The following is a 57,671-nucleotide window of genomic DNA, read 5'->3' as shown; positions in this document are numbered from 1 at the left end:
GAAAGCTTGTCGCCATGCTCATTAAGCGCCAGCGGCAAATGCAGATAGCCCGGCTGCGGATAACCCAGATGCTGATACAGCGACATCTGGCGCACGGTGGGTTCAATCAGATCCGCGCCGCGCACGATATGATTGACGCCCTGAAAATGGTCATCGACCACCACCGCCAGATTATAGGCAAACAGCCCGTCGCGGCGGCGGATAATAAAATCTTCTTCAGCCAGTCTGGCATTGGCCTGCAAATGTCCCTGAAAATCATCATCAAAACCGTATACCGGCAAGGTCTGGCGCAAGCGGATGGCGGCGTTTTGCGGTCTGAGGTTCAGGTCACGGCAGTGGCCGTCATAAGTGCCGCCGGTCTGCGCAATACGCTGGCGGGTGCAGGTGCAGTAATAGCTTTTCTGCTGCTGAAACAAGTCGTCGAGCACGGCGCGGTATGCGTCGTGGCGTCTGGATTGCCATACCACTTCGCCATCCCATTCCAGCCCGTAGCGTTCCAGCGTCGCAAGAATACGGTCAGCAGAGCCGGGGATTTCACGCGGCGGATCGATATCGTCAATACGCACCTGCCAGATGCCATTTTGCGCGCGGGCATGCAGATAACTGCCAAGGGCGGCGATCAGGGAACCAAAGTGCAGGTCACCGGAAGGTGAGGGAGCGAAACGGCCTGTGTAGTGTTGTGCTTGCGGCATAAGAATGGGGGACAGCGTTTAAAAGGGAACGCGGTGCATGACGCACCGCGTGGAACCCGGGACTTAGCCAGCCATCTGCTTTTCGCGGATTTCTGCCAGAGTCTTACAGTCGATACACAAATCAGCAGTCGGACGTGCTTCAAGACGGCGGATGCCAATCTCAACGCCACAGGAATCGCAGTAACCGAAATCCTCGTCTTCCACTTTTTTCAGTGTTTTTTCAATCTTTTTGATCAGCTTACGTTCACGGTCACGGTTACGCAGTTCGAGGCTGAATTCTTCTTCCTGAGCGGCACGGTCGACCGGATCAGGGAAGTTCGCAGCTTCGTCCTGCATGTGCGTAACGGTACGATCCACTTCATCCCTGAGCTGATTGCGCCATGCTTCAAGAATCTTTTTGAAGTGAGCCAGCTGAGCGTCGTTCATGTACTCTTCGCCCGGCTTCTCTTGGTATGGCTGCACCCCAGCAATAGCGAGAATGCTCAAGGACGACGTCTTACGGGTTTGGCCTTCTTGCATGATGCTTCTCCTACATAACACGCACTATGTTCATCCGCTTTTTATGCCGCATATGACTGCAACATGCAGGCTTCGAACATTTCGATCCCCAACGGGGGAAAAAATCAGGCCGCTATAAATAACAGAAGGCAACGAGGTTGGCAATTATTCCTCGCAGGTGCTTGACAAGCCTGTGAGGAAAAGCGTATTCGCGACCTGTTTTTTATGCCGCCGACAGGTTAATACAGGGTTATCCGTTCAATGATGTCGTCACCAGCGGTAATCTTTTTGTGAGGCGGATACCCTCAGCAGAAAGTTCAGCACCGTAGCACATCACTTCAACACCCTTCTTTTGAACATACGTCAGTAATTCGGTATAACGCGGATCAATATGGTGTGCTGCGGACACGCTTTCAATGCCTGAATGTAAAACAGCGAAGAAAAGTACCGCCCGCTGCCCCTGTTCTGCCATCGACTGTAATTCGCGTAAATGCTTCTGACCGCGCAGTGTGACTGCATCGGGAAAGAATCCCCCTTCCTGTTGCAGTAACGTGACAGATTTCACTTCAATATAGCAGTCAGGTTGATTTTCTGCCTGTAACATCAAGTCTATACGGCTGTTTTCCGCGCCATATTTTACCTCTGCGGTTAATTTACTGTAACCGGATAATTCCGCTATTCGCTGCTCAAGAATCGCCTCGCGCACCAGCTGATTTGCCCGCAGCGTATTGACGCAAATCCAGTGATTTTGCTGGGTTTCGGTCAGTTCCCAGCTGTGCGGATATTTGCGTTTGAGATTGTCGGAAGTGGAATACCAGACGGTGTCGCCCGGTGTGGCACAACCGGTCATTGCGCCAGTGTTGGCGCAGTGCAGGGTCAGTTCCGTGCCGTCGGGCGTGATCACATCCGCGAGAAAACGTTTGTAACGTTTGACCAGAGTGGCAGGTTGAAGCGCAGGCTCGAAGTGCATGAAAGTTTCCGTGTGAAATCTTTGAGTAAAATGAAGCAACGTCAGGCGGACGACGTTTCGCCCAGCGGCCAGGATTGCAGGCAGCGGTAACGGGTGCGCCCCCGCTCAAACAGGGATTCGTACAAACTGAATTCAGTGGCTTCCAGTGGCCAGCCGGGCGTGGCCGGAGGAATGGCGACCGGACGCGTCGCGCTGCGGTACAGCGACACATGCGGATGAAACGGCAGTGTACTCTGATGGCAACCGTTGCGTGCCGCGTGAGATCGCAAAACGGACGCCAGCTGCAATAAGGCGTTGGGCGCGCGCTTTGTGCCAATCCACACCACGCCGGACCCCGGCCAGTGGCCGATATCATCGAGTTGCAGGCTGAATTTCTGCCCCTGAATGCGTCCCGCCACGCGGGTCAGTGCGGCTTCTTTGATGGCGCTGATTTCCCCGAGAAACGCCAGCGTAATGTGCAGATTGGCCGCCGCGACCGGACGCCCTGTTTCCGCCGGGAAATTATCCGCACGCCATTGAATCACGTGTTTCTGCAATTTTGCAGGCAGTGATAAAGCAAAAAACAAGCGGCGTTCGGCAGACATAGCGTTTCCTGGGCAGACAAATCACGGCAACATGCCGGATGTGGGGCTAAATGCTACAATGCCCGCCGTTTAATGTTAACTCTCATGGAGAATTCATTGTCTTCTTTGCCGGTCAGCGCCGTACTCGAACCGCTTTTAGCCGCCCTGCAACAGTCACCCCAGGTCCTGCTGCTGGCACCGACCGGTGCCGGTAAATCCACCTGGTTGCCGTTGCAGTTGCTGAAACAGGCTAACCTGCCGGGCAAAATCCTGCTGCTTGAACCGCGCCGTCTGGCGGCGAAAAACGTCGCTTTCCGTCTGGCGCAACAACTGGGGGAAACGCCGGGGCAAACGGTGGGATATCGCATGCGTGCCGAAAGCAAAACCAGCAGCGCGACCCGCCTCGAAGTGGTGACGGAAGGCATTCTCACCCGCATGGTGCAGGCGGATCCGGAACTGTCCGGCGTATCGCTGGTGATCCTCGATGAATTCCATGAGCGCAGTTTGCAGGCCGATCTGGCGCTGGCGCTGTTGCTCGACGTGCAAAATGCCCTGCGTGATGATTTGAAAATCCTGATCATGTCGGCGACGCTCGACAACCTGCGTTTGTCCTCCTTGCTGCCGGATGCGCCGGTGATCGAATCCGCAGGCCGCAGTTTTCCGGTGGAGCGCCAGTACCTTTCTCTTGCCACGCACGAACGGCTGGACGAAGGCGTCGCGCGCGTGGTCAGCCGCCTGATGAGTGAAAATCACGGCTCGATGCTGCTGTTTTTACCGGGCGTGGCGGAAATCACTCGCGTGCAAAATTTACTGACCGGCAGGCTGGCGCAGGATGTCGATCTCTGCCCGCTGTACGGCGCGCTGTCGTTAGAACAGCAGCAAAAAGCCATTCAGCCTTCCCCCGCCGGACGCCGCAAAGTGGTGCTGGCGACCAACATTGCCGAAACCAGTCTGACCATCGAAGGCATCCGGCTGGTGGTCGACAGCGGTCTGGAACGCAGCGCGCAGTTTGATCCGCGCAGCGGCCTGACGCGGCTGGTGACGCAGCGCATCAGTCAGGCCTCGATGACCCAGCGCGCGGGCCGTGCCGGACGTCTGGAGCCGGGCATGTGCTGGCATTTGTTCAGCAAGGAGCAGGCGGAACGTGCCAGCGCGCAGGCGGAAGCCGAAATCCTGCAAAGCGATCTGAGCAGTTTCTGGCTGGAATTATTGCAGTGGGGCTGTCAGGATCCGGCACAACTTCAGTGGCTGGATACGCCACCGGCCGCCGCGCTGTCAGCCGCCAAAAACCTGTTACAGCAACTTGGTGCGACCGGTGCGCAGGGCAAACTCACCGCCGCCGGACAGCGTATGGCGCAACTGGGCTGTGAGCCACGGCTGGCGGCGATGCTGATATCAGCCGCTGCACAAAGCCCCGATGCGCTGGCCACGGCGGCGCTGCTCGCGGCCATGCTCGAAGAACCGCCACGCGGCGGATTGCCGGATCTGGACTACTGGTTCAGCCGTCCGCAGGGCAACTGGCAGCGGCGGGCAAAACAGCTGGCGCAGCGTACCGGTGCAAAAAGCGGTGAGCCGGATGCCTCGCTCGCGCCGTGGTTACTGGCGCGGGCATTCAGTGATCGTATTGCGCAACGCCGCGGTGAAGACGGCCGCTATTTACTGGCGAACGGACTCGGCGCCTCGCTGCCGCAGGATGACGGATTAACCCGGGCGCCGTGGCTGGTCGCGCCGCAGTTATTGCAGGGCAACAACAGCCCGGATGCCCGCATTTTGCTGGCGATGGCGCTGGACATCACACAACTGCCGTCGCGCCTGCCCGATGTCGTTAAAGAACAGACGGCGGTGGAATGGGATGAGGAAAAAGGCACGTTGCGCGCCTGGCGACGCTGGCAGATCGGACGGCTGGTGCTGAAAGCCAACCCGCTGGCAAAACCGGACGATGAGGAGCTGCAACAGGCGCTGATCGACTGGATCCGCACGCAGGGTTTACAGGCGCTGAACTGGTCGGTGGCGGCAGAACAACTGCGCGTGCGGCTTCTCTGCGCCGCAAAATGGTTGCCGGAAGCGGACTGGCCAGCGGTTGACGAGCAGGCTTTGCTCGACGGTCTGGAACGCTGGTTACAGCCTTCTTTACAGGGCGTCCGCTCGTTAAAATCGCTGCAACAGGTTGATTTACATGATGCCTTATTAAGGTTGCTGGACTGGCAACAGCGTCAGCGTCTGGACAGCGCGTTACCGACCCATTACACCGTGCCGACTGGCAGTCGTCTGCCAATCCGTTATCATGCAGACCAGCCACCGGCACTTTCAGTGAGAATGCAGGAGATGTTCGGCGAGCAACGCAGCCCGCAACTGGCGGAAGGCCGCGTTGCCGTGGTACTGGAACTGCTTTCTCCGGCACAGCGTCCGTTGCAGATCACTGCCGATCTGGCGGCGTTCTGGCAGGGCTCGTACCGTGAAGTGCAGAAAGAAATGAAAGGGCGCTATCCGAAACATCCGTGGCCGGACAATCCGGCGCAAGCGCTGCCGACGCGGCGCACCAAGAAGTCTTCAGCACCCTGATGAAATGTGCATGAAAAGCACAATTTTTCAGACATTTCTTCTGTGCGAAATCTAAAGCGGGGCACAGAGTAAGCGCCTTGCGGCCTGAATTCAGGCCAGAGAGATTATCTGTTTGAAATATCGCGTTTTTTGAATGCTAAAATGAAAATGACTCAGCTAAGCAGAATCATTATGACGAACACAGCAGCACGTTGGGAGATTGACTGATGTCTGGCGATGATCGCGAGCCGATTGGCCGTAAAGGTAAACCTGCCGGGCGCAAGCCTGCGCGGGCTCGTCCCGTTCGCCGTAGCCGTCGGGATGACGACTATGAAGAATACGAAGAGGAAATCGATGACGAGTATGAAGATGATGATGACTACGAAGAAGAACGGGAGTCGCGCATGAGCCGTAAAGCGCCGCCGCGTAAAGCGAGTAAAGGCGGCAAGAAAAGCAAGAAGCGCCGTCTGTTCTGGTTGTTAGTCAAACTGTTTGTCGTCTTCCTCATTTTGCTGGGGATTTACGCGGTTTATCTCAACAAGCAAATTCACGACCGTATTGATGGCGGTAAAGTCTGGCAACTGCCTGCGGCGGTGTATGGCCGTCAGGTCAACCTTGAGCCGGATATGTCGATCAGCAAAGCCGAAATGGTCGGCCTGCTGGAAGGCACGCAATACCGCGAAGTGACGCGCATCACCCGTCCGGGCGAGTTTACGGTGCACGCAAATTACATCGATTTGCTGCGTCGTCCGTTTGATTTCCCGGAAGGGAAAGAAGGGCAGGTGAATGCCCGTCTGATGTTTGACGGCAACAGCCTGTCAGAGATCAAAAATCTGGATAACCAGCGTGATTTCGGGCTGTTCCGCCTTGATCCGCGTCTGATCACCATGTTGCAGGCATCTAATACCAACGGTGAACAGCGTCTGTTCGTGCCGCGTTCCGGTTTCCCTGATTTGCTGGTCGATACCCTGCTGGCGACGGAAGACCGTCATTTCTATGAACACGACGGCATCAACTTCTATTCCATCGGCCGTGCGGTGCTGGCGAACCTGACCGCCGGTCATGCGGTGCAGGGCGGTTCAACGCTGACACAGCAGCTGGTGAAAAACCTGTTCCTGACCAACGAGCGTTCACTGAGCCGTAAAGCGCGTGAAGCGATTATGGCGATCCTGCTGGATGCGGATTACAGCAAAGACCGCATTCTTGAGCTGTACCTGAACGAAGTGTATCTCGGCCAGAGCGGTTCCGATCAGATCCGCGGTTTCCCGCTGGCGAGCCTGTATTACTTTGGCCGTCCGGTGAACGAACTGAGTCTGGATCAGCAGGCGTTACTGGTCGGTATGGTGAAAGGCGCGTCGCTGTATAACCCGTGGCGTAACCCGCAGATGGCGCTGCAACGCCGTAATCTGGTGCTGCGTTTGCTGGTCGAGCAGAAAGTTATCGATCAGGAACTGTATGACATGCTGAGCGCGCGTCCGCTGGGCGTACAGCCGAAGGGCGGGGTGATTTCGCCGCAACCGGCGTTTATGCAGATGGTCCGTCAGGAACTTCAGGCGAAACTGGGCGATAAAGTTCAGGACATGTCCGGGGTGAAAATCTTCACCACGCTGGATCCGATTTCTCAGGATGCGGCGGAAAAAGCGGTCGAGGAAGGCATTCCTTTACTGCGAAAGAAAAGCGGCCTGAATGACATTGAAACGGCGATGGTCATTGTTGACCGTTATACCGGCGAAGTGCGGGCGATGGTCGGCGGCGCGGAAACGCAGTTCGCGGGCTTCAACCGTGCGATGCAGGCACGCCGCCAGGTTGGCTCACTGGCGAAACCGGCGACCTATCTGACCGCGTTGTCTCAGCCGGATAAATACCGTCTGAATACCATTCTTGCCGATCAGCCGCTGACCCTGAAACTGGCGAACGGCCAGACCTGGTCGCCGAAAAACGATGACCATCAGTTCCGTGGTCAGGTGCTGCTGGTGGATGCGCTGGCGCGTTCGATGAACGTCCCGACGGTTAATCTGGGGATGGCGGTCGGGCTGGATAACATCACCAAAACGCTGATTGATTTGGGGATCCCGAAAGAATCCCTGAACCAGACGCCGTCGATGCTGCTGGGGGCGATTGCGCTGACGCCGATGGAAGTCGCGCAGGAATACCAGACCATTGCCAGCGGCGGCAACAAAGCGCCACTGTCTGCGGTGCGCTCGGTGATTGCGGAAGACGGCACGGTGCTTTATCAGAGCTTCCCGCAGGCCATCCGTGTGATCCCGTCGCAGGCGGCGTATCTGACGCTGTATGCGATGCAGCAGGTGGTGCAGGAAGGGACATCCCGCGCATTAGCTAACAAGTTCCCGAAACTGCATCTGGCGGCGAAAACCGGGACCTCCAACGAACTGCGTGACAGCTGGTTTGCCGGTATCGATGGCAATCAGGTGGCGATCACCTGGGTTGGCCGCGATAACAACGGCCCGTCTAAACTGTGGGGTTCTACCGGTGCGCTGGTGCTTTACGGACGCTATCTGGAAAACGGCACGCCTCAGCCGCTCGATCTGCAAATGCCGGAAGGCATCAATACGATGAATATTGATGGCAGCGGTAACTTTGTCTGCGGCGGCGACAGCGGCGGCTTGCTAGGTGGGAGTGGCGCGGTGCGTTCAATTCCGGTCTGGACTGATTCACCGGATGCCATGTGTCAGGCGTCAGTGAGCGCGGTTCAGCAACAGCAGCAACAACAGATGCAGCAGCAGCAACAGCAACAGCAACAACAGCAGCAATCCGGGCAACAGCCTCAGTCTCAGGATGAGAAAAAAGACAGCAACGGTGTGGCGGGCTGGATCAAGGATATGTTTGGCTCAGGCAACTGATAAACGATTGATTCAATAAACCTAAAAGGCGCAATGAGAATTGCGCCTTTTTTATTTGCCGGTCTTCATCCGAATTTACCCGTCGTAATTTACATTTCCCGCAAGCTTGTCACATTCATTCCCGTTTAATTTATAGGCGTTTTTACCCATGTTTAACATGGGGATACTTTTTATTCATTCGGACAATCTATGCATTAAATAGGCTTGCAGCCGCGTAAGCATTGAGCATAATATGCGACGGTCATAATAATAATTATCGTTTACATTCCCATTACTCCTCCAGAGATTATGCAATGGCTTCTCAACGCTCGCTTTCAAACTCAGTCCAAAAAGGCGCATTCAAGCGTCGGACGTTAGCTTTAACCATTACCGCAGCACTCAGCGCCACCGCGTTCTACGCAGGTGCCGCGACCACAGCGCCTGCCACTGAAGACACCATCAACGTGACCAGCTCGGCAATGGCCGAAGCGGCACCCGAATCTGCGTGGGGGCCGGCGGCCACTATCGCGGCAAAACACAGCGCGACCGGCACAAAAACCGACACGCCACTGGTGAAGACGCCACAATCCATTTCCGTGGTGACCCGCGAAGAAATGGACATGAAGCAACCTGTCACCGTGAAAGAAGCGCTGGGCTACACAGCCGGTGTGTTTGCCAGCCGCGGCAGCTCTAACACCATTGATGCCATGGCAATCCGTGGCTTCACTTCTGTGAACACCAACCAGTATCTCGACGGCATCAAACTTCAGGGGGATAACTACTCCGAAGTCTCGATGGATCCGTACATGCTTGAGCGTGTTGAACTGCTGCGCGGACCGTCTTCTGTCCTGTACGGCAAAAGTAACCCGGGCGGCGTTGTCAGCATGGTCAGCAAGCGTCCGACCACCGAACCGCTGAAAGAAGTGCAGTTCAAAATGGGTACAGACAACCTGTACCAGACCGGTTTTGACTTCAGCGATGCCATTGATGACGCAGGCGTGTATTCCTACCGTCTGACCGGCGTGGCGCGCAGTCAGGATGCACAGCAGGAAATGGCGAAAGAAAAACGTTATTCGATTGCGCCGTCTTTCTCATGGCGTCCTGATGATAAAACTGACTTCACCTTCCTGAGCAATTTCCAGAACGATCCGGATGCCGGATACTATGGCTGGTTGCCGCGTGAAGGCACCGTGGTGCCGTATTACGACGCCGACGGGAAAGCCCACAAGTTGCCGACCGATTTCAACGAGGGTGAAGCGGGTAACCGCATGTCCCGCACTCAGAAAATGGTCGGTTACAGCTTCGCACATCAGTTTGATGATACGTGGACGGTTCGTCAGAACCTGCGTTACACCAAACTTGATACTGAATATAAATCTGTCTATGGCTTCGGTTACCTCGGTAACGGCAACATTACGCGCAGCTATGTTCAGTCCAAAGAGAAGCTGGCGAACTTTGACGTCGATACACAGGCTCAGGCTAAATTCGGCACCGGCGATGTCGATCACACCCTGCTGGTCGGTGTTGATTACATGCGTATGCGTAACGACATTGACGCCGATTACGGCAGCGCAAGTAACCTGAATCTGGCGAATCCGCAATATGGCAACGGCAACGTGTCCCTGTACTTCCCGTATCAGATCCTTAACCGTCAGGAACAAACCGGCCTGTACGCGCAGGATCAGGCAGAATGGAACCAGTGGATCCTGACCCTCGGCGGCCGTTACGACTTCGCGAAAAGCTCAACCTACACCCGCACGGCCGACAGCGCGTCGCAGATTAATGACCAGCAGTTCACCTGGCGCGGTGGCCTGAACTACCTGTTCGACAACGGTATTTCGCCATACTTCAGTTACAGCGAATCCTTTGAACCGACCGCGGGTGCTTCCAAAGAAGGGCAACCGTTTGATCCTTCCATGGGTAAACAGTACGAAGCCGGGATCAAATACATTCCGAACGATCGTCCGATCAGCGTGACGGCAGCGGTTTACCAACTGACGAAAGACAAAAACCTGACGGCTAACCCGTCTGATGCTGCCTTCAGCGTTCAGTCCGGTGAAATTCGTTCGCGTGGTCTGGAACTGGAAGCCAAAGCGGCGGTTAACGCCAACATTAACGTGACGGCGTCTTACACCTATACCGATGCCAAATACACGCATGACACCAATTTCGAAGGCAAACGTCCTGTTGAAGTACCGGCGAATATGGCGTCTCTGTGGGCGGATTATACCTTCCACGAAACTGCGCTCAGCGGTCTGACAGTCGGTTCCGGTGTGCGTTATGTTGGTGCCAGCTCCAGCTTCTATACAGCGAACGGTGTGAATGCATCCAGAGAGAATGAAGCGTTCAACGTTTCGTCCTATACGCTGGTAGATGCCACAGTGAAATACGATCTGGGTCGCTTCGGCCTGCCTGGTTCTTCCGTGGGTCTGAACATTAACAACCTGCTGGATCGCGAATATGTCGCCAGCTGCTACCGCGATTACGCCTGTTACTGGGGTTCAGATCGTCAGGTGGTAGCCACCGCCACATTCCGTTTCTGATATCCGTCGTACTTCAGGCTGCAGATGCGTTGACGGCGTTCGTTCACCCCGGTCACTTAGTTGACTAAGCGCCCGGGGATTTGCGCACTTGTCGCCTGTCTGCAACCAGAATTACTGAGGATATCGATGGAGTCGTAAGCACCAAAATCCGGGCACGCAGGTCGTGCCCGTTTCCTGTTCTCAACCAGATGTCGACGTAGAAAATCTTATGCCTGATAACAACGTACATCCGTCTTCCCCGCTGCCAGACAGCGTCTTCCGCCTGCAGGACGTGAGTTTCAGCGTTCCGGGACGCACGCTTCTCGCGCCATTATCCCTGACCTTTGCGCAGGGCAAAGTGTGTGGCCTGATCGGTCACAACGGATCGGGGAAGTCGACGTTGTTAAAAATGCTCGGGCGGCATCAGTCCGCGACATCCGGAACGATTTATCTCAATGAAACGCCGCTGGCGCAGTGGGACAGCAAAGCCTTTGCGCGTCAGGTGGCGTACCTGCCACAGCAACTTCCTGCCGCAGAAGGCATGACCGTGCAGGAACTGGTGGCGATTGGCCGCTACCCGTGGCACGGCGCGCTCGGGCGTTTCAAACATCAGGATAAAGAAAAGGTCGAAGAAGCCATTGCGCTGGTCGGCCTTAAACCCTTCGCGCACCGTCTGGTGGACAGCCTCTCCGGCGGCGAACGTCAGCGCGCCTGGCTGGCGATGATGGTGGCGCAGGACAGCCGTTGCCTGCTGCTGGATGAGCCGACGTCTGCGCTGGATATCGCGCATCAGAAAGACGTGCTGGCGTTGATCCAGCGTCTGAGCCGTGAAAAAGGCTTAACCGTGATCGCGGTGCTGCATGACCTGAACATGGCCGCCCGTTATTGCGATCAGCTGATGGCGTTGCGCGGTGGCGAAATGATTGCACAGGGCGCGCCGGAAGAGATGATGCGCGGCGATGTGCTTGAACAAATTTATGGTATTCCGATGGGTATCCTGCCGCATCCTGCGGGTGGCGCGCCGGTGAGCTTCGTATACTGATATGTCTGATATTTCAAACTTTTCCGGATTAACCCGTCGCCGTCTGTTGCAGATGATGGCGCTTTCCCCGTTGCTGACGTCGCTGCCTGCGCTGTCGGCGTCGCGCCCCGATCTCAGCCGCATTGTTACCCTCGAATGGTTGCCCACCGAGTTGCTGATAGCACTCGGCGTGATGCCGCTGGCGATTGCCGATATCCGCAATTACAACACCTGGGTGGTTGAACCGCCGCTGGCACCGGGCGTGATTGACGTCGGTCAGCGTACTGAACCGAACATGGAACTGATCCAGCAACTGAAACCCTCGCTGCTGCTGATCACCACCGGTTACGGCCCGACCATCAGCCAGCTTGAATCCATCGCGCCGGTGCTGGGCGTTAAAGCTAACGACGGCTCGGCAAAACCGCTCAATCTGGCGATCAGTTCCCTGCATAAACTGGCCGATACCCTCGGTTTACAGGATCGTGCGGAAACGCATTTGCAGCTTTACCGCGACACTCTGGCGCAGACCCGCGAGCAACTGAAGCCCGTCGCGCAGCAGCCGTTATTGCTGATCACCTTTATCGATACGCGTCATGTGCTGGTGTTTGGTGTGGGCTGCATGTTCGATGAAGTGATGAGCGAACTCGGACTGACCAACGCCTGGCAAGGCGAAGGCAGTTTCTGGGGCAGTGTCTCGGTCGGCGTCGAGCGACTGACCAGCATTAAAAATGCCCGCGTATTGTGTTTCGAACACGACAACGCCGACATGATGGCCGCCGTCGCGAAAACGCCCCTCTGGCAATCCATGCCGTTCGTGCGCGCAAACCAGTTCAGCATCGTGCCTGCCGTGTGGTATTACGGCGCCACTTTCAGCGCGATGAATTTTTGCAAATTGTTAACCCGCACCCTGGGGAAACCCCTATGAGCCGCCGTTCGCTCAGCGTGTCGCTGATCCTTCTGATTATTCTGACGCTGGCCGCCGGTGCGCTCAGCATTTACAACCTGCATCAGCAACTGCCTTATGCGCAGTGGCGCGGCGCATTGTGGCAGCCGGATATCGATAACGTTCAGCAGATGCTTTTCCACTACAGCCTGCTGCCGCGCGTCGCCGTGGCCTTGCTGGCGGGGGCCGGACTGGGGCTGGTCGGTCTGCTGTTCCAGCAGGTTTTACGCAATCCGCTGGCGGAACCCGCGACGCTTGGCGTCTCGGCGGGCGCGCAGCTCGGCCTGACCGTCGCCACGTTGTGGGCGCTGCCGGGCGGGATGATCACTCAGCAGTTTGCCGCCATGGCCGGGGCAGTGGTCATCGGTGCGCTGGTGTTTGGTATCGCCTGGGGCAAACGTATGTCACCGGTCACGCTGATCCTCGCCGGTCTGGTGCTCGGCTTGTATTGCGGTGCGGTGAACGGCCTGATCGGCATCTTCAACTATCAGAACCTGCAAAGCCTGTACATGTGGAGCAGCGGGGCGCTGAACCAGCAGGACTGGGATGTCGCGAATTTCCTGCTGCCGCGCCTGATTATTGTCTGGCTGCTGGCGTTTCTGTTACAGCGGCCGATGACCCTGCTGGGGCTGGATGACGGCGTCGCCAAAAACCTCGGTCTCGGGCTGTCAGCGGCGCGTCTTGCTGTCCTGACGCTGGCGATCCTGATGAGTGCGCAACTGGTCAATGCGGTGGGCATCATCGGCTTTATCGGCCTGTTTGCACCGCTGCTGGCAAAAATGCTCGGCGCGCGTCGTCTGCCTGCGCGCCTTATTCTGGCACCGGTGATCGGTGCGCTGCTGTTGTGGCTCACCGATCAGGTGATGCAGTTTATCACCCCCTTCTGGATGGAAATTCCGACCGGTGCCGCCACGGCGCTGGTGGGCGCGCCGCTGCTGTTATGGTTGCTGCCGCGTCTGCGCAATAACATGACACCGCCGCCGATGGATCAGGGCGACCATGTGCCCGATGAACGTCAGCATCTGGTGCGCTGGGTGTCGCTGGCGCTCGCCGTGCTGTTCCTCGGCCTGATGGTCGCGCTGATGGCCGGACGCAACGCGACCGGCTGGAGCTGGTCAACCGGTGCCGATTTACAGGCGCTGCTGCCGTGGCGCTTACCGCGCGTGCTGGCGGCGCTGGCGGCGGGGGTGATGCTGGCCTCGTCCGGCGTGCTGATCCAGAAACTCACCGGCAACGCGATGGCCAGTCCGGAAGTGCTGGGGATCAGTTCCGGCGCGGCGACCGGCGTGGTGGTGATGATGTTTATCGTGCCGGGCGATGCGTTTGTCTGGCTGTTGCCGGCGGGCAGTGCCGGTGCGGCGCTGACGTTGCTGGTGATTATGGTCACCTCGGGATTGCGCAGTTTCTCTGCCGAACGCATGTTGCTGACCGGTATCGCGCTCAGTACCGCGTTCACCACGCTGATGACGTTATTGCTGGCGAGCGGCGATCCGCGCATGGGCGGCCTGCTGACCTGGCTCTCAGGTTCGACTTATTCTGTCACTGCCGCCACCGCGTGGCGCACGCTGGCTCTGGCTGCGGTCACCATGATGATTGTGCCGTTCTGCCGACGCTGGATTAACATCCTGCCGCTGGGCAGCGTGACGGCGAGATCGGTGGGTCTGGCGCTGACACCCACCCGGGTGGCGATCCTGTTGCTGGCGGCGGTGATGACGGCTGCCGCGACACTGACGGTCGGGCCGCTGAGTTTTGTCGGCCTGATGGCACCGCATATGGCCCGAATGATGGGGTTCCGCAGGGCAATCCCGCAGTGGATGGTCGCCAGTGTGCTTGGCGGTTTGCTGATGGTCTTTGCGGACTGGTGCGGACGGATGATCATCTTCCCGGATCAAATTCCCGCCGGTTTGCTCGCCACCTTTATCGGCGCACCGTACTTTATTTATCTGCTGAGAAAGCAGGCGAAATAGAAAGTTTCAGCGAATAAAAAAGGGAGATGTTGAGAACGGCTCTTTCTTTGGAAGTGGCTTTTTCTCCTCCCCCTTCGCAGGGGAGGGAGTTAATCGTGTTTTGCACTCAGCTGCAATAAAACCTGAACTGATTTTGGTCATGCTCCTCCCCCTGCGAAGGGGGAGGTTGGGAGGGGGGTTTAAATACAAAGCAATGAGTTAAAGCACACTTTGAATTTGGTTTTTGACCTTAATACCCCACCCCAGCCCTCCCCTTCGCAGGGGAGGGAGCTGATCGTGTTCCGCACTCAGCTGCAATAAAACCTGAACTGATTTTGGTCTTGCTCCTCCCCCTTCGCAGGGGAGGAGCCGACTTGACCAGATCTTAAAGCTTAGCGAAACAGCGACGTGCGGCGTCGATGGTGCGCTGGATGTCTTCCTGAGTATGAGCGAGAGACATAAAGCCTGCCTCAAACGCGGAAGGGGCCAGATACACGCCTTCTTCCAGCATCAGATGGAAGAACTTTTTGAAACGCTCAACGTCGCATTTCATCACATCCTGATAGCAGGTCACGGTTTCTGCGTCGGTGAAGAACAGGCCGAACATGCCGCCGACGTGGTTCACCACGAACGGAATGTTTTCTTCCTGCGCCGCCTCCAGCAAGCCTTCTGCCAGTTGGGTGGTGCGCTCCGTCAGGGTCTGATGAACGCCCGGCTGCGCGACCTGCGTCAGACAGGCGATACCCGCTGCCATGGCAATCGGGTTGCCGGAAAGCGTTCCTGCCTGATAGACAGGGCCGGTCGGTGCCAGCGCTTCCATCACGTCACGACGGCCGCCAAAGGCGCCCACCGGCATCCCGCCGCCGATGATTTTGCCCAGACAGGTCAGATCCGGCGTAACGTCGTAGTACTCCTGAGCACCGCCCAGCGCCACACGGAAACCGGTCATCACTTCGTCGATGATCAGCAGTGCGCCGAATTCATCACAAATCTTGCGCAGACCCGGCAGGAATTCCGGCAGTGGCGGCACGCAGTTCATGTTGCCCGCGACCGGCTCAACGATGATACAGGCGATGTCGTCAGGGAATTGTTCGAACGCAGCGCGGACGGAATCCAGATCGTTATACGTACAGGTCAGCGTGTGTTTGGCGAAATCTGCCGGAACGCCCGGGGAGTTCGGCTGGCCGAGGGTCAGCGCGCCGGAACCGGCTTTCACCAGCAGGCAGTCAGCGTGGCCGTGATAGCAGCCTTCGAATTTGACGATTTTATCGCGATGCGTGAAGCCGCGCGCCAGACGGATGGCACTCATCGTCGCTTCGGTGCCGGAGTTCACCATGCGCACCATGTCCATGCTGGGTACCAGACCGGTCACCAGTTCGGCCATTTTCACTTCCATCTCGGTCGGCGCGCCAAAGCTCAGGCCGCGTTCAGCCGCTTCGATCACCGCATTGCGGATGTCGGCATTGTTATGACCAAGCACCATCGGCCCCCATGAACCGACATAATCGATATAGGCTTTGCCATCGGCATCAAACAGGAAAGCGCCGTCAGCGCGCGCGATGAATAAGGGGACGCCGCCGACGCCGGAGAAGGCACGTACCGGCGAGTTAACACCGCCCGGGATTAGCGCTTGCGCCTGCGTGAACAGACTTTCTGACTTACTCATTATTCGGCTCCTGAATTGCTGGGTTCAATATGTCTCGGAAAAATTTATGCGCCCATTCTAGTGAACTGAGCGGCGTTATCAAACCGTAAACCGTACGGCATTTTGTTGCAGATCCTGTCAGGACGGCAATTTGTATGATTAAATTCATTCATCTTCCATAACCTTTTCTGTATATCCCTTTCCGTGATGAATGAATCAGACACTGAAATTTTAGCGGATGCACCGGTGCGTGGCCCCCGCAAACGCAGCGAAATCCTGCGTCTTGTACTGCGCCGTGATAAAACGCCGGTCACCATTTTGCTTGTCGCTGCCGTGGTCGGTACGGTCGCCGGTTTACTCGGCGTGGCGTTCGAGAAGGCGGTGAACTGGGTGATGGCGATCCGGCTTTCCGGGCTGGGCGTCCTCAGCGATTACTGGATCCTGCTGTGGCCGCTGACGTTTGTGTTCTCCGCCGCGCTGGCGATGGTCGGCTACTATCTGGTGCGGCGTTTTGCCCCTGAAGCGGGTGGCTCGGGCATTCCCGAAATTGAAGGTGCGCTGGAGGAGTTGCGGCCGGTGCGCTGGTGGCGGGTGATCCCGGTGAAATTCTTTGGCGGCATGGGCACGCTCGGCGCGGGTATGGTGCTGGGCAGGGAAGGGCCGACCGTACAGATGGGCGCAAACGTCGGGAAAATGATGGTGGATATTTTCCGGCTGCGCAGCGCGGAAGCGCGGCACTCTCTGTTGGCGACGGGCGCAGCAGCGGGGCTTTCTGCGGCCTTCAATGCGCCGCTGGCCGGGATCTTGTTTATCCTCGAAGAGATGCGTTTGCAGTTCCGTTACAGCCTGATCTCGATAAAAGCGGTGTTTATCGGGGTGATCATGTCGAGCATCGTTTTCCGTATTTTTAACGGCGACGGCGCAGTGATTGAAGTCGGCAGGCTGGCGAATGCGCCGCTCAATACGCTGTGGTTGTATCTGGTGTTGGGCATGGTGTTTGGTGTGGTCGGCGTCTGTTTTAACGCCCTGATTTTCCGCACGCAGGACATGTTTGCCCGCGTACATGGCGGAAATCTGCGCAAGATCCTGATTATCGGCGGCATGCTGGGCGGCTTCTGCGGCCTGCTCGGGCTGGTACATCAGGAAGTGACCGGCGGCGGTTTCGCGCTGATCCCGCTGGCGGCCGCAGGAAAATACAGCCTGATGATGCTGCTGGTGATTTTTGTTGTCCGCGTGGTGACCACGCTGCTGTGCTTTGCTTCCGGCGCGCCGGGCGGGATTTTTGCCCCGATGCTGGCGCTCGGAACATTACTCGGTACGGCTTTCGGCACGGCGGCACTGGCGTGGTTCCCGCAATACGGTATTCAGCCCGCCACCTTTGCCATCGCCGGGATGGGCGCGTTATTTGCCGCCAGTGTGCGCGCACCGCTGACCGGGATCGTGCTGGTGCTGGAGATGACCGATAATTATCAGCTGATTTTACCGATGATCATTACCTGTCTCGGCGCGACCTTGCTGGCGCAGTTTTTGGGCGGTAAGCCCTTGTATTCCGCCATATTGACCCGCACCTTACAGAAGCAGGAACGCGAGAATGCTGAAAAAGCGCAGGCAGATGTCGTCGCCGAAGGCATCAATAAGCAGGACAGCGCAGCCAAAAATGCCCATACTTGAAGCATTAACTCAGGTATAAGATAATGAGTATATTATTCAGACAGTCAATCCGGCGGCCTGAACAAATGCGGATTGGGAGTGAGAAATTATGAGTGAAGCATTGTTGAATGAAACAACCGCGTTGCCGTTACAGTTTACTGAGGCCGCTGCGCGTAAGGTGAAAAACCTGATTTCCGACGAAGAAAACCCGAACCTGAAACTGCGCGTGTACATCACCGGCGGCGGTTGCAGCGGATTCCAGTACGGTTTCACCTTTGACGACAAAATTAATGACGGCGACATGACCATCGAAAAAGCCGGTGTGGCGCTGGTGGTTGACCCGATGAGCCTGCAATATCTGGTCGGCGGTTCGGTGGATTACACCGAAGGGCTGGAAGGTTCACGTTTCGTGGTGACTAACCCGAATGCAAAAACCACCTGTGGGTGCGGCTCTTCCTTCAGCATCTGATTACCCTTCAAGCCCGAATGATTTAGGGTAAAGATTTTGTAGAAATTAAAAGCCCGTTTGCTGATAGCAGACGGGCTTTTTTTATGGTCAAACGTTGTGAGGGAAGGGCGCTCAGGTAAGTGAGCATTCACAAGGGGGTTACCATTCGACGGTCACCAGCTTCGAATCCATGCTGATGCCGGGAACGGCGGTGAGCATCATTTCGCTGATGTGGGGCTGCATCATCGTCCGGCTGGCGCAGGTGACGGACGTGCCGCTGTGTGCCGCATCAATCTTGCAACTGGGCAGGATCGTCAGACTGACACCAATCTGGCCGCCCACCATGCCCGCGACAGCAAACAGCGGGCTCAGGGCGAGCAGCGCGCTGAGTAAAAGAGCTTTCATTATTGTTATTCCTGCTGGTGTAGAACGATAAAATCAGCCTGGCTGAAAAGGTTATCGGTCTAAATTTTACGGCCTTTAATCCGGATTTCTTATGATCGGGAAATAAGTCACGTTTTTATCGTGTATCGCGCCGTTATTCTTATTATTTCGTTTGTAATACAAAGAGATAATGTTAAAGCGAGGGCTGGCAACGTACGTAGGATTTTACGCCGGATATGCTACCAGATGACAGGGCAGAATTATTGATTTCGGTTAATAAAGCAACAATTCGGAAAAATGCCATGCCGGTTATTTGCGGGGACAGGGCTAAATAGTTAGTAAGCATTCACCCCTGAGGCAAGGCTGCCAGCTGAGGGCAAAGCTGACGGGCGGCCAGAAGGATCCGCGGCCCCGCACGGCTGAACCAGTCGGCATCCAGCGCAATCACCGGCACGCTGAACAACGAACGCCAGTAATCCTCAATCACCTGTTTTTGTGATTTTCCGCCCGATATAACAATCACCTGCGGATGACGGCTTAAAACCTGTTCCCGGCTGACCTGAGGCCACGGCACACGGCTGTCGGCGAAAATGTTTTTTGCACCACAGACGTCCAGCACTTCGCTTTGCATCGTGGCCGACGAGGCGGTAAACAACGGCTGGGTGCCGAACTGAATAAAGGCCGGAACCGGCTTTTCACGGTGATATTTCAGCTTAAGAGCCTGCCATTGCTGGCGGAAATCGGCGGCGGCGTGTTTTGCCATTTCCGGTGAAGGGCTGTAAATCGCCAGTTGTTCCAGCGCCTGCGCCACCTGCCCGGCATTTTGCGGATCAAGATAAACCACGCGGATGCCCAGCGAAGTGAGCTGATCAAGCGGGCGCTGCGGATTGCCGCCCCGCCAGGCGAGCACCAGATCCGGTTTCAATGTCACGATGCGTTCGACATTGATCCCCTGCCAGTCCGCCACCTGTTCGGTCTTGCTGGCCTGGGGCGGATAATCGGAGTAAGCACTAACTCCGACTAACCGGTCGCCCAGACCGGCAGCGTACGCCAGTTCGGTCAGATTAGGTGCCAGACTGATCACCCGTTGCGCCGGTGTCGCGATAACCGCAGCAGGCATCAGCAGGCAAAGCAACATGAGACAGAACCGGCGCAGTATCACGTAGCGGTTACTCTTCTGACGCGGCCAGAGCAGTCAGCATTGCATCAACCATCAGGGTAGATTGTTGTGCAGCCACCACCAGGAACTCTTCGAAGCTCAGGTGAGATTCACCGTCCGCCACGTCAGAAATCGCGCGAACCACCACGAAAGGTGTGCCAAACAGATGGCATACGTGGCCGATGGCCGCCGCTTCCATTTCGACAGCAGCCACCTGCGGGAAGGTGGCACGGATGCGTGCCAGCGGCGCAGCGCCGTTGATGAAAGCATCGCCGCTGCACACCAGACCGCGTACGGCGTTCAGGTTCAGTTCACGGATGCAGTTTTCAGCCAGCGCAATCAGTTCAGGATCGGCGGTGAAGGCGGGCGGGCAACCGGCCATCTGACCCGGCTCATAACCAAATGCGGTGACGTCGGCATCGTGATAACGCACTTCGTCCGATACCACGATATCGCCCACTTTCAGCGTTTTCGCCAGACCGCCTGCGGAACCGGTATTGATCACCACGTCAGGGCGGCAATGTTCCAGTAACAGCGTGGTGCCCATGGCGGCAGACACTTTACCGATGCCGGATTTCAGCAGCGCCACGTCCACGCCGTTTAACTGGCCGGTGTAGATTTCGCAGCCTGCACGTTCGATGGTCTGACGGTTAATGATTTTGTCGCGCAGCAGGGTCACTTCCTGCTCCATTGCGCCGATGATGCCTACTTTCATATAAATACTCGCAGATGTGGGTGGAATGAGCCGCAGCGGGTGCGGAATTGAAGGTTTAATCACGAAAACAATGCGCGATAGTCTATCATGGCTAGTGACAAGAGATAATGCGTTTGGGATGCGGGTTTGTAACGCAACCGCGTGTCACTTAGACGCGTGAGTGGCTGAAAAGGTGGGAAATCATGTCCGGGATCGATTTTAAAGCGAAATTCAATTTTCAACGCCCTTTCAGTGCCACGATCGAGGCGCGCGATGCCTATGACGTCGTCCGTCAGTTTGAAAGCGATCGCGGGCGGATTATTAACTCCGCCGCCATCCGCCGCCTGCAACAAAAGACGCAGGTGTTCCCGCTGGAGAAAAACGCCGCCGTCCGCAGCCGCCTGACCCATTCCCTGGAAGTTCAGCAGGTGGGGCGTCACATCGCCAAAGAAATTTTGCACCGTCTGCGCCGTCAGGGAAAGCTTGAGGCTTACGGGCTGGACGACGTGACCGATCCCTTTGAAAGCGTGGTGGAAATGGCGTGTCTGATGCATGACATCGGCAACCCGCCGTTCGGCCATTTCGGCGAATCTGCCATTAACAACTGGTTCGCCAGACGCATGGATACCGCCGGATGTGGCGAAACGCCGCCGGAAACCGATGCCTGTCTGGTCGCCTGTCTGCGCCTGACGTCCGGCGACGTTGAACTGAACCGCCTGCGCAGCAAAATCCGCTATGACCTGTGCAATTTTGAAGGCAACGCGCAGGCTATCCGGCTGGTGTTTACGCTGCTGAAACTCAATCTCACCTACAGCCAGACCGCCTGCATCCTGAAATACACCCGTCCGGCGTATTCGCTGAGCAAACTGCCATCGCATGATTATCTGATGAAAAAGCCAGGGTTTTATCTGGCGGAAGAACCTTTCATCAAAAAAATGCGCAGCGAGCTGGATCTGGGGGAATTTAACCGTTTTCCACTGACTTACATTATGGAAGCGGCCGATGACATTTCTTACTGTATTGCAGATCTGGAAGATGCGGTGGAGAAAAGTATTTTCAGCGTGGATCAGCTATATAAGTATCTGTGCCGCGAATGGGGCGAGATCGGCAAAAACGACTTCTTCGATAAAGTGGTACGTACCGCCTACGAAAAAATGGATAACGCCAAAACGTTCCGTAATCCGGTGGATTACTTCTTTATGGAACTGCGCGTGCAGACCGTCAAGCAACTGGTGCCGCATGCGGCCCGCCGGTTCATTGATAATATAGAAGATATTTATCAGGGCACCTTTAATCACGCGTTACTTGAAGATGACAGTCAGGCCAACCGGTTGTTAGAAATTTATAAAAGCGTGGCCTTCAAACAGGTATTCAACCATCCCGAAGTGGAAGAGCTGGAATTACAAGGCTACCGGGTGATCAGCGGATTGCTGGATATTTACAGCCCGCTGCTGGATATGCCGCTGACCGATTTTACTCAGCTGGTTCAGGAAGATACGCACCGGAAATATCCGATAGAAACCCGTCTGTTGCATAAGATTTCTGCCAAACACCGTCTGGCCTACAACAATGCGGTGGCGGCGCTGGAAGGATTACCGGTGGCGGAACATGCCGCGCAGGAATTTTATTACCGGGCGCGAATGATTCAGGATTATATCAGCGGAATGACCGACCTTTATGCGTATGATGAATACAGAAGACTCATGGCTGCGGAATAGTCCTCATTAAAAGGAAAGTTTAAATGTCTTTAATTTTCTTTACGGAACTGTCTGAAAAAACGCCATTTGTAAATGCTGACAATACTTTTTTACCATTGTCAGATCGACCCTGATGAACTTCACGCTATTAATACCCTCTCAGTATCACGACTACCAAGCAATGCGACTATTTTGGTTGCCACAATAATTTTAAGAGATCCTGAAAAATGAAAAAATCGAGTTTATTCCTCAGCGCATTAGCGTTAAGTATCAGTATGGCAATGGCCCCGGTTTCTTCTGCGCTGGCGGCCGAAACGGCGTCTTCCAGCACGACGCAGCTGCCAAGTCTGGCACCGATGCTTGAGAAAGTGATGCCGTCCGTGGTGAGCGTTAACGTCGAAGGCAGCGCACCGGTGAAAACACCGCGTATGGGCCAGCAGTTCCAGCAGTTCTTTGGTCAGAATTCACCGCTGTGTCAGGACGGTTCGCCGTTCCAGGGCTCGCCGGTTTGTCAGGGCGGCGGTCAGGGTCCAGATGGTCAGCCCGCACCTGAGCAGAAAGAAGATTTCCGTGCGCTGGGTTCCGGCGTGATCATTGATGCCGATAAAGGTTATGTGGTCACCAACAACCACGTGGTGGATAACGCCACCAAAATCAGCGTACAGCTTAACGATGGCCGTAAGTTCGACGCGAAAGTGATCGGCAAAGATCCGCGTTCTGACATTGCAGTGATCCAGTTACAAAATGCGAAAAACCTGACGGCCATTAAAATGGCGGATTCCGAGCAGCTGCGCGTCGGCGATTACACCGTGGCGATCGGTAACCCGTACGGTCTGGGTGAAACCGTGACCTCCGGTATCGTTTCTGCGCTGGGACGTTCCGGCCTGAACATCGAAAACTACGAGAACTTCATCCAGACGGATGCGGCGATCAACCGCGGTAACTCCGGCGGTGCGCTGGTGAACCTCAACGGTGAACTGATCGGCCTGAATACCGCGATCCTGGCACCGGACGGCGGCAACATCGGTATCGGTTTTGCGATCCCAAGTAACATGGTGAAAAACCTGTCCAAACAGATGATCGAATTCGGTCAGGTGAAACGTGGCGAACTGGGCATCATGGGTACCGAGCTGAACTCTGAACTGGCGAAAGCCATGAAAGTGGACGCCCAACGTGGCGCATTCATCAGCCAGGTGATGCCGAAATCTGCGGCTGAAAAAGCGGGCATCAAAGCCGGTGACGTGATCCTGAGCATGAACGGTAAACCGATCAGCAGCTTCGCTTCGTTCCGTGCGGATATCGGCACCATGCCAATCGGCACCAAAGTCACCCTCGGCCTGCTGCGTGAAGGCAAACCGATGAACGTGGACGTGACCATTGAGCAAAGTACTCAGACACCTAAAGTCGAATCCGGCAACATTTACACCGGTATCGAAGGGGCGGAACTGAGCAACGGCGCAGCGGGCGACCAGAAAGGCGTGAAAGTGGATGACGTGAAAGCCGGTTCTACCGCCGCGCGCATCGGCCTGAAAAAAGGCGACGTGATCCTGGGCGTGAATCAGCAGAAAGTCGCCAATCTGGGCGAACTGCGTAAAATTCTCGACACCAAGCCAAACGTTCTGGCGCTGGATATTCAGCGTGGCGACACCTCGATTTACCTGCTGGCGCAGTAATTTCTGCCCGCAGTGTCCCGACAAGAAGCACGCTCCGGCGTGCTTTTTTTTGTCTGCTGTTCAGCGTTTCCCACCCATGACCGGTTTTTTGCAGGCAAGTCTGGGCATTTGCTTAAAAATGTGACTTTACCCGCAACTTCAACAGGCGCTTTCGCTCTTTGGGCATTTGCATAATGTATGGCCGTCCCGGCCTGAGTATGCTGTTTTTACAACGATAAAACAGGCAAGGCAGGGGCTCCATGTCGGCGTATCATCTCGATGCAAAGCTGGCGCAACAAATTGTTGCCCGCACAATGCAAATTATTGATAGTAATGTGAATGTCATGGATGGCCGCGGAAGGATTATCGGCAGTGGCGACGACCAGCGCCTTGGTGAATTGCACGAAGGGGCTTTACTGTCTATTTCGCAGGAACGTATTGTCGATATCGACGAAGGCGTGGCAAGGCATTTGCACGGTGTGCGTCCGGGCATCAACCTGCCGCTGCGTATTGATGGCCAGATCGTGGGCGTCATTGGTCTGACGGGCAATCCGTCTCAGTTGCGCCAGTACGGCGAACTGGTGTGTATGACCGCCGAAATGATGCTCGAACAGGCGCGTTTGCTGCATATGCTGGCGCAGGACAGCCGTCTGCGTGAAGAACTGGTGCTGAATTTGATCCGCGTGGACGAGCTTTCTCCGGCGCTGATGGAATGGGCGCAGCGTCTGGGCATCGACCTGAACCGGCCGCGCGTCGCTGCGGTGGTGGAGGTCGACAGCGGCCAGTTGGGTGTCGATTCCGCGATGGCCGAGCTGCAACAGCTGCAAACCCTGCTGACCACGCCGGAACGTGACAACCTGATCGCCATTGTCTCCCTCACCGAAATGGTGGTGCTGAAACCGGCGCTGAACAGCTACGATCGCTGGGATCCGGACGGCCACCGCCAGCGCATCGATCATCTGCTTTCCCGCATGACCGAAACCGGTCGTCTGCGCGTGCGCATTTCCCTCGGTAACTTCTTTACCGGCCCCGGCAGCATCGCCCGTTCGTACCGCACCGCGCGCACCACCATGACCGTCGGTAAACAGCGGATGCCGGAACAACGCTGCTATTTCTATCAGGATCTGATCCTGCCGGTGCTGCTCGACAGTCTGCGCGGCGGCTGGCAGGCCGACGAACTGGTGCGTCCGCTGGCCCGTCTGAAAGCCACTGACGGCAACGGATTATTGCGCCGCACGCTGACCTCGTGGTTCCACAATAATGTGCAGCCGACCGCCACCTCGAAAGCCCTCTATATTCACCGTAATACGCTGGAATATCGCCTCAACCGCATCTCTGAATTAACCGGCCTGGATCTGGGGAATTTCGACGATCGTTTATTGCTGTATGTCGCGCTGCAATTAGATAACGACCAGCTGTGACAGCCATCACAGCTGTTTCATTTTTTGTGAAACAACTCGCATGGCGCTGGGCATATGCCTCAGGATAAATGCAAAGGACGGTTCAAGCCTGTTGTATTGCCCAATGAGTAAAAGGAATGTTGTTCATATACTGGCTGCGTTCCTTCCTCTCTGAACCCTACAGTTCTGTGAATGGAATGACTTTTATCTCTGTGTAGAGGCGTTGTCATTAATTCCGGAGAACACCATGGAAACTACCATTTCATCAGCCAGTGCCGTCAAAAAAAGAACTAACGCGCGCTACTGGATAGTGGTGATGTTATTTATTGTCACCTCATTTAATTACGGCGATCGTGCCACGTTATCCATTGCCGGTTCGGCGATGGCCAAAGATATCGGACTGGATTCCGTCGGGATGGGCTATATCTTCTCGGCATTTTCCTGGGCGTATGTGATCGGGCAAATACCCGGTGGCTGGCTGCTGGATAAATTCGGCTCGAAAAAAGTGTATTTCTACAGCATTTTCATCTGGTCGTTGTTCACCCTGTTGCAGGGCTTCGTCGATGTCTTCAGCGGCTTCGGCATTGTCGTTTCGCTGTTTGCCTTACGTTTTCTGGTCGGTCTGGCCGAAGCGCCTTCCTTCCCCGGCAACAGCCGTATCGTCGCGGCCTGGTTCCCGGCTCAGGAACGCGGCACCGCTGTATCAATTTTTAACTCCGCGCAGTACTTCGCCACGGTAATTTTCGCCCCGATCATGGGCTGGCTGACGCATGAAGTGGGCTGGTCACACGTCTTCTTCTTTATGGGCGGTCTGGGGATCGTACTGAGTTTCATCTGGCTGAAAGTGATCCACGATCCGAAAGATCATCCGGGCGTGAATCAGGCGGAACTCGATTACATGGAAGCCGGTGGCGCACTGATCAACATGGATCAGAAGACCACCAAAAAAGCCGTCGTCAAAGGCGAAAAAGCCTTCCAGCTTAAACAATTACTGAAATCACGCATGATGATTGGCATCTACATCGGCCAGTACTGCATCAATGCGCTGACCTACTTCTTCATCACCTGGTTCCCGGTGTATCTGGTGCAGGCGCGCGGCATGTCGATCCTCAAAGCGGGCATGGTGGCCTCGGTGCCGGCAATTTGCGGCTTCCTCGGCGGCGTACTGGGCGGGGTTATTTCCGACTGGCTGATGCGCAGAACCAACAACCTGACGCTGTCGCGCAAGGCACCGATTGTGATCGGTATGCTGCTGTCGATGTCGATGATCTTCTGCAACTACGTCAGCACCGAATGGATGGTGGTCGGCATTATGGCCTTCGCCTTCTTCGGCAAAGGGCTGGGCGCATTGGGCTGGGCAGTGATGGCCGACACCGCACCGAAAGAAATCAGCGGGCTGAGCGGCGGGCTGTTCAACATGTTCGGTAACGTCTCCGGCATCATCACCCCCATCGCCATCGGCTACATTATCGGCACCACCGGTTCCTTCAACGGCGCGCTGATTTATGTCGGCATCCACGCGCTGCTCGCCGTGGTCAGCTACCTGTTTATTGTCGGAAAAATCGAACGCATCCAGCTTCGCCCGTATGCCGTTACCGGCACAGTAAAAGGAGAAAGATGATGAGTACGCGATCCTCGCCGGTCATCACGGATATGCAGGTTATTCCGGTGGCAGGGCATGACAGCATGCTGATGAATATCGGGGGCGCGCACGGCGCTTACTTCACCCGCAATATCGTGATCCTCAAAGACAGCGCCGGAAATACCGGCGTCGGCGAAGCGCCGGGCGGAGAAGTCATTTACAACACGCTGGTGGAAGCCATTGCGCAGGTGAAGGGTCAGGAAGTGGCGCGCATGAACCGGCTGGTGCATCAGATCCACGCCGGTAATCAGTCGTCGGATTTTGATTCTTTCGGCAAAGGCGCGTGGACGTTTGAACTGCGGGTGAACGCCGTCGCGGCACTGGAAGCCGCGCTGCTGGATCTGATGGGCAAATTCCTCGGCGTGCCGGTGTGCGAACTGCTCGGGCCGGGCAAACAGCGTGATGAAGTGACGGTGCTCGGTTATCTCTTTTATATCGGCGACCGGCAGAAAACCGATTTGCCGTATCAGGAAGGCGAGCGCGGCACGCACGACTGGTATCACCTGCGTCATCAGGAAGCGATGAACAGTGAGGCGGTGGTGCGGCTGGCGGAAGCGGCGCAGGATCGTTATGGCTTCAAAGATTTCAAACTCAAAGGCGGCGTGCTGCTGGGCGAACAGGAGATCGACGCGATCAAGGCGCTGGCAAAACGTTTTCCCGATGCGCGAATTACTGTCGATCCGAACGGCGCGTGGCTGCTGGATGAAGCCATCGACCTGTGCAAAGACCTGCATGGGATCCTCAGTTACGCCGAAGATCCGTGCGGCGCGGAGCAGGGCTTTTCCGGCCGCGAGGTGATGGCCGAATTCCGCCGCGCGACAGGCTTACCGGTCGCGACCAACATGATCGCCACCAACTGGCGTGAGATGCAGCACGCGGTGATGTTGCAGTCGGTGGATATCCCGCTGGCGGATCCGCATTTCTGGACCCTGCACGGTGCGGTGCGCGTCGCGCAACTTTGCGACGAATGGGGCCTGACCTGGGGCTGCCATTCGAATAACCATTTTGATATTTCGCTGGCGATGTTTACCCATGTTGGCGCGGCCGTACCGGGTAAACCGACTGCGATAGACACGCACTGGATCTGGCAGGAAGGCAACCAGCGCCTGACCAAAGAGCCGCTGCAAATTGTGAACGGGAAAATCAAAGTGCCAGAAAAACCGGGGCTGGGCGTGGAGATCGACATGGATCAAATCCATCGCGCCCACGAGTTACACCGGAAATTGCCGACCGGCGCGCGTAACGATGCCGCCGCGATGCAGTATCTGATCCCCGGCTGGACATTCGATCGCAAGCGCCCGGCCATGGGGCGCGGTTAACGGAATCTGACGTTACTAAGGAGTAAGCATGACCTCTTCATCTACACCTAAAATTGTCTCCATGCAGGTGATCCCGGTTGCCGGACACGACAGCATGTTGCTGAATCTCAGCGGTGCGCATGCGCCGTTTTTCACCCGTAACATCCTGATCCTCAAAGACAGCAGCGGTAACACCGGCGTCGGTGAAGTACCGGGCGGTGAGAAAATCCGTCAGACGCTGGATGATGCCGCGTTGCTGGTGACCGGCAAAACGCTGGGTGAATACAAGAATGTGATGACGGCGGTGCGCGAAAAATTCGCTGACCGCGATGCCTCCGGCCGGGGTTTACAGACCTTCGATTTACGCACCACCATTCATGTCGTGACGGCGATTGAAGCCGCGATGCTGGACTTGCTCGGTAAGCATCTGGGCGTCACCGTGGCGTCATTGCTGGGCGACGGACAGCAGCGCGATGAAGTCGAAATGCTTGGCTATCTGTTCTACGTCGGCGACCGCAACAAAACCTCGCTGGGCTATCAGAGCCAGCCGGATGACCGCTGTGACTGGTATCGTCTGCGCCATGAAGAAGCGCTGACACCGGCGGCAGTGGTGCGTCTGGCGGAAGCGGCGTATGACAAATACGGCTTTAACGATTTCAAACTGAAAGGCGGCGTTCTGGCAGGCAGTGAAGAGGCCGAAGCCGTGACGGCGCTGGCGCAGCGGTTCCCGCAGGCGCGCATTACCCTTGATCCCAACGGGGCCTGGTCGCTGAATGAAGCGATCGCACTGGGTAAACAACTGCGCGGCGTGCTGGCGTACGCCGAAGATCCGTGCGGCGCAGAGCAGGGCTTCTCCGGGCGTGAAGTGATGGCGGAATTCCGTCAGGCAACCGGCCTGCCGACCGCCACCAATATGATCGCCACCGACTGGCGTCAGATGGGGCATACCATCCAGCTGAAATCCGTGGATATTCCGCTGGCGGATCCGCATTTCTGGACCATGCAGGGGTCGGTGCGCGTGGCGCAAATGTGTCACGAATGGGGGCTGACCTGGGGCTCGCACTCCAACAATCACTTTGATATTTCGCTGGCGATGTTCACGCAGGTGGCGGCGGCGGCACCGGGCAAAATCACCGCCATCGACACCCACTGGATCTGGCAGGAAGGCAATCAGCGCCTGACCAGAGAACCGTTGCAGATCAAAGGCGGTAAGGTGCGTGTGCCGGAACAGCCGGGTCTGGGCGTAGAGCTGGATATGGATCAGGTAATGAAGGCGCACGAGCTGTACAAAGGCATGGGGCTGGGCGCGCGTAACGATGCGCAGGGCATGCAGTTCCTGGTGCCGGACTGGACGTTTGATCCGAAAAGGCCGTGTCTGGTGCGCTGATCATCGGCGGGATCCGCACCCTTAAAAAAGCCTCTCGCATGAGAGGCTTTTTACGTTCAGAAGGCCAGATCAGCTGCGGGCGTGTGCCGCCGCCTTTTCAATTTGCTCATCAGACGGGCGTACGCCGGTATACAGCACGAACTGCTCGACGGCCTGCAAGGTGGCGACTTCCGCACCGGTGATCACTTTTTTGCCGTGTTCACGGCCATAGCGGATCAGCGGGGTTTCTGCCGGCAGCGCGACGACGTCAAAGACGATGCTGGTGCGGTCAATCACCGCCGGTTCAAAGGCCAGCGAATCGGCTTCCGGGCCACCGGCCATGCCGATGGGCGTGACGTTCACCACCATATCGACGGCCAGATCACCGACGTCGGCTTTCCATTCGTAACCGTATTCTTCCGCCAGCGCGCGGCCATTGGCTTCGTTACGGGCAATGATATAGCCCTTTTTGAAACCGGCATCACGGATGGCCGCGACCACCGCTTTACCCATGCCGCCGCTGCCGCGCAGGGCGAAAACGGCGTCACGCGGCACCTGATGGCTGTCGAGCAGACGGGCGACGGCAATATAATCGGTGTTGTAAGCGCGCAGGAAACCGTCGTCATTGACGATAGTATTCACGGACTGAATGGCGGTGGCGGAAGGGTCCAGCTCATCGAGGAACGGAATGCAGACTTCCTTGAACGGCATCGAGACTGCGCAGCCGCGAATACCCAGCGCGCGCACGCCTTTCACGGCGGCTTCGATGTCTTTGGTGGAAAAGGCTTTGTAGACGAAGTTCAGGTCTAACGCCTGATAAAGGCTGTTATGAAAACGGGTGCCGAAATTTCCCGGACGACCGGAAAGGGACATACACAGCTGTGTATCTTTATTAATTTCCCGACTCATGATGCTCTCCTGAAAGGGCTTATTGATCTTACTGAACCTTAGCTGAAACGATCCGCCCCGACAATCTGAGTCTGTCTCAAATCGGCTGTTATACTTAACACAGGCATGAACGCGGAGGCTGACATGAATTTGGATCTTTTTGATCATCCCGATTTTCACCCGAACTGGCGGGAAGATCTGTGCCCCGGCGCGGTAGTGTTACGCGGTGCGGCGCTGGCAGAAGATGTGACGTTACTGGCGGAGATCGACCGCATCGCCGGTCTGGTGCCTTTTCAGTATCGCGCCACGCCGGGCGGTTACGCGATGTCGGTAGCGATGACAAATTGCGGCGATGTCGGCTGGGTGACGGACCGGGCGGGGTATCGCTATCAGGCCGTCTCGCCGGAAAGCCATCAGCAATGGCCGCCGATGCCGGACCTGTTTCGCCAGCTTGCGGTAAACGCCGCAGAGCAGGCGGGATTTCCCGGTTTCGCGCCCGATGCGTGCCTGATCAACCGCTATCAGCCGGGCGCAAAAATGAGCCTGCATCAGGATAAAGACGAGCACGATTTTGGCCAGCCGATTGTCTCGGTCTCGCTGGGCTTACCGGCGGTATTTCAGTTTGGCGGTATGGAACGCAGCGACAAAACGCAGCGTGTGCCGCTGATGCACGGCGATATTGTGGTGTGGGGCGGCCCGTCGCGGCTGCGTTATCACGGCGTATTGCCGCTGAAAGCGGGCGAGCATCCGCTGACCGGTCAGTACCGGTTTAACCTGACTTTCAGAAAAGCAACGTAAAACGGGGTGATCAGGCCGTAAAGCACAGGACTTTGTCCTCATTCTGCTTTACACTGCCGCCCTGCAAAAACTGACATGTTGAATAAATAATTACTTAGGCGGTAAGCGATGAACGGCGTAATCACAACCTGGTTTGAAGATAAAGGTTTCGGTTTTATCAAAGATGAAAACGGCGATAACCGTTATTTCCACGTGATTAAAGTTGCAAACCCTGAGCTGATTAAGAAAGATGCGACAGTGACCTTTGAGCCGACCACCAACAACAAAGGGCTTTCCGCCTTTGCGGTGAAGGTCGAGCCGGAAAGCAAATACATCTTTATTGCCGGTGAGCGCATCAAAATCACCAGCATCAAATCCTTCCTGGCCTTCAATGAAGAAGTGCCTGCGGAAACCAAGATCGACAAAGAAAACGCGGTACTTTCCGTCGGGCTGCTGATGAACCGTATCCGCCCGCAGGAAGAAGAGAAAAAAGCCGAAACCCGCACCATGAAAAAGCTGCTGATCACCACTTTCCAGAACAGCACTTATGTTTTCACCGAAGACGAAATCGACGTGGATGCGACGGTCAAAACGCTGAAAGCTCTGTAATCTCCTGCCTTAAAACCGGTGCGCATCCGCCGCACCGGGTCTGTTTCTCCCTTTATTAATACGTCACCGTGACCGTGACCGTGTCGCTGTAGTTCCCGGCGGGCTGATTGCTTTGCGCCAGATTCACCGACGCGGTGTACGGGAACGATTGTGATGTGCCGGTCCCGGTCGCGCTGCTGTTGGTGGCGGCCGTCCAGACCGTACTGTCGCCCTTAAAGATCTGATATTGCAGATAACTGGTGGTGCTGCCGACGGTGGACGCCATCTGACGGTACTGGCCGGAGCCCGGCACGCTGCTGGTCAGGTTAACGGAATAACTGGCGTTCAGCGTACAGCGCACACTGATGGTATTCGCCACCACCGTCGTCAGACCGGAAGGCAGGGCCGCGCTGCCAAAACCAACGTTCGGCGCACTGTCGATATAGCAAAAATTAGTGACGTTGAGCGTCAGGTTGACGTTGCCACTGACATTGCCGGTATCGGCGATACACAGCAACGTGCCGACGGCCACCGAGCAGATGTTCCATCTCCAGGCGATAGGGACGGTATCGGTATAGATGCCCGCCGCCAGATTGGACAGCGTTTGGGGCATGACATACAGGGGCAACGTACCGTTCGGCCCGGAGAACAATCCCAGTAATCCCAGGGCGGTGGTGCTGCTCCAGCTAATCACATCGCCCTGGTTATACACCGTGCCGCAACTGCCGTCTTTACACAGGCTGTAAGGCAGATACTGGTTGGTCGCTGCGCTGTACAGGCGCGGCTGCGAGCCGCTCGGATGCAGTGTGGCGCCAATGGTGGCGGTGATGGTGTTGGTGCCGCCGATACTCAGCAACGGGCCGGTGCAACTTAAGCCGCTGCCGCCTGCGGTCACCAGCGGCGAAGAGCTGACGGCAAAGGAATTTTGAGTGCCCAGCGTGATGGTGGTGGCCGCCGTGGTGCATCCCGCCCGCGCCAGCGATGTCGCACCCAGCAACAGCATCAGCAGTAATCCCTGCGTTATCCACCGCCTGAAAATTCTCATGATTTATCTCCTGCCGTTGCGCCACCCGGACATGCCAGCGGGCCAACCTGCTCAATGCTGTGATGATGGGGATCCAGGGTGAAACTGACCCGGCATACCGAATGATCTTCCTGCTGAATGTTCAGCACGTTGTTTTCCTGTAAGTGAGAGAAATACACCAGCCCGTCGTACCCGGTGACGGTGGTCTGCTGCGTATTTTGCTCTGTCACCAGCGTCCCCAGCTTCAGCGGTTGTCCGGCGGCGTCATGCAGGGTGATATTGGCGGACAGCACTTTCTCGACATTGAATTTCACCACCACGCCGCTGCCTTGCTTCACGGCGATGCGGTCATTGACGTTATTGGCGACCACGTCGGCAGGCAGCGGCAGGGTGTCGATTTCCACTTTGGCCGGATAATACGAACTGACGGTTGGGATCAGCAGGTGGCCGTTTTTATCGGTTTTGCCCATTTTCTGATTCTCGAACAGCACCGGAACCTCGGCGTAATGGTCGGTATCCACCACGATAAAGGCATCATTGATCTTGTCTGACAGGAACCAGTCGTTCGCCATAAACACCACGGATCCGCTCAGATCGGCCCAGTTGGTGTAATCGCCCTGATTGCCGTAGAAGCCGCCCTGGATCGTGGCGTAATGGGATTTCCAGGTCGCATCGGCCTGCTGATACGGATTGTTGCCGCCGCTGTAAGCCAGATTCCAGCCCAGGCCGCCGTCGGTGGGCGTCGCCTTGCTGGCGCCAATTTGTTCCTGATAATTGCCCGAGCTGTCACGTTGCACACCGGCATTCATATTGATGTTGGTGCCAATCGGAATGATGAACTGCAACTGCGCGCTGTAGCCGGTATCGCCCAGCGTTTTGTTGAGCGATAAAAACATACTGCTTTGCCCCCACAGCGAGCGGCTGTAGGAGAAATTCACCAGCCGGGTATGCGAATTGTCGTAGGCTTCGACGTCGTAATAGCCGATACCCATGGTGCCGTTGGCGGATCCGAACGGCGATGTGCTGAAGGTGATCTGATCGGCCTGACGGCTTAACCGCGTGTCGCTGGTGTAGGAGGTAATGTCCTGATAACCCACGGTACGTTTCGAGCGCAGCGCCGAAAGGCTGAAAAGGGTCGAATAGTACGAATAGCCGAGCGTGTACTGGCTGCCGTCTTTTTTATCGGTGACATTTTCGCCCAGCGGATTATCGATTTGTCCGCTGGAGTCCGGAATGCCCGGCGTCTGACCGTTGGGATAACCGTTCGGATTGTTGAGCTGATTATTGCTGTCCACCGGCGGATGGTTCGCCTTACTCTGGCTGCCTGAAATACTCAGCGTCCCCCAGGTGCCCACCGCGACATCCGCCCCCAGACCGCCCAGCGCCAGACCTTGCGTCAGTTCGGTATGGCCGGACAGCGTCAGATAATTGCTCAGCCCGTAACGGTAAATGCCACTGAACGCGCCATCGGAATAATCCCCGTTGGTCACGCCATAATTGTTACGCACCGCACCGAGTGAAAAATCGAAATCACTGAGATTTTTGCGCAGCAGGGTGTTGGAAACATAAAAGGGAACGCTGGTGGAAACCTGCCGCCCGACCGCATCGGTGGTGACAATCGTCGCCTCACCGGCCCCGTTGATATAAGGCACGTTGGTCAGGGTGAACGGCCCGGAATTCAGGTTATTGCTGCTGGCCTTATAGCCGTTGAGGAACAGATCGACAGTGGTCGGCACCGCCGCCGTGCCGCTGTATTGCAGCAACGGATAAGTGACCAGGTCCGGGCGCACACCGAAGTTACGGCTGATACGCACACCGCCCATGCGTGCCGAGTTACTCCACGTCAGGGAATCGCTGACGAAATCCCCGACCTGATAGCTGATCAGGTTTTTCTCGTCGGTAAACCGCCAGAACGTGTCGTAGCGCAGATAGCCGTCCTGCGTCGTCTGGTCGCCGTTGCTGTTGGGGACGTTATCGATGTTGTAGCGGTATGTGCCGGTATTGGTGATCAGCCCGAGATTGCTGAATAAACGCTGCTCCATCCAGGTGGCGATAGATTTCGCGCCGCCCGGCGGATCGGTGTAATAGGCATCGTAGTTAAACAACAGTCCGGTGCTGCTTTTCGACGGCGTGTAGTTCATCAGCGGGTCGCCGCTGACATTCTGGTTCGGCAGCCAGGCATCCGGCACGTTTAACACCAGTTGCTGGCTGGCCGAATCGTATTTCGCTTTGACGTCCGGCAGTTCGCCGACGTTGATCAGCCCCTGCTGGCCGTTAATGTGGATATGGTTTTTTGCCAGCACACCCGCTTCAACAAAGTAGGCGTTATTGCGGTACGTCACCGGCACCACCTGATTATCCGTCTGGCCGTTGACCACAATCGACAGATAAAACATGGCGTCCGTGACCACCGGTGCCGCACGCGGGGCATCGGGCAGCGAGGAATATTCCTGTGCCTGCGCGCTGAACGTACTCAGGCATAACAGGCACAGGCTTCCCCGGAACAACAGCGGTCGTTGATGACCTGCACGGGGAAGGCGTCTGATGGGCATCCGTTGCGGCTCCTGCTGTTACTGGCCGCGCGGGATGACAATCGGTGTCGTGTTATCGGCAATCTGCGCATTCAGCTGCGCGCCCGGCGTCACCCCGGCAGGCACCGCCCAGCGCATTTTTTGCCCCGGCAGCACATACCCCATAAAGCCGCCGACCATGGTTTTCACACCCTGTTTCTGATTGCCGTTAGCCGACCAGAACACGTTGCTCAGCCGCGCATGCACGATGCCGGTATTGCGCACCTGCAAATAGGTTTTACCGCCGTCGGATACCGTCTGCCACGTCAGGATCGGGCGCGTTGCGGTGTCAGGATCACGTTTCATATCCGCGCGGTCATTGGTCCACAAACTGCCGCCATCCATAAACAACGGCAGCAGATAACGCATCTGCAATTGCAGCCCGACCACGGCTTTGTCCTTGCCCTCACCGGCGCTGTTCAGCGGCGACGGGATTTCATCAATGATAATGCGGTACGCCTGCTCGGTATTGGCCGGTACCGGCGTATTGCGGATAAGCCTGATCAGCTGGCGTTGCCCCGGCGGTACGGTCGCGAAAGGCGGGCTGGCGACCACGTTGGTCTGATCGGCATACTTTTCATTGTAATTTTCCTGCTTCCAGGCCAGCACCCGCACCTGCAAGGAGACCGGCTCCGCGCCCCGGTTTTCCAGCCACAGGGCGGATCCGTTCTGATCGGATTCAATAATCTGGTACACCGGCCAGACCAGCACCGAACTGGCGGCCTGCGCGGTCACGGAGGAAAGCAGTGCACAACCCAGTGCGGCGGCAGAGAAAAGGCGGGAAAGGGTCGGGCGTAAAAACAGTCTCTTCATGGTTTCATATCCTGATGATTCAATACGTTAACGTTACGGTGACGGTATCGGTATAAGTCCCGGCGGAAGGCAGGGTGGTCACAGCGTATAAACGGGCATAAACCGGATAGGTTTGCGTGGTACCCGGAAAACTGGGGATGGACATCACCAGCGTGCCGTTGCCCCAGACCAGGCTGCGGGCGGCATCGCGGAAAAGCTGGTAGCCCAGCTGATCGGTATTGGTGGTGTTTTGCATAAAGCGGCGCGTGGCGGTGCCGCCGTGGGTGCCGTAATCCATGGCAATACTGACGGAGGTGCCCGGCGTACAGGTCACCACCACCGAGCCTGCGCCGGTGCTGCTGACGGTATCGACGTTGCTGGTGATGGACGACATGGAGCCGAAATTGAGGGTGCCGAGGTTGGAGGTCGGGCTGGACAGCGAGCTGCCGAAGGCACAGCCGTTGGTGAGGGAGGCCGAAACGGTAAAGGCGGCGACCGCCGTGTCGGCATTCGCCGTGCTGCACGGTATCAGCGGCACAAGCAGCATCAGCCATAGCGGCGAAATGCGCAGACGCCCGGACATAGCCACCTCTACCAGGATACGGTGACATTCACCGTATCCTGATAAACCCCGGCGGCGGGCGTGGTTTGCGCCGGAACGCGGCCATAAACCGTGCTCCACTGATCCGCACCGTTACCTGTGCCGCTGACGCCGGTGGTGTTGTCCCAGACGGTGGTACGCGCCGCCGTGGTGTAGAGATTGTATTGCAGGGTGGCGGCGCTGTTGGTGGTGTTAACCATCCGGCGCGCAGTAACCACGCCGCTGCTGCCGCCATCCATCACGATTTTGTAGGTCAGGCCGGTCACGCATTTGACGCGGATCGATCCCGCCAGCTGGGCGCTGGTGGCGTTGATGGCGCTGGTGAGTGAGGCGTAATTGCCAAAATTCAGCGTACCAAAACTGGTGCTGCCGGACGTCGTGGTTCCCGCTTCACAGGCGGGCAGCAACGTGGCACTGATGCCTATCGTCGCTGCCTGACTAAAGGGAATGCGCATCTGCATCGACACCACCAGTGCGGCTGGCAGTAGCAGCAGTACCTTGATGTCCATGATCTTTCCTTCCTTGAATCGAAAGCCAGTCAGAGGCGAAATCGACTCTGATGGAATACAGCCTTACCAGGAAAGAGTGGCAACAACGGTATCGTTATACGTCCCCGCAGCCGGTGTGGTGCTGGTCTGGTCAGCAGGCAGCACACGACCATAAATCGGGATATTTTGCGCAGTGGTGCCCGTCGTCAGCGTGATCGGCGTATTTATCGCGATCTCTGTCGTCCGTGCGGTGTCGGAATAGAGGCGGTAAGGAATGCTGGTGCCGCTGGAGGTCATGGTACGCAGCCCGCCGGTTGCCGCCAGACCGCCATTCAGTGACAGCGTCGGGGTCAGCCCGGTGCTACAGGTGATGGTCACGGCACCAGTGCCGTTGGCACCAAACACCGTCCCGTTGATGACGCTGGTCAGATCCGCGTAGTTACCAAAGTTCAGGGTACCCCACTGGTTGGTCCCCCCCGTTGATGTGCCGTTACCGACAGTACAACCGGTGCTGATGGTCAGCTGAACGCCTACCTGCCCTGTTAAGGTACCGGCTGCCTGTGCGCCTGCGGCTAATGTCAGCGTTGCAGCGGCAAGAACGGCCAGTAATAATGAATTTTTTTCGCCCATGATGACTCCCAATAACAGCTTACACGGTTGTGTATGCATGCAACGTCGTTGCATGTGGAAATCCTCTGGTGGTCAGTAAGTGATGCTAAAAATGATAAAAAAGCGGGTAATAAACAGCGTTCAGGCCGGGACTTATGTTTTTCAGTGTTAACTGAATGAATCCCTGACCTTATGCAACTGAGGAAAAACGCCGTTATGGTTAAATATAAGTTAATAAATTTACCTTAAGGGGATCTTTTCTCCATTTCCTTCAATAAGGATAAAAATTCTATAAATTACAAATTATCCAATTTTTATCCCGTTTATTCCTGTTTTCCATTGATAATGATTGCGTTACATCAACCAAACGATGAGATCATTTAACCATTAATAATGTGTTGTTATCGATAAGCCCTGAGCAATCCTTCAACGGAGCTACTGATGTTTTCTGACGATGTCATTAACGATATGAACCGGCTGGCGCGTTTTCTGTCTTTTGACCAGACCGGTGGGAAGGGCATAACCGGCACGCCTTCGCTGCTGATCCTGCTTGGCAATGCGATTTTACCGACGGCAGAAGCGGCGTTTCGGGCGCTGGCGCAGGGGCGCGTTTCACGCTTACTGATTGCCGGTGGCGTGGGGCATTCCACGGATTTACTGTATGACGCCGTTCGCCAGCATCCCGATTATCAGCACATTCCGCTGGCCGGACGCAGCGAAGCTGAGGTGCTTTATGACATCGGCGTGCAGCATTTCGGGGGTTCACCGGCGCAGATTTTGCTGGAAACCACATCCACCAATTGTGGCGACAATGCCTTACAGGCGCGGCGGGTGCTGGAGGCGGCGGGGGATCAGCATACGGCTGTCACGCTGGTGCAGGATCCGCTGATGCAGTTACGCACCGACGCCAGTTTCCGCCACGTCTGGCGCGACCGGCCTGAGGTGACGTTCCTCAACTGGCCGGTGCTGGTGCCACAGCTTGAACGCGAAGGGGAAGGGTTGCGCATTGCCGGAACCGGCCATCACAGCTTATGGTCGCTGCCGCGCTTTGTGTCACTGCTGCTCGGCGAAATTCCGCGTCTGCGCAACGCGCCCGGCGGTTATGGCCCGCGTGGTGCGGGCTTTATCGCAGAGGTGACAATCCCGGGGGAGATTGAGGACATTTATGCCCGGCTGCGTCCGGTGCTGGAAGCGGATTACGGTGACAGATCCTTCTGACACACGGCGGGCGCGGTATCAGCGTCTTGCTGATGATTGCCGCGCAGCGCCAGTAATACCACCAGCGCGGAAAACAGCGTGATCGCCATCAGGCATAACAGCAACGGATGCAGCGAGGCGGCATAAATCTGCTGAAGCTGCGCCGTGCTGGCCTGCGGGATCAGTTGCTGTGCCACGGCCAGATTGCCGGTCGCCAGCCGTTGCGCGGCCTGACTGATTGCTCCTGAACTGACCGCGTCTGAGGTAAAGTGCGCCGTCAGTGCGCTGTGCGTTAAGGCCGACAGAATGGCACCGACTATCGCCAGCGAAATGCCTTCACCGGCCACGCGGGTGGTGCTGAAAATACCGGTCGCCATGCCCGCCCGTTCTTTCGGGACCACACTGACCGAAAGACCATCCATCAGCCCCCACGGCAAACCGGTGCCGATGCCGATAATCAGCATCGGCGCGATCATGCCTGTGACATGCTGCGCCAGCACCGCCTGACTCAGCCAGCCCAGCCCGGCGGCGGCAATCACCAGACCGGAAGTACATAACACGCCAGCCGACATCCAGCGTGTCAGCCACGCTGCCAGCAACGGCACCACCAGCATCGGCACGGACAGCGCCATCATCATCAGTCCCGCCTGTTCTTCACTCAGACCCGCGACGCCGATAAACAGCATCGGCAGGATCACCAGCAGCACCACAAAACAGAAACCGGTCGCCAGCGGCAGTGCCTGTACGCCGATAAAACGGAGGTAACGGAACAGCGATAAATCCAGCATCGGGTTTTTCACGCGCCGTTCAACGGCGACAAACACCGCCAGTAGCACCGCTGCTCCCAGCAGCAATGAAAGCACCGGCGTGCTGTAAAGGCCGGATTGCGGGATTTCCATCAGCGCCCAGGTCAGCAGCGCCAGCATGGCGGTGAAGGACGCCGTGCCCGGCCAGTCGATGCCCGTCGCCTGCGGATTACGGGTTTCGTGCATTTTGCCTGCACCGGTGATCAGCGCCAGTACGGCAATCACCGTCGCGGAGAAAAATACCGAACGCCAGCCGAAGTGTGCGATCAGCACCCCCGCAAGGAACGGACCGAAGGCCAGACCGATGCCAAAACTGCTGCCCATCAGGCTGAAAGCCCGGGTACGCGCTGCGCCGTCGAATTCCTGAGCCAGTGCTGCCGCGCCGCCCGCCAGCGCCCCTGCGGCGGCGATGCCCTGTGCGGCGCGCAGTAAATCAATCCACAGCAAACTGTTGCTGAACGCCTGTAACAACGACAGCAGCGCAAACAGCGAGACGCCGCTGACGAACACTTTTTTGCGTCCCAGTTCATCGGCCAGCGCCCCGGCGGCCATCAGAAAACAGCCGAAGGTGAGCATAAACGCATTGGTTACCCAGCTCAGCGCCTGTGCGCTGCCGCCGAGTTCGCGGGCGATAGCCGGTGTTGCCACCGCGCCGCTGACAAAATTCAGCGGCAATATGACCGCCGCCAGACACACGGTAAAAAGAACGCGCAGGCTGCCTGCCGGTGTTGTGGTCGTTGATGAGTGCATTGGTTTCCCCAACGGGTTAAGGTTAACGATGATGATAAAATGTCGGCAATCTGGCGGAAACAGGCCACAAGTCCGATGATTCAGGACGAAAACGCTCGAATAAGCGAGGGTAAAGAATGGAAAACCTTAACGGCCTGCTGGCCTTTGTCCGGGCGGCGCAAAGTCAGAGTTTTGCCGCGGCCGCAGAACGTATGGGCATTTCCGCCTCGGCGGTGGGCAAAAGCGTGGCGCGGCTGGAAGAAAAACTCAGTGTTCGGTTGTTTAACCGCAGCACGCGGCGCATCAGCCTGACCGATGAAGGCCAGCTGTTTTTTGAACGCTGCCAGAATATCGTTTCGCAACTGGAAGAGGCCGAGCAGGAACTGGTGCGCATTTCCGCCGTGCCGCGCGGCAAATTACGCATCACCGCCCCGGCTATCGGCTACCGCATGCTGTTGCCGCATCTGCCGGAATTTCGCCAGCGTTACCCGGAGGTGGAGCTGGATCTGGATTTCAGCGACCGCATGGCAGATGTCATCGATGAAGGGTTTGATATCGCCATCCGCAGCGGAGATCTGAGCAACTCGCAGATGATGTCACGCCGTCTCGGGCCGTTCGGGTTTGCCATTGTGGGAAGTCCGGCCTATTTCGCCAGCCATCCGGCGCCGCTAAGACCTGACGATCTTTATCAGCACGCCTGCCTGCGTTACCGGTTTCCCGGCAACGGCCAATGGCAGGAATGGGCGATGAACGGCGAGACGCCGCCGGAGCTGCCGCTGGCTCTGAGCAGCAATAATCTGGAGTCGATTTTACAGGCGGCCGTGCAGGGACTGGGGCTGGCGTATGTGCCGGATTTTATCGTGCGGCCTTATCTTGAATCCGGTGAACTGATTGCTGTGCTGTCTGATTATCTGAAAGAGGGCGGGAAATTTTCAGTGGTCTGGCCGAGCAGCCGTCATATGCTGCCCAAGGTGCGGGTGTTTATAGATTTTCTTGCTGAAAAGCAGGTGCTTGGTGAACAGACACCTGAGTAAAAAAAAAACGGGGCACCAGGCCCCGTGGTACTTTTTATACAGGTCAAAAAAGGTTTATTACAGGTCAGAAGAGATTTATCTCAAGTCTGACGAGGTTCAGATTTGCTTCCACTGTGACCATTCACCGGTAAACTCGGCTTTGCCCGGCTGGTTATTCTGAGTCCAGTAGTTTGCCTGATAGTCTTTGCCGTTCAGACTGACTTTGTCGCCCGTGTTGTACACTTTGCTGGCATCCCAGGTGGCATATTTGCCCGCCGGAGACGGCGTTGGTGTAGGCGTCGGCGTTGGCTCCGGTTCCGGAGTCGGTTCCGGCGTCGGCTCTGGCGTTGGTTCCGGCTCAATGGCTGCATCACCCAGCACCGTCACGACGATGGATTTGGTCAGTGATTTCTCACCATGCTCATCGGTGACGACCAGAGAGAAGCTGAAGTCAGACTTACTGACCAGCTCCGGCGCAGTGAAGTCTGCCGATACAGCGCTATAAGAGGACAGCGCAATCGCGGCTGGCGCGGTCCATTTATAAGTCAGTTTGTCGTTGTCTTTATCGGCAGAACCCGCCCCACTCAGACGCACTTTCGCACCGCTGAACACCTGCAGGGTGATGTCACCGGTGGGTGCAACATTGCTTTCTGCAGGGATTTCATCATCCGGCACCTGACCACTGACATTGACGCCTTCAAAGTAGAAAGGTGACATATCAATAACTTTCTGCTCGATAGCGTAACCGAGGCCTTCACGGGCAGCATTGACCAGCAGACCGTTGTCCTGATCGATGGTCCAGGTAAACAGCGCACCCAGCCCTTTTTCAATGACATAACGGCCTTTTTCACGCACGGTACGCGGGGTATCAATGGACATAAAGAGGCCGGAATCTTTGCTGTAAAGGTAATCCGCATCCGCTACCTGGTCGGTGTACACCTCAAAGCCGTTGCGGCCTGACTGACTTTCCAGATCCAGATAGTTATTCACCAGGTCGTACCATTCGGTGGTGCCACTTTCGAATGAACCGACGGTTGTTTTCCCCTCATTTGGCGAGTAAGTGCCCTCCAGCGGAGAATAGCTTTCCAGCACGGCATTCTGCCCATTACGGGAATAAGCCGCATAACCGACGTTGATACGATCGGCCGGGAAGCCTTTAGCCAACAGGTATTCAACGATAGTATCGACCCCAAATCCGCCTTCAACCAGCGCACGCAGGTTGGTATGGTGAGCCAGTTTTTCTGCCCACGGCGTACCGAAGAAGTCATACGTCATGACGTTAATGCCGTACAGGCCAGCTTCCAGTAAGGCAGAAACGTTGGATTTTTCCAGAATGGCGACAACGGCGGAGCTGGCGATACTGATTTTCACATCAGAACGCTTGATGGCTTTCATCTCTTTGGTAATTTCAGCCAGCAGTAACGCATAGTTTGCACCATCATTATCGTCATACGGGTTGTTATTGCCGGCATTACCCGGATATTCCCAGTCAATATCCACTTCGCTGAACATCGGGAAACGGGTGAACAGACTGGCCACGCTTTTGGCAAAGATGGTACGTCCATCTGCGCTTTTCGCCATGTTGTGGAAACCGTTACTCAGGGTCCAGCCGCCAATACTCATCGACAGTACCAGATCATGCCCGACGGCTTTGGCGCGTTTTTGCAGATCACGCAACCCGCCAACCAGCCCTTTTACATTGGCTTGCGTCGCACTGGTCGGAGAAAGCTCAACCCAGCCCGGATTGTCGAGATTGTTGTTGACGCTGGAGGCAAAGTCACCCCACGGATCCAGGAACGTTGCCTGATGGGTGGATTTGCCCAGTTGTTGCGCGGCACTTGCGACGGTATTGGCTTTTTCACCCTGATCGCCGACGATGCCGACGAAACCAAAGATGATTTTGTCATAAGCGGTTGGCGGGATATTTGCCAGATCAAAACCACGACCCCTTTTATCTGCCTCAATCTTTGGGTTTTGTAAACGGCCATCATATTGAGACCAGTCAGTATAATAGCCAAATACTTTAGGCTTATTAGCTTTAGTATATTTGTTATAAACCGGTTTAGTCACACGTGCGGAGGTATAGCTGTATTTCTCTGTTTCTGTGGCTGGATTAAATCCGTCGTCTTTATAGGAGGACTGGGTCAGCTCATCGGTCTTAATAATTTTGCTGGTAGGCATAGTATTTTCCTAAGATTTGAATGAATACATCAACAGCCGTTTGCTGCTGGTGGATATCTTCGACCTGGAAATAAAATCCGGCAAATCACATTGAGATATAAATAAAAGTGACTAAGCTAAAATTTGTGATTGCTTTTTGAGCGGTAAAAGTTGGCTAATTTTATCAGTATCAATAATCACGCTGATAACAAAATGAGTTATCCCAAATTTATCATTAAAAACACTATCTTTCAGTAAGTTGTGCCCCACCATGATATTGAGTGAGAATTAAATTGTTTTTGAGTCTGACTCAATAGGCCCCGTTTTTTATTGATTCAGTCACATCTTAACTAAAATACTTAATATTATTCCTATTGCCTGTGGAGAAAATAATAAAAGCAGATACGCTTGATCATCAGCATAGATTTAGCGGGGTTTCTCAGATGACTGAAATAATGGAGGGGAGAAGATGATGGCTGTGTACCTGATAAACAGTGAATATGTGTTTAATGAAAAAACCAAGGAGTTTAAAAAACTTCACAGTGATGTGAATATTAAACTGACCTCAATGAGAGCCCGCTGTCTGAGTTATATTATCGAGCATGCAAAAGATGAAGTCATCGAGAAAGAGGCGATATCACAAGCATTATGGGGAAGCCGAAGTAAATTCACCAGCGATGCCAGCCTGACCCAAACCCTTTATTTAATCCGACGTGATCTTAAATTTGCCGGGCTGGATGAATTCTTCATCACCGTACCGAAATCGGGTATCCGGGTCAGTACGTCTGCTACGGTCGAAGTCATGGAAGAGAAGACGGCACCTGGCAAACGTGTCAGGCCGTGGTGGTGGCTGTTGGGTGTTGTCGTTTCACTGCTGGTGCTCGGTAGTGCGTTGTTCCTGACGCTTCAACTTTAACCGTTGTCGGAGGAAGGCCTTATGTTTACCAATCCTGTGATCAATTCCGTGCTGAAAAACGAAGGGGGTTATGTGGACCACCCGGACGATACCGGCGGCCCGACCCACTGGGGGATCACCGAAAAAACCGCCCGCAGTTACGGCTACACCGGAAAAATGACCGATTTCACTAAAGAAGATGCCTACCTGATCCTCGAGAAAAATTACTGGTATCAGCCGGGTTTTGACAAGGTCTATGTCATCGCGCCGGTACTGGCGCTGGAACTGTGCGATACCGGCACTAACATGGGGCCGGTGGTCGGCATCAAATGGCTGCAACGCTGGCTGAATGTGTTTAATCAGGGAGGCTCGCAGTATGCCGATATCGCGGTGGACGGCAGGATCGGCCCCGGCACGCTGAAGGCACTTGAGCAGTTCATCCAGAAGCGCGGTGCCGAAGGGGCGGGTGTGCTGGTCACTTCTCTCAACTGCAGCCAGGGGCAACGTTATCTGGAACTGGCCGAAGGTCGCACGGCCAATGAAAGCTTTGTCTATGGCTGGATGAAGGGACGGATAAATCTTTAATATATGGCGCAATATTTTTTATTCTGAACTCTGTGCATTACCTGTGTCTATAAAGGGTAGATTTTTATGAAAACAAAATGCATAAAGAACTGTGCTATTTATTTCGCAGTAAACTATCCCTTTTATCTGGAGAGTGAATGATGAATCAAAGAAGTGCAATTAATTTTGATTACAATCTGATCAAGATAATGAACGAAGTGATTGTATCCGGGAATATTTCAAAAGCAGCGGAGAATCTGAGCCTTACACCCTCGGCAGTGAGTTTATCGATAAATAAACTCAGGCGTCATCTGGGGGAGGATTTGTTCTACCGCACGGCAACCGGACTGAAACCGACGGCCACGGCGCTGGATATTCATGATTCTTTTGTTAATGCCATCACCATCATTGAAGACGTTTTACAGTCGAGCCGCACTGAAGGTCCTTCCTGCGCAATTTTACGGGTGATGTGCCCGGATGCCCTGGAAGATTATTATTTTAACCGGATGTATAAGAACGACAGCGGGAAAACAGTAAAAGTTGAATTTTCAAATGTGAATAATATTAAGAGTGATGAGATGGTAAAGAGTTTGTTGCAGGCAAACATTGATGTGGTCATTTCGCATCATGCCCTGCAGCATGATAAAATCACCTCGGTGAAAATAGATTCCATGGATAATTTTGTTATTCTGTGCGGTGCGAGCAGTTTATTATCCAATCAGAAAGAGCTGGCCCTGATGCATTACTACGCATTACCCCATGCAGTTTATAACGACGGTATTTATAATGATTTCACCGGCCTGTTGGGCACCACGCTGACGATTAATACGCCCTATGCTGGCCTGGTTAAAGTGATTTACCGGTCTTCTTCCATCAACGGCATCATCAGCGCCCTTGAACGCAGCGATATGCTCACGGTGCTTCCCAGATTACTGGCGGACTACTTCATCAAGGAACGGCACTGTAAATTAAAATGCTTTGATCTCCCTAAGGAAATTTCTATCAATGACTCCAGCGTCTACATGAACTACCTCACCAACAGCAGCAAACGGCGTTACGTTCATCTGGTGATGTCTCAGCTTAACAGTCCCGAGTCAGTGTGAAACATGTGGCAGGAAATACGATTGACCGTATTAACAACAGAATATTTTAATTTTTAATGTGTGTTTTATCGATAATCTGCACCAGATGATTAAAATTAATTATTGAGGTGAAATGATTATTACTGCGTGATAACCCGGTGATGATTGTGACAGTTATATGAATGGCACTTCATCTATCTGCAGGGTTTTCATCCGAACAGTTTTCAGGCAAAAGAAGTTGGGTTTGTCGGGTTAGAATGATGAGTTTCAGGATCAGTTATATCGTTCACGGAAGGGGGTTGTGCATGATATTATGCGATGTAAAACCAAACCGGCGGTGGATGATATTTATAAATACTTTGCGCAACATGTTGTATTGTTTTTTTACCGGTTTTACTTTACGGATTGTTCTTATTGAAAGGGAAAGCATTTCAATATGATTTTTATTTCCTCCGGGACCGGAGGTGTATCAGGTGGGCCATTATTAATAATAGTGATTGGCTGTGTTAAAAAGTGGGCAACGACCTTTACGTTTACCCAACAGTAAACGCACTGAGTAACTGGAAGTCTATTATTGCGTTATAAATGATGCGGATTGATCCCTGGTGGATCAGTCCGCATTTTTTTAATCTGCACGAACGTGAGAGGCTTTATTTGATAAACATCATCCTGCTTTTATGATGTTTATGACTCTGATTTTATTAGGGGGTGATGCGCTGAAGCGATTAGCCTTTTCTCTGACAGGGCAGGGACGCATGACAGTCACTCTGGCCAGTTAACAGTATGCAGAAAATGTTTTTCAGCATTTAACTCCCTCTCTCAATATATAAGGTTATCCTTATGCGCAGAATTAAACATACATCGCTTATTCCTCTTATTACCCTTTCCTGTCTGCTGGCGGGTACGGGGACGGCAATAGCCGCGGATGCGTCAGACCCCTATGTCATCAAAGAAAGTGACCTGATTAAAAAAGAAAACAGCCTCACCCAAAATCCGCTGATGCAGGAAGTGAAGGCTTCTATCCGCACGCTGGATAATGATGCGGTAGACAAAATCGCCCCCGGCCGCAGCGATAACCCGGCCAACGTGAAGCGGGTGGACAGCATTCTGGGCAGCGATAAATGGGAGCACATCTTCCCTCTGCGCGAACCAAGTTACACCTATACCCGGTTCCTGCAGGCGATTGGTAAGTTCCCGGCGGTGTGCGCCACCTACACCGACGGGCGTGATTCCGATGCTATCTGCCGCAAGGTGCTGGCCACCATGTTCGCGCACTTTGCACAGGAAACCGGCGGCCACGAAAGCTGGCGTCCGGAAGCCGAATGGCGTCAGGGGCTGGTCTACCTGCGGGAAATGGGCTGGCAGGAAGGACAGAAAGGCGGCTACAACGGTGAATGTAATCCGAACGTCTGGCAGGGACAAACCTGGCCGTGCGGCAAAGATGCCGACGGTGATTTCGTCAGCTACTTCGGTCGCGGCGCTAAACAGCTCTCCTATAACTACAACTACGGACCGTTCTCCGATGCGATGTTTGGCACGGTCAGAACCCTGCTGGATAAACCGGAGCTGGTGGCAGATACGTGGCTGAACCTCGCCAGCGCGGTGTTCTTCTTCGTGACGCCGCAGGCGCCGAAACCGAGCATGTTGCATGTGATCGACGGCACCTGGCAGCCGAACGATCGGGATAAAGCCAACGGTCTGGTCCCGGGGTTCGGCGTGACCATTCAGATCATCAACGGCGGTGTCGAATGCGGTGGCGCACAGGAAATCGCGCAGGGCCTGAACCGTATTTCCTATTACAAAAGTGAAGCCGAATACCTGAACGTGCCGGTTCCGGCCAATGAAGTGCTGGGCTGTAAAAACATGAAGCAGTTTGATGAAGGCGGCGCGGGCGCATTGCCACAGTACTGGGAACAGGACTGGGGATGGTCAGCAGAAACGCCGACTGGCCAGACGTATTCCTGTCAGCTGGTCGGCTACCAGACGCCGTTCTCGGCGTTCAAGGAAGGCGATTACAAACGCTGCGTCCAGCACTTCTTTAACGTGAAAGTGGTGGATGACGCCGGGCAGGAAGAAGCGGTGACGCCAGCGCCTGAACCAACGCCGACGCCAGCACCAACACCGGAACCGACCCCTGCGCCAGCTGGCAATTCCGCGCCGGTGGCAAAACTGTCCGGTCCGATTGGCGAAGTGGAAAGTCAGGCGAATGTGACGCTCAACGCAGCGGAATCTACCGATGCGGATGGCGACAAACTGACCTACAGCTGGTTGCTGCCGAACGGTAATACGCTGGCGGGCGCTGATCGTGAATCGCTGAGTTTTGTTGCACCGGTAGTCACCCGCAAACAAAGCTTCAACTTCACCCTGACCGTTTCCGACGCGAAGAAAAGCAGTGTGGCAACCTATGTGCTGACCGTCACGCCGAAGGTACTGCCAATTCCGGATGAAGGCACCAGCACCAGCTGCGCCAACAACTGGGATGCCGGCAAAGTGTATAACGGCGGCGAAAGTGTTAACTGGAAAGGTAAAGAGTATCTGGCGAATTACTGGACTCAGAATAATGAGCCAGGTAACCCGTCGTTCACCGGTGAATGGTCACAGTGGAAAGAGATCAAAGCCTGTAAGTAACCTTTATGTAAGCTGTCCGGTTTCCGTTCATCGGGGAAAACTAAAATGGGTGCGATATCCGCGCCCATTTTTTTCATCCGCTGAACGGCAATCTTATGACGGCCGTTGATCCAGCCAGGCACCCATTTCTGTTAATGCCTGCTCAAGGTTCGCCCGGCCAAAGCCGATACGCAGAAAATCTTCCGGCACGGCGGTCAGTTCCGAGGCATAGGCCACGGACGGGATCACCATCACGCCAGCCTGTTCCACCAGTTGTGTGGCAAAAGCTTGTGCGCCTTCCGCACCGGTATAACGCACAAACGCCAGCACCCCGGCCTTCGGCAGAGACAGCTGAAACAGATGCGGATACCGCGCCAGAAAAGTGGTCAGCAGGGTGAGCTGATGACGTGAACGCTGCATCACCCGTTCGAGGATCGGGGCGCGGGCATTCAGGGCAATCGTGGTGAGCATTTCACCGGGCAGGGCGTTGCAGATCGACAGATACTGCTTCATGCGCTCCAGTTCCCGCATCCACGCCTTATCCTGACACGCCACCCAGCCGATGCGCAGACCCGGCAAGCCGTAGGCTTTCGAGGTGACATTCAGCGAAATGCCGCGCTCATATATATCCGCCAGCTGTGGCAGCCGGTCCGCCGGATCAAACTCAGTCAGGCGATACACTTCGTCAGAGAAGATCCAGATCCCGCGCGCGCGGCACATGTCGACCAGTTCATTGAGTTGCTGATGGCTGATCAGCGCGCCGGTCGGGTTATGCGGAAAGTTAATCACCAGCACTTTGGTTTCAGGACGCAGGGCGGCGCGCACTTTTTCAGTGTCCAGCGCCCAGTCGTTGTTTTCATCGAGCGCCACGCCGGTGACGTCACAACGCGACAGCGGCACGCTTTCCAGCGACTGATAATTGGGCGTAATGACCACCGCGTGATCACCGGCGTTCAGCAGCATCTGGAAGCAGGCGTAAATCGCCTCGTCGGCTCCGGCAAAGCTGATGATGTCGTCGGGCGTGATGCGGTCGTAAGTGGTCGCGATGGCGGCCAGCAGTTCCGGCGTTCCGCGCAGCGGCGGGTAATCCAGCACGGCCTGCATAAATGGCGCGCGATGTGCTTCGCCCGCCAGCGCAAACAGCGTGTCGGTGCTCATCGATTCCGGATAGGACGACGACAGCGGGAAACGCACGGCATGCTCAAGACGGGAGAGATAACTGATTAAACGAAAATCTTCAGGAAAAGCCATGACATACCTGCGATAAAAGTCAGAAGTTAGCGGCGATGCCCCTGGGCAAAACGTCGCTCGAGACGGCTTTGCAACAGTTCCAGCACGATCGACATGATCCAGTAAATCGCGGCGGCGGTGGCCAGCATTTCCATATACCGGTAAGTGCTGCGCCCGTAGGATTGCGCCAGAAAATTGAGTTCCCACAATCCCATCAGCGACACCAGCGACGAATCTTTCAGCATCGAAATAAACATCGAACCGGCCGGAGGAATGATGATGCGCAGCGCCTGTGGCGCGGTGACATGTACCGCCACTGTCCAGCGCGACACGCCGAGCGCCAGCGCCGCTTCCTGCTGACCACGCGGCACCGACAACACGCCGCTGCGGATGGTTTCGGCCAGATACGCGCCGTAGTTCATCGACAGCGCAATGATCCCCGAGCTGAGCGCACCGAGCACAATGCCGAACTGCGGCAGCGCCAGATAGATAATCAGCACCTGAACCAGCAGCGGCGTACCGCGAAACAGCGAGGCGTAAAAGGTGGCGCAGCCGAACGCCAGCGCGTTACCGGACATACGGCCGAGCGCGGTGACCAGTCCGATCAGCAGACAGAAAAACATCGAGCAGGCGGTGATCATAATGGTCAGCGCCGCGCCCTGAATAAAACCGTCGGGCGACAGGCGCAGGCCGAGCAGGAACGGCAGTTTCTGGCTGATCAGACTCCAATCCAGCCCCATTTTGCTGAAGGTGCCGAGCAGCAGGCTGAGCAGGATCAGCCACGTCAGCCCGGTTTTAAAGGTAAACGCGTGTGCGTGGTGCCAGCGCGCAGGCGTGTCCACCTTCGGCTGGCTGTCCGGCAGTTGCGGCATCAGGGAACCTCGTGCGTAATATCTTCACCCAGCCAGTGCTGCGAGATTTTTGCCAGCGTGCCGTCGTCGCGCAGCGATTTCAGGGTGTCCGCCACTTTTTTATCCCATTCGGCATCGCCCTTGTCGGTCGCTATCCAGTTCGGTTCGGCATACAGTTCAGTGACGATTTTAAACACCGGCGCGCGTTTGATGCGGGCGTTGGCGGTGGCGAGATCGGACACCACGCCGTCGAGGCGGACACCCGGCCCGAGCGCCAGATTCTGGAACGCCACTTCTTCGTCGCTCGGAATGACCTGCACGTTATCAAACGGGAAGACGATCGGTTTGCTGCCGGGGATCACCAGCGTTTTTTGCAGGTAAGTTTCGTAAGTCGAACCGATACCGACGCCGATCTTTTTATTGCTGAGATCGGCGGCCGATTTGATGCTGTCGTCTTTCTTATTGACCACCAGCACCGCCGGAGAGTTGTAATACGGCGTCGGGAAATCCAGCACTTTGGCGCGCTCGGTATTCGGCGTCATCGAGCAGATACAGGTGTCCCAGCGCCCCTGCCATTTGCCGCCGACGATGGTTTCCCAGCCCGGCGCGATCAGTTCCAGCTTCACGCCCATGCGCTGCGCCACGGCTTTCGCCACATCCACGTCAAAACCGGCCAGCTGATTATTGTCATCAATAAAACCGAACGGCGGATAGTCGTTGACGATGGCATTACGCAGCACGCCGGTTTTGGTCACGCGATCCAGCGTGGTACCGGCAAACGAGGCGGCGGAAAACAGCGTGGCGGCAAGGAGAGTCACAGCAACAAACGGAGTGCGCATAAACAAAGTTTCCTTAAACGTAACCAGAATGGGGAAATATTGTAAAAACCTACACTAAGTTTTAGACGTATAGAAGTCTAAATTCCGGGTTTTCAGACTTACAGTGAACTCTGCGGAAAATCCCCCTCATGGCAGCGCATTACTTCAAACCCGCCCTCCTGCTAACTGAGTAATCCGGCGCCGACGTTAATCGACAGCCCGAGAATGGCCAGATTAAACACAAAGGAAATCACCGACTGCAGCAGCGCGATTTGCCGCATGTCGGTGGTGCCGGTCGCCACGTCAGCGGTCTGCGACGCCACGGCGATGGTGAACGAGAAATACAGGAAATCCCAGTAACCCGGCGCGTCCGGCTTTTCGGGGAAGATCATCGGCGTGACGTCTTTGCTGCGCCGCAGATAATGGTGATGGGCGTAATGCATAGCGAAAGAGGTCGGCAGCAGCGCCCAGGAGGCAATCAGCGTCGTGGCGGTCAGCAGAATATGTAAGCCTTTGGCGGTGCCGGTCAGCGTCTTGAGCGAACCCAGTTCCAGCAGGATCGCCAGAATGCTCACCAGACAGGTGATGGTCACCAGCGTCAGCACCAGCGTCGCGCTTTCATCCTGCGTTTTGGCGATATGCGGGATATCTTTCGCCTCCGTGCGCAACATGCGAAACCACAGAAAAAACAGGTACAGCCAGGCCAGCACATTCCAGCCAATCATCAGGCGCTGCAACACGCCCAGATGGGCGGGAAGGGCAAAAAAGCACAGCAGTCCGGCAACGAGGGAAATCAGTAACCGGCTCCGGCCATGAAAAGAGTGAAGCAGGGAAAAACGCATGGTGTCAGGCACCTGGCATAAAGAAACGGATAACCTAACTGTAGACGCTGGCCGTCATGGGGATGCGCAATTTCTTCCAATACCCGATCGTACGGGAATGATGTAGTGAACCCTCTCCATTGCGCTCAAGGGTTTGACACTATGTTTACAACGTCATTTTGGCCAGCCGCGGCGGCATATCAGGTTTCAATGATGGATCTGGATGCCCCGGAAAATTTAAATCCCAAAGCTTTGCAAACTATTCATTACTGCCTGCGCCTGACCGAAGCCATCAACCAGCTGGAAGCGGCCTGCGAAAGCCGTTTGCTGGAAGCACTGCGTGAGGAGATGTCGATTCAGTGTTTCCGTTTAGCACCGCTGTTTGACGATCCCGATACCCGGCGCGGGCTGTTTTTGCGCGCGGAAATGCTGGCGGATGACAGTTGCGGAAAAACAATCTTGCCGCAAATTGCCGGGCTGAATGAACAGCAGCTGGTGCTCGGCATTGGCCGCACCTCGACGTGGGTCGGAAAATCGAAACAGAGCTTTTATTCCTCATGGTTTGGCGAGCCTGCGCCTGTGTTGCAGGAAATCTCCGATGTGATGGACAGCCTGTTCCCGGAAAGCCTGCTGTATCTGCAAAAGGAAATCTCTGCCGATTTACTGGCGATGCCGGGCTGCGCGTACAAAATCATCAACCTGTTCGGCATTGCCGGAGAGGCCAATACCTATCCCAAACACTTTGCCTATTTCTTCCCGGAAGACGAGGGGCTGAAGTATTCACCGGTCAAACGTACGGTGGTATTCGCCAACACCTATCTGCAACTGTTTGAACTGTTCTCGCGCAATGAAGCGATAAAAATGGGCTGGGCAGACGACGCCCTGCCGGACTGCCATGCCTGCCAGCGTTATCTGATCGCCTGGTTCCGCGGGCACGATCTCGGGCACTCGCTGGTGCGTAACGAAAACGTCTTCCCGAAAATCAGCAAGATAGATCGCTGGGGATCGATGATGGTGCAGGAAGCGCTGGCCGATCAGTTTGGCCTGCTGATGTGCCTGACGCCACAGGTGGCCGGGGGGTTGCAGCTCGACCCTACCGTGCTGGCGCGGATCTACTTCCTGGAAATGCTGCGCTACCTGCGCCGGGGTCCGGCGAGTTATCCCGATGCCGGTGCCGCGTGGATCCAGTTCAATTATCTGCGCGAGCACGGCTGCATTGAACTGTCGGCGGAGTCGGTGGTTTTCCATCCTGAACTGTTCTGCCGGCAAATGGCCGACCTCACCCGTCTGATGAGTGAGGAACTGTTGGGCGGCGATGCGGATCGCGCGCAGGCGTTCATGCTGCAACATTGCCCGCATAACAACCCTGAAGATGTTGAGATCCTGATGGCCCGCCTTGGCACCACCAACGACATGATTGAATACAACCAGTTAATTAAGAGAGTCCCGTTATGATGCCGTTTTCAAATGGATTTTTGCTCAGCCTGTCGCTGTGTCTGGATATAGGGATTGCCAACATCGCCATGATGACGCTGGCGATGCAGCGGGGGTATTTTCACGGTTTCTGGCTGGGGATCGGCACCTGCATCGGCGATCTGATCTATGCGGTGCTGGCGCTGGCCGGGATGACGATTTTGCTGCAATACCAGAGCGTGCGCTGGGTGCTGTGGGTCGGTGGCTCGCTGATGCTGATGTGGTTTACCTACAAAATGATCCGTGCGGCGCTGGCACCGGCGGAAGATCTGCAAACCGGTGACAACGCGCAGCCGCGTTCGGTGATCCGCAATTTCGGTCGCGGCGTCCTGCTGGCCATGTCGTCTCCGACCGCCATTTTGTGGTTTGCGGCGGTCGGCGGCGCGCTGATTTCCCGTATGGGACACGGCGGGCCGGTGGTGGCGTCGTGGTTCCTCAGCGGCTTCTTTATCGCCGGAGTGTTCTGGACCGTGGTGATCTGTTCGGTGGGCAGCCTCGGCGGCAAAATGCTCGGCACCAAAATGCTGAAATATTCGTACGTGGCCTCGGCGGTGATCTTTTCGTACTTTGCGTTGTACGTGGTGATCACCGGTTACCGCGAGTTCATCGTATAACCGGCTGGCTCAGGGATGAAGAGGCGTGGAGCGACAGGGAATAGAGGTGGGGCGTGATCCCCATCATTTTACGGAAAGTGTTAATAAAGTGGCTCTGATCGTAAAAGCCGAGACTGATCGCCACATCCAGCGCGTTATTGTTTTTGCGCAGCTGATTACGGGCTTCCAGTAAACGCAGTTGCATATGGTATTGCAGCGGCGGCATACCGATATGCTGGCGGAAAAGGCGGACAAAGTGGAATTTACTCAGTCCGCTGATTTGCGCCAGCGTGTCGAGATGGATTTTCCGCGTCAGATGGTCGCGCATAAAATCCAGCGCCAGCGTAATCGGCCGCAAAGACTGTTCCTGCTCCCTCGCCGGTTCTTCCAGCAAAGCACCCAGCAGCCACAACAGATTCTGCTCCTGATCGTCATCGTTCAGCGTGCGTTTGTAATGACACAGCGCGGAAAACAATGCCGGATTGCTGAGCACGCCTTCGGTGAGCACCGGCGCGCAGTGGTCGGAACGCAGATTCTGATCAACCGAAACCTGACGCAGTAATGACTGGGGAATATGCACGCTGAGGAATTCGACTTTGTCGTCGCCAAACCGGGACGACTGAATGGTGGCCGGATTATAAATCGTGATGTCGCCGCCGCGCACCAGCCCGGTTTTGCCGTGCAGCCAGATTTCTTCCGTGCCGGTCAGATTGGCACTGATGACGTATTCATCGTGAGTATGACGCGGAAATGAGGAATTACTCGCGGTCAGATGCGAGCATTCAATGTCATTTGCCATCGTCCATTCAGAAATAGAAAGAGACACATTACACCCCGAAAATCATTGCTGCGCTGAAAAAGGGACTGCATAGGTTTTTCTTATGTAAAATTTATAGCACAAAATGTTAACAACAAAAGCGAGGAAAATTCATCTTCAACTCAACAGGCTGGGATTTTCAGAATTTGCCCATAAGGCAATGCTGACGCAGGTAAAGATCGGGGCACGCTCTGAATGTTAAATAACAGGCGCAGTCGTTATTTTCAGAAACGCATTACCGATATTTTATAACGGGAATGACGGCTAATTCATTTTTGTTTTACAGGATAAAAACAATTAACAAAACGATCACGAAACCTTTTTGGCAATACGTGCTCGTTTTTGCTGACTATTTTATTTATTGCCTGCATTTATTCTTACCTGGCTTGTCAATTCCCTACTTAATAAGGCAAAATATGCGCCCCGCAAAACGGGGAATTATCCGCTATTACTTCATTGACGAAGCCTTTCTTCGTACAAGAAAACATTCAAAAACAGAGGCCGGGCACAGTACCGGATAGATATTTACTTTAAATACCGACAGACATGTCGCGAGGAAACATCAATGGTGCAGCACTCTTTTTATGCGGCGAATTCCGTCATGGGACATCAACATCATGTCGGATAATCTCGTCACAGGGTCCTCTTCCCGCGTGGAATTACGTAAAAGTCTTACGCTGATTCCGGTTGTCATGATAGGTCTGGCCTATATGCAACCCATGACACTGTTCGATACGTTCGGTATTGTCTCCGGCCTGACTGACGGCCATGTGCCGACGGCGTATGCCTTTGCGCTGATCGCCGTGCTGTTTACCGCGCTGAGTTACGGCAAGCTGGTACGCCGCTATCCTTCGGCAGGTTCCGCCTATACCTACGCACAAAAAGCCATTCATCCGGTGGTGGGTTTTATGGTCGGCTGGTCGTCGCTGCTCGATTATCTGTTCGCGCCGATGATCAACATCCTGCTGGCAAAAATCTATTTTGAAGCGCTGGTGCCGTCGGTGCCGTCGTGGATATTTGTGGTCGTGCTGGTTGGCTTTATGACGCTGTCAAATTTGCGCAGCATCAAAACCGTCGCCAACATTAATACGCTGGTGGTGGTGCTGCAGATTGTGCTGATCACGGTGATCACCGGCATGGTGATTTATGGCGTTGATCACGGCACCGGTTACGGCACGCTGACCAGCACCAAACCATTCTGGGGTGAAAATGCCCATACCGTGCCGATGATTACCGGCGCGACCATTCTGTGTTTCTCATTTACCGGTTTTGACGGTATCAGTAATTTATCGGAAGAAACCAAAGACGCAGAACGGGTGATCCCGCGGGCGATATTCCTGACGGCCTTAATCGGCGGTGTGATATTTATTGCCGCGACCTATTTCCTGCAACTGTATTTCCCGGATATCTCCAGCTTTAAAGATCCGGATGCCTCACAGCCGGAAATCATGTTGCAGGTGGCGGGCAGGGCGTTCCAGTTTGGCGCGCTGATTTTCTCCAGCATCACCGTGCTGGCCTCCGGCATGGCGGCGCACGCGGGCGTTTCCCGCCTGATGTATGTGATGGGGCGCGACGGTGTATTCCCGAAACGTTTCTTCGGCTATATCCATCCGAAATGGCGTACGCCGTCTTTCAACGTGCTGCTGGTCGGTGCGATTGCCCTGATGGCGATTAACTTTGATCTGGTTACCGCCACGGCGCTGATTAACTTCGGTGCGCTGGTGGCCTTTACCTTCGTGAACCTGTCGGTGATTTCGCAGTTCTGGATCCGCGAGAAGCGCAACAAAACGCTGCTCGACCATATCCAGTATCTGCTGCTGCCGCTGTGTGGCGCGCTGACCGTCGGCGCTTTGTGGGTGAATCTGGAAGAAGGATCGATGGTGCTCGGACTTATCTGGGGCGCAATCGGCTTTATCTATCTGGCCTGCATGACCAAAAGTTTCCGCAATCCGGTACCGCAATACGAAGACGTGGCGTAACGCGTTGTTGCTCTTAAAATGGCTCCTGCGGGAGTAATGCCGATCAGTTAAGGATCACTTGAACGATCCTATGGCTGTGTAAAAATCCGGAAACGTTCTTCGTTTCCGGATTTTTTTATGCGTATTGC

Annotated in this window: 48 protein-coding genes (1 of these 48 running past the window's edge); 25 read left to right on the top strand and 23 right to left on the bottom strand. The window is 55.5% G+C overall.

Annotation, left to right across the window (positions count from 1 at the left end):
• From gluQRS to thpR, 4 genes are all read right to left on the bottom strand, one after another.
• A protein-coding gene (gene gluQRS, locus EDF78_RS11980) for a tRNA glutamyl-Q(34) synthetase GluQRS (protein WP_133823172.1) crosses the window boundary here: on the bottom strand, nucleotides 1-692 show its 5' portion. The gene continues 193 nt to the left of window position 1, outside the view; 692 of the gene's 885 nt are visible here — the first part of the coding sequence; the start codon lies at nucleotides 690-692; the stop codon falls past the left edge of the window.
• A 63-nt stretch (nucleotides 693-755) separates the two neighbouring features.
• The gene (dksA, locus tag EDF78_RS11975; RefSeq protein ID WP_095924702.1) at nucleotides 756-1,211 is read right to left on the bottom strand and encodes an RNA polymerase-binding protein DksA; all 456 of its coding nucleotides are present in this window, start codon (nucleotides 1,209-1,211) and stop codon (nucleotides 756-758) included.
• Between the two features lie 229 nt (nucleotides 1,212-1,440).
• Nucleotides 1,441-2,160, bottom strand: a complete 720-nt coding sequence (sfsA, locus tag EDF78_RS11965) for a DNA/RNA nuclease SfsA (protein ID WP_095924703.1) — start codon at nucleotides 2,158-2,160, stop codon at nucleotides 1,441-1,443.
• 41 nt (nucleotides 2,161-2,201) lie between these two features.
• Complete coding sequence (gene thpR, locus EDF78_RS11960; protein WP_133823171.1) at nucleotides 2,202-2,744, bottom strand: RNA 2',3'-cyclic phosphodiesterase; 543 nt, start codon at nucleotides 2,742-2,744, stop codon at nucleotides 2,202-2,204.
• A gap of 96 nt (nucleotides 2,745-2,840) precedes the next feature.
• Here thpR and hrpB point away from each other — a divergent pair, with 96 nt between their 5' ends.
• From hrpB to fhuB, 6 genes are all read left to right on the top strand, one after another.
• Nucleotides 2,841-5,285 carry an ATP-dependent helicase HrpB gene (gene hrpB, locus EDF78_RS11955; protein ID WP_133823291.1) on the top strand — a complete coding sequence of 815 codons (2,445 nt, stop codon included), beginning with the start codon at nucleotides 2,841-2,843 and terminating at the stop codon, nucleotides 5,283-5,285.
• A 206-nt stretch (nucleotides 5,286-5,491) separates the two neighbouring features.
• The gene (gene mrcB, locus EDF78_RS11950) at nucleotides 5,492-8,125 is read left to right on the top strand and encodes a bifunctional glycosyl transferase/transpeptidase (protein ID WP_133823170.1); all 2,634 of its coding nucleotides are present in this window, start codon (nucleotides 5,492-5,494) and stop codon (nucleotides 8,123-8,125) included.
• Nucleotides 8,126-8,418: 293 nt separating this feature from the next.
• Complete coding sequence (fhuA, locus tag EDF78_RS11945; RefSeq protein ID WP_133823169.1) at nucleotides 8,419-10,647, top strand: ferrichrome porin FhuA; 2,229 nt, start codon at nucleotides 8,419-8,421, stop codon at nucleotides 10,645-10,647.
• A 208-nt stretch (nucleotides 10,648-10,855) separates the two neighbouring features.
• Nucleotides 10,856-11,668, top strand: coding sequence for a Fe3+-hydroxamate ABC transporter ATP-binding protein FhuC (gene fhuC, locus EDF78_RS11940; protein ID WP_095924708.1), 813 nt, complete (start codon nucleotides 10,856-10,858; stop codon nucleotides 11,666-11,668).
• A 1-nt stretch (nucleotide 11,669) separates the two neighbouring features.
• Nucleotides 11,670-12,572 carry a Fe(3+)-hydroxamate ABC transporter substrate-binding protein FhuD gene (gene fhuD / locus EDF78_RS11935; protein WP_095924709.1) on the top strand — a complete coding sequence of 301 codons (903 nt, stop codon included), beginning with the start codon at nucleotides 11,670-11,672 and terminating at the stop codon, nucleotides 12,570-12,572.
• Nucleotides 12,569-14,557, top strand: a complete 1,989-nt coding sequence (fhuB, locus tag EDF78_RS11930; protein ID WP_131693865.1) for a Fe(3+)-hydroxamate ABC transporter permease FhuB — start codon at nucleotides 12,569-12,571, stop codon at nucleotides 14,555-14,557. Before fhuD ends, fhuB begins: the two co-directional genes overlap by 4 nt.
• A 6-nt stretch (nucleotides 14,558-14,563) precedes the next feature.
• On the opposite strand, the gene EDF78_RS25945 is transcribed toward fhuB, so the two are convergent.
• Nucleotides 14,564-14,698 (bottom strand): hypothetical protein, encoded by a 135-nt coding sequence (locus EDF78_RS25945; protein WP_279586822.1) that lies wholly within the window; start codon nucleotides 14,696-14,698, stop codon nucleotides 14,564-14,566.
• A 223-nt stretch (nucleotides 14,699-14,921) separates the two neighbouring features.
• Entirely contained in the window at nucleotides 14,922-16,202 is a 1,281-nt protein-coding gene (hemL, locus tag EDF78_RS11925; RefSeq protein WP_095924711.1) for a glutamate-1-semialdehyde 2,1-aminomutase, read from the bottom strand.
• A 186-nt stretch (nucleotides 16,203-16,388) separates the two neighbouring features.
• Here hemL and clcA point away from each other — a divergent pair, with 186 nt between their 5' ends.
• Both clcA and erpA read left to right on the top strand, forming a co-directional pair.
• Entirely contained in the window at nucleotides 16,389-17,852 is a 1,464-nt protein-coding gene (gene clcA / locus EDF78_RS11920) for a H(+)/Cl(-) exchange transporter ClcA (RefSeq protein WP_095924712.1), read from the top strand.
• Nucleotides 17,853-17,955: 103 nt separating this feature from the next.
• Nucleotides 17,956-18,300, top strand: a complete 345-nt coding sequence (gene erpA, locus EDF78_RS11915; protein ID WP_015690402.1) for an iron-sulfur cluster insertion protein ErpA — start codon at nucleotides 17,956-17,958, stop codon at nucleotides 18,298-18,300.
• A 138-nt stretch (nucleotides 18,301-18,438) separates the two neighbouring features.
• Here the strand turns inward: erpA and EDF78_RS11910 are convergent, their stop codons facing one another.
• The 3 genes from EDF78_RS11910 to mtnN form a co-directional block, all read right to left on the bottom strand.
• Complete coding sequence (locus EDF78_RS11910; RefSeq protein WP_095924713.1) at nucleotides 18,439-18,684, bottom strand: hypothetical protein; 246 nt, start codon at nucleotides 18,682-18,684, stop codon at nucleotides 18,439-18,441.
• A 325-nt stretch (nucleotides 18,685-19,009) separates the two neighbouring features.
• Nucleotides 19,010-19,801 (bottom strand): vitamin B12 ABC transporter substrate-binding protein BtuF, encoded by a 792-nt coding sequence (btuF, locus tag EDF78_RS11905; protein WP_166654456.1) that lies wholly within the window; start codon nucleotides 19,799-19,801, stop codon nucleotides 19,010-19,012.
• A 31-nt stretch (nucleotides 19,802-19,832) separates the two neighbouring features.
• Nucleotides 19,833-20,537, bottom strand: a complete 705-nt coding sequence (gene mtnN / locus EDF78_RS11900; protein WP_133823168.1) for a 5'-methylthioadenosine/S-adenosylhomocysteine nucleosidase — start codon at nucleotides 20,535-20,537, stop codon at nucleotides 19,833-19,835.
• Between the two features lie 182 nt (nucleotides 20,538-20,719).
• Here mtnN and dgt point away from each other — a divergent pair, with 182 nt between their 5' ends.
• The 6 genes from dgt to gudD all read left to right on the top strand — a co-directional run bounded on the left by dgt (nucleotide 20,720) and on the right by gudD (nucleotide 29,592).
• On the top strand, nucleotides 20,720-22,234 hold the full coding sequence (gene dgt / locus EDF78_RS11895; RefSeq protein WP_133823167.1) for a dGTPase: 1,515 nt from the start codon (nucleotides 20,720-20,722) through the stop codon (nucleotides 22,232-22,234).
• A 206-nt stretch (nucleotides 22,235-22,440) separates the two neighbouring features.
• Nucleotides 22,441-23,886, top strand: a complete 1,446-nt coding sequence (gene degP / locus EDF78_RS11890; RefSeq protein WP_119827034.1) for a serine endoprotease DegP — start codon at nucleotides 22,441-22,443, stop codon at nucleotides 23,884-23,886.
• A gap of 239 nt (nucleotides 23,887-24,125) precedes the next feature.
• Complete coding sequence (locus tag EDF78_RS11885; RefSeq protein ID WP_095924717.1) at nucleotides 24,126-25,286, top strand: CdaR family transcriptional regulator; 1,161 nt, start codon at nucleotides 24,126-24,128, stop codon at nucleotides 25,284-25,286.
• Nucleotides 25,287-25,512: 226 nt separating this feature from the next.
• Nucleotides 25,513-26,886 carry an MFS transporter gene (locus tag EDF78_RS11880; protein ID WP_133823166.1) on the top strand — a complete coding sequence of 458 codons (1,374 nt, stop codon included), beginning with the start codon at nucleotides 25,513-25,515 and terminating at the stop codon, nucleotides 26,884-26,886.
• Complete coding sequence (locus tag EDF78_RS11875) at nucleotides 26,883-28,226, top strand: enolase C-terminal domain-like protein (RefSeq protein WP_208294475.1); 1,344 nt, start codon at nucleotides 26,883-26,885, stop codon at nucleotides 28,224-28,226. Before EDF78_RS11880 ends, EDF78_RS11875 begins: the two co-directional genes overlap by 4 nt.
• A gap of 28 nt (nucleotides 28,227-28,254) precedes the next feature.
• The gene (gudD, locus tag EDF78_RS11870) at nucleotides 28,255-29,592 is read left to right on the top strand and encodes a glucarate dehydratase (protein WP_095924720.1); all 1,338 of its coding nucleotides are present in this window, start codon (nucleotides 28,255-28,257) and stop codon (nucleotides 29,590-29,592) included.
• A gap of 69 nt (nucleotides 29,593-29,661) precedes the next feature.
• Here gudD and EDF78_RS11865 read toward each other — a convergent pair whose 3' ends face one another.
• Nucleotides 29,662-30,480, bottom strand: coding sequence for a shikimate 5-dehydrogenase (locus EDF78_RS11865; RefSeq protein WP_133823165.1), 819 nt, complete (start codon nucleotides 30,478-30,480; stop codon nucleotides 29,662-29,664).
• Between the two features lie 123 nt (nucleotides 30,481-30,603).
• Here EDF78_RS11865 and alkB point away from each other — a divergent pair, with 123 nt between their 5' ends.
• Nucleotides 30,604-31,257 carry a DNA oxidative demethylase AlkB gene (gene alkB / locus EDF78_RS11860; protein ID WP_133823164.1) on the top strand — a complete coding sequence of 218 codons (654 nt, stop codon included), beginning with the start codon at nucleotides 30,604-30,606 and terminating at the stop codon, nucleotides 31,255-31,257.
• A 108-nt stretch (nucleotides 31,258-31,365) separates the two neighbouring features.
• Nucleotides 31,366-31,845: a cold shock domain-containing protein gene (locus EDF78_RS11855; RefSeq protein WP_095924723.1), complete on the top strand. Its 480-nt coding sequence runs from the start codon at nucleotides 31,366-31,368 to the stop codon at nucleotides 31,843-31,845.
• Between the two features lie 55 nt (nucleotides 31,846-31,900).
• Here the strand turns inward: EDF78_RS11855 and EDF78_RS11850 are convergent, their stop codons facing one another.
• From EDF78_RS11850 to EDF78_RS11825, 6 genes are all read right to left on the bottom strand, one after another.
• A complete protein-coding gene (locus tag EDF78_RS11850) occupies nucleotides 31,901-32,869 on the bottom strand; it encodes a spore coat U domain-containing protein (RefSeq protein ID WP_133823163.1) in 969 nt (322 codons plus the stop codon).
• Complete coding sequence (locus EDF78_RS11845; RefSeq protein WP_133823162.1) at nucleotides 32,866-35,400, bottom strand: fimbria/pilus outer membrane usher protein; 2,535 nt, start codon at nucleotides 35,398-35,400, stop codon at nucleotides 32,866-32,868. Before EDF78_RS11845 ends, EDF78_RS11850 begins: the two co-directional genes overlap by 4 nt.
• An 18-nt stretch (nucleotides 35,401-35,418) precedes the next feature.
• A complete protein-coding gene (locus EDF78_RS11840; protein ID WP_133823161.1) occupies nucleotides 35,419-36,231 on the bottom strand; it encodes a molecular chaperone in 813 nt (270 codons plus the stop codon).
• A gap of 19 nt (nucleotides 36,232-36,250) precedes the next feature.
• A complete protein-coding gene (locus tag EDF78_RS11835; protein WP_095924727.1) occupies nucleotides 36,251-36,793 on the bottom strand; it encodes a spore coat U domain-containing protein in 543 nt (180 codons plus the stop codon).
• Nucleotides 36,794-36,801: 8 nt separating this feature from the next.
• Nucleotides 36,802-37,320 carry a spore coat U domain-containing protein gene (locus EDF78_RS11830; protein WP_119827022.1) on the bottom strand — a complete coding sequence of 173 codons (519 nt, stop codon included), beginning with the start codon at nucleotides 37,318-37,320 and terminating at the stop codon, nucleotides 36,802-36,804.
• A 63-nt stretch (nucleotides 37,321-37,383) separates the two neighbouring features.
• Nucleotides 37,384-37,929, bottom strand: a complete 546-nt coding sequence (locus tag EDF78_RS11825) for a spore coat protein U domain-containing protein (protein ID WP_095924729.1) — start codon at nucleotides 37,927-37,929, stop codon at nucleotides 37,384-37,386.
• Nucleotides 37,930-38,349: 420 nt separating this feature from the next.
• Here EDF78_RS11825 and EDF78_RS11820 point away from each other — a divergent pair, with 420 nt between their 5' ends.
• The gene (locus EDF78_RS11820) at nucleotides 38,350-39,126 is read left to right on the top strand and encodes a YdcF family protein (RefSeq protein ID WP_133823160.1); all 777 of its coding nucleotides are present in this window, start codon (nucleotides 38,350-38,352) and stop codon (nucleotides 39,124-39,126) included.
• Here EDF78_RS11820 and EDF78_RS11815 read toward each other — a convergent pair.
• Nucleotides 39,105-40,661: an MFS transporter gene (locus EDF78_RS11815; RefSeq protein WP_133823159.1), complete on the bottom strand. Its 1,557-nt coding sequence runs from the start codon at nucleotides 40,659-40,661 to the stop codon at nucleotides 39,105-39,107. The genes EDF78_RS11820 and EDF78_RS11815 overlap by 22 nt on opposite strands.
• Before the next feature lie 116 nt (nucleotides 40,662-40,777).
• Here EDF78_RS11815 and EDF78_RS11810 point away from each other — a divergent pair, with 116 nt between their 5' ends.
• Nucleotides 40,778-41,674, top strand: coding sequence for a LysR substrate-binding domain-containing protein (locus EDF78_RS11810; RefSeq protein ID WP_133823158.1), 897 nt, complete (start codon nucleotides 40,778-40,780; stop codon nucleotides 41,672-41,674).
• 96 nt (nucleotides 41,675-41,770) lie between these two features.
• Here the strand turns inward: EDF78_RS11810 and EDF78_RS11805 are convergent, their stop codons facing one another.
• Nucleotides 41,771-43,834: a glycosyl hydrolase family 18 protein gene (locus EDF78_RS11805; protein ID WP_133823157.1), complete on the bottom strand. Its 2,064-nt coding sequence runs from the start codon at nucleotides 43,832-43,834 to the stop codon at nucleotides 41,771-41,773.
• A 448-nt stretch (nucleotides 43,835-44,282) separates the two neighbouring features.
• Between EDF78_RS11805 and EDF78_RS11800 the strand changes: the two genes are divergently transcribed.
• The 4 genes from EDF78_RS11800 (at nucleotide 44,283) to EDF78_RS11780 (ending at nucleotide 48,982) form a co-directional block, all read left to right on the top strand.
• Nucleotides 44,283-44,729 (top strand): winged helix-turn-helix domain-containing protein, encoded by a 447-nt coding sequence (locus EDF78_RS11800; protein WP_133823156.1) that lies wholly within the window; start codon nucleotides 44,283-44,285, stop codon nucleotides 44,727-44,729.
• Between the two features lie 21 nt (nucleotides 44,730-44,750).
• Entirely contained in the window at nucleotides 44,751-45,293 is a 543-nt protein-coding gene (locus EDF78_RS11795) for a glycosyl hydrolase 108 family protein (protein ID WP_119827012.1), read from the top strand.
• Nucleotides 45,294-45,430: 137 nt separating this feature from the next.
• Complete coding sequence (locus EDF78_RS11790; RefSeq protein ID WP_243839450.1) at nucleotides 45,431-46,375, top strand: LysR family transcriptional regulator; 945 nt, start codon at nucleotides 45,431-45,433, stop codon at nucleotides 46,373-46,375.
• Between the two features lie 819 nt (nucleotides 46,376-47,194).
• Entirely contained in the window at nucleotides 47,195-48,982 is a 1,788-nt protein-coding gene (locus EDF78_RS11780) for a chitinase (RefSeq protein WP_133823155.1), read from the top strand.
• Between the two features lie 93 nt (nucleotides 48,983-49,075).
• On the opposite strand, the gene EDF78_RS11775 is transcribed toward EDF78_RS11780, so the two are convergent.
• The 4 genes from EDF78_RS11775 to EDF78_RS11760 all read right to left on the bottom strand — a co-directional run bounded on the left by EDF78_RS11775 (nucleotide 49,076) and on the right by EDF78_RS11760 (nucleotide 52,702).
• Nucleotides 49,076-50,212: a pyridoxal phosphate-dependent aminotransferase gene (locus tag EDF78_RS11775; RefSeq protein WP_133823154.1), complete on the bottom strand. Its 1,137-nt coding sequence runs from the start codon at nucleotides 50,210-50,212 to the stop codon at nucleotides 49,076-49,078.
• A 26-nt stretch (nucleotides 50,213-50,238) separates the two neighbouring features.
• The gene (locus EDF78_RS11770; protein ID WP_095924738.1) at nucleotides 50,239-51,063 is read right to left on the bottom strand and encodes an amino acid ABC transporter permease; all 825 of its coding nucleotides are present in this window, start codon (nucleotides 51,061-51,063) and stop codon (nucleotides 50,239-50,241) included.
• The gene (locus EDF78_RS11765) at nucleotides 51,063-51,881 is read right to left on the bottom strand and encodes a transporter substrate-binding domain-containing protein (RefSeq protein ID WP_119827004.1); all 819 of its coding nucleotides are present in this window, start codon (nucleotides 51,879-51,881) and stop codon (nucleotides 51,063-51,065) included. The genes EDF78_RS11770 and EDF78_RS11765 overlap by 1 nt, the downstream gene beginning before the upstream one ends.
• A gap of 161 nt (nucleotides 51,882-52,042) precedes the next feature.
• Nucleotides 52,043-52,702 carry a DUF1345 domain-containing protein gene (locus EDF78_RS11760; RefSeq protein WP_133823153.1) on the bottom strand — a complete coding sequence of 220 codons (660 nt, stop codon included), beginning with the start codon at nucleotides 52,700-52,702 and terminating at the stop codon, nucleotides 52,043-52,045.
• 141 nt (nucleotides 52,703-52,843) lie between these two features.
• Here EDF78_RS11760 and EDF78_RS11755 point away from each other — a divergent pair, with 141 nt between their 5' ends.
• Together EDF78_RS11755 and EDF78_RS11750 are read left to right on the top strand one after the other, a co-directional pair.
• A complete protein-coding gene (locus tag EDF78_RS11755) occupies nucleotides 52,844-54,136 on the top strand; it encodes a hypothetical protein (RefSeq protein ID WP_133823152.1) in 1,293 nt (430 codons plus the stop codon).
• Entirely contained in the window at nucleotides 54,133-54,768 is a 636-nt protein-coding gene (locus EDF78_RS11750; protein WP_133823151.1) for a LysE family transporter, read from the top strand. Before EDF78_RS11755 ends, EDF78_RS11750 begins: the two co-directional genes overlap by 4 nt.
• On the opposite strand, the gene EDF78_RS11745 is transcribed toward EDF78_RS11750, so the two are convergent.
• A complete protein-coding gene (locus EDF78_RS11745) occupies nucleotides 54,758-55,573 on the bottom strand; it encodes an AraC family transcriptional regulator (protein WP_133823150.1) in 816 nt (271 codons plus the stop codon). The two genes, EDF78_RS11750 and EDF78_RS11745, sit on opposite strands and share 11 nt — an antisense overlap.
• 608 nt (nucleotides 55,574-56,181) lie before the next feature.
• Here EDF78_RS11745 and EDF78_RS11740 point away from each other — a divergent pair.
• Nucleotides 56,182-57,543 carry an APC family permease gene (locus tag EDF78_RS11740; protein WP_095924744.1) on the top strand — a complete coding sequence of 454 codons (1,362 nt, stop codon included), beginning with the start codon at nucleotides 56,182-56,184 and terminating at the stop codon, nucleotides 57,541-57,543.
• Nucleotides 57,544-57,671: the final 128 nt, after the last annotated feature.

The sequence above is a fragment of the Rahnella sp. BIGb0236 genome (assembly GCF_004364755.1).
In the GTDB taxonomy this organism is placed as follows: domain Bacteria; phylum Pseudomonadota; class Gammaproteobacteria; order Enterobacterales; family Enterobacteriaceae; genus Rahnella; species Rahnella victoriana.
This window is presented reverse-complemented; position numbering and strand designations above follow the sequence as displayed.

Excerpts from the sequence above, each read along its gene's own strand:
- dksA (WP_095924702.1), bottom strand. The coding sequence starts at position 1,211 with ATGCAAGAAGGCCAAACCCGTAAGACGTCGTCCTTGAGCATTCTCGCT.
- sfsA (WP_095924703.1), bottom strand. The coding sequence starts at position 2,160 with ATGCACTTCGAGCCTGCGCTTCAACCTGCCACTCTGGTCAAACGTTAC.
- thpR (WP_133823171.1), bottom strand. The coding sequence starts at position 2,744 with ATGTCTGCCGAACGCCGCTTGTTTTTTGCTTTATCACTGCCTGCAAAA.
- mrcB (WP_133823170.1), top strand. The coding sequence starts at position 5,492 with ATGTCTGGCGATGATCGCGAGCCGATTGGCCGTAAAGGTAAACCTGCC.
- fhuA (WP_133823169.1), top strand. The coding sequence starts at position 8,419 with ATGGCTTCTCAACGCTCGCTTTCAAACTCAGTCCAAAAAGGCGCATTC.
- fhuC (WP_095924708.1), top strand. The coding sequence starts at position 10,856 with ATGCCTGATAACAACGTACATCCGTCTTCCCCGCTGCCAGACAGCGTC.
- fhuD (WP_095924709.1), top strand. The coding sequence starts at position 11,670 with ATGTCTGATATTTCAAACTTTTCCGGATTAACCCGTCGCCGTCTGTTG.
- fhuB (WP_131693865.1), top strand. The coding sequence starts at position 12,569 with ATGAGCCGCCGTTCGCTCAGCGTGTCGCTGATCCTTCTGATTATTCTG.
- EDF78_RS25945 (WP_279586822.1), bottom strand. The coding sequence starts at position 14,698 with ATGACCAAAATCAGTTCAGGTTTTATTGCAGCTGAGTGCAAAACACGA.
- hemL (WP_095924711.1), bottom strand. The coding sequence starts at position 16,202 with ATGAGTAAGTCAGAAAGTCTGTTCACGCAGGCGCAAGCGCTAATCCCG.
- clcA (WP_095924712.1), top strand. The coding sequence starts at position 16,389 with ATGAATGAATCAGACACTGAAATTTTAGCGGATGCACCGGTGCGTGGC.
- EDF78_RS11910 (WP_095924713.1), bottom strand. The coding sequence starts at position 18,684 with ATGAAAGCTCTTTTACTCAGCGCGCTGCTCGCCCTGAGCCCGCTGTTT.
- btuF (WP_166654456.1), bottom strand. The coding sequence starts at position 19,801 with ATGTTGCTTTGCCTGCTGATGCCTGCTGCGGTTATCGCGACACCGGCG.
- mtnN (WP_133823168.1), bottom strand. The coding sequence starts at position 20,537 with ATGAAAGTAGGCATCATCGGCGCAATGGAGCAGGAAGTGACCCTGCTG.
- dgt (WP_133823167.1), top strand. The coding sequence starts at position 20,720 with ATGTCCGGGATCGATTTTAAAGCGAAATTCAATTTTCAACGCCCTTTC.
- degP (WP_119827034.1), top strand. The coding sequence starts at position 22,441 with ATGAAAAAATCGAGTTTATTCCTCAGCGCATTAGCGTTAAGTATCAGT.
- EDF78_RS11885 (WP_095924717.1), top strand. The coding sequence starts at position 24,126 with ATGTCGGCGTATCATCTCGATGCAAAGCTGGCGCAACAAATTGTTGCC.
- EDF78_RS11880 (WP_133823166.1), top strand. The coding sequence starts at position 25,513 with ATGGAAACTACCATTTCATCAGCCAGTGCCGTCAAAAAAAGAACTAAC.
- EDF78_RS11875 (WP_208294475.1), top strand. The coding sequence starts at position 26,883 with ATGATGAGTACGCGATCCTCGCCGGTCATCACGGATATGCAGGTTATT.
- gudD (WP_095924720.1), top strand. The coding sequence starts at position 28,255 with ATGACCTCTTCATCTACACCTAAAATTGTCTCCATGCAGGTGATCCCG.
- EDF78_RS11865 (WP_133823165.1), bottom strand. The coding sequence starts at position 30,480 with ATGAGTCGGGAAATTAATAAAGATACACAGCTGTGTATGTCCCTTTCC.
- alkB (WP_133823164.1), top strand. The coding sequence starts at position 30,604 with ATGAATTTGGATCTTTTTGATCATCCCGATTTTCACCCGAACTGGCGG.
- EDF78_RS11855 (WP_095924723.1), top strand. The coding sequence starts at position 31,366 with ATGAACGGCGTAATCACAACCTGGTTTGAAGATAAAGGTTTCGGTTTT.
- EDF78_RS11850 (WP_133823163.1), bottom strand. The coding sequence starts at position 32,869 with ATGAGAATTTTCAGGCGGTGGATAACGCAGGGATTACTGCTGATGCTG.
- EDF78_RS11845 (WP_133823162.1), bottom strand. The coding sequence starts at position 35,400 with ATGCCCATCAGACGCCTTCCCCGTGCAGGTCATCAACGACCGCTGTTG.
- EDF78_RS11840 (WP_133823161.1), bottom strand. The coding sequence starts at position 36,231 with ATGAAGAGACTGTTTTTACGCCCGACCCTTTCCCGCCTTTTCTCTGCC.
- EDF78_RS11835 (WP_095924727.1), bottom strand. The coding sequence starts at position 36,793 with ATGTCCGGGCGTCTGCGCATTTCGCCGCTATGGCTGATGCTGCTTGTG.
- EDF78_RS11830 (WP_119827022.1), bottom strand. The coding sequence starts at position 37,320 with ATGGACATCAAGGTACTGCTGCTACTGCCAGCCGCACTGGTGGTGTCG.
- EDF78_RS11825 (WP_095924729.1), bottom strand. The coding sequence starts at position 37,929 with ATGGGCGAAAAAAATTCATTATTACTGGCCGTTCTTGCCGCTGCAACG.
- EDF78_RS11820 (WP_133823160.1), top strand. The coding sequence starts at position 38,350 with ATGTTTTCTGACGATGTCATTAACGATATGAACCGGCTGGCGCGTTTT.
- EDF78_RS11815 (WP_133823159.1), bottom strand. The coding sequence starts at position 40,661 with ATGCACTCATCAACGACCACAACACCGGCAGGCAGCCTGCGCGTTCTT.
- EDF78_RS11810 (WP_133823158.1), top strand. The coding sequence starts at position 40,778 with ATGGAAAACCTTAACGGCCTGCTGGCCTTTGTCCGGGCGGCGCAAAGT.
- EDF78_RS11805 (WP_133823157.1), bottom strand. The coding sequence starts at position 43,834 with ATGCCTACCAGCAAAATTATTAAGACCGATGAGCTGACCCAGTCCTCC.
- EDF78_RS11800 (WP_133823156.1), top strand. The coding sequence starts at position 44,283 with ATGATGGCTGTGTACCTGATAAACAGTGAATATGTGTTTAATGAAAAA.
- EDF78_RS11795 (WP_119827012.1), top strand. The coding sequence starts at position 44,751 with ATGTTTACCAATCCTGTGATCAATTCCGTGCTGAAAAACGAAGGGGGT.
- EDF78_RS11790 (WP_243839450.1), top strand. The coding sequence starts at position 45,431 with ATGATGAATCAAAGAAGTGCAATTAATTTTGATTACAATCTGATCAAG.
- EDF78_RS11780 (WP_133823155.1), top strand. The coding sequence starts at position 47,195 with ATGCGCAGAATTAAACATACATCGCTTATTCCTCTTATTACCCTTTCC.
- EDF78_RS11775 (WP_133823154.1), bottom strand. The coding sequence starts at position 50,212 with ATGGCTTTTCCTGAAGATTTTCGTTTAATCAGTTATCTCTCCCGTCTT.
- EDF78_RS11770 (WP_095924738.1), bottom strand. The coding sequence starts at position 51,063 with ATGCCGCAACTGCCGGACAGCCAGCCGAAGGTGGACACGCCTGCGCGC.
- EDF78_RS11765 (WP_119827004.1), bottom strand. The coding sequence starts at position 51,881 with ATGCGCACTCCGTTTGTTGCTGTGACTCTCCTTGCCGCCACGCTGTTT.
- EDF78_RS11760 (WP_133823153.1), bottom strand. The coding sequence starts at position 52,702 with ATGCGTTTTTCCCTGCTTCACTCTTTTCATGGCCGGAGCCGGTTACTG.
- EDF78_RS11755 (WP_133823152.1), top strand. The coding sequence starts at position 52,844 with ATGTTTACAACGTCATTTTGGCCAGCCGCGGCGGCATATCAGGTTTCA.
- EDF78_RS11750 (WP_133823151.1), top strand. The coding sequence starts at position 54,133 with ATGATGCCGTTTTCAAATGGATTTTTGCTCAGCCTGTCGCTGTGTCTG.
- EDF78_RS11740 (WP_095924744.1), top strand. The coding sequence starts at position 56,182 with ATGTCGGATAATCTCGTCACAGGGTCCTCTTCCCGCGTGGAATTACGT.